This window comes from Pseudomonas sp. Q11 (assembly GCF_024494355.1).
Taxonomy (GTDB): domain Bacteria; phylum Pseudomonadota; class Gammaproteobacteria; order Pseudomonadales; family Pseudomonadaceae; genus Aquipseudomonas; species Aquipseudomonas hefeiensis.
On the sequence record NZ_JAKNQY010000002.1, the window covers coordinates 370,055 to 415,749 of the forward strand.

38 protein-coding genes are annotated in these 45,695 nt (G+C 61.4%); 18 read left to right on the forward strand and 20 right to left on the reverse strand.

What is annotated here, in order from left to right; all coding sequences use genetic code 11:
• Positions 1 to 165: 165 nt before the first annotated feature.
• Positions 166 to 957 carry a helix-turn-helix domain-containing protein gene (locus MA884_RS03855; RefSeq protein ID WP_256229112.1) on the reverse strand — a complete coding sequence of 264 codons (792 nt, stop codon included), beginning with the start codon at positions 955 to 957 and terminating at the stop codon, positions 166 to 168.
• 109 nt (positions 958 to 1,066) lie between these two features.
• Here MA884_RS03855 and MA884_RS03860 point away from each other — a divergent pair, with 109 nt between their 5' ends.
• Positions 1,067 to 1,996: a DMT family transporter gene (locus MA884_RS03860; protein ID WP_256229113.1), complete on the forward strand. Its 930-nt coding sequence runs from the start codon at positions 1,067 to 1,069 to the stop codon at positions 1,994 to 1,996.
• Between the two features lie 177 nt (positions 1,997 to 2,173).
• Here MA884_RS03860 and MA884_RS03865 read toward each other — a convergent pair whose 3' ends face one another.
• From MA884_RS03865 to MA884_RS03885, 5 genes are all read right to left on the reverse strand, one after another.
• Positions 2,174 to 3,193, reverse strand: a complete 1,020-nt coding sequence (locus MA884_RS03865; RefSeq protein ID WP_256229114.1) for a branched-chain amino acid aminotransferase — start codon at positions 3,191 to 3,193, stop codon at positions 2,174 to 2,176.
• A 292-nt stretch (positions 3,194 to 3,485) separates the two neighbouring features.
• Positions 3,486 to 4,868 carry a dihydrolipoyl dehydrogenase gene (gene lpdA / locus MA884_RS03870; protein ID WP_256229115.1) on the reverse strand — a complete coding sequence of 461 codons (1,383 nt, stop codon included), beginning with the start codon at positions 4,866 to 4,868 and terminating at the stop codon, positions 3,486 to 3,488.
• A 3-nt stretch (positions 4,869 to 4,871) separates the two neighbouring features.
• Positions 4,872 to 6,134: a dihydrolipoamide acetyltransferase family protein gene (locus MA884_RS03875; protein WP_256229116.1), complete on the reverse strand. Its 1,263-nt coding sequence runs from the start codon at positions 6,132 to 6,134 to the stop codon at positions 4,872 to 4,874.
• On the reverse strand, positions 6,135 to 7,193 hold the full coding sequence (locus tag MA884_RS03880; protein ID WP_256229117.1) for an alpha-ketoacid dehydrogenase subunit beta: 1,059 nt from the start codon (positions 7,191 to 7,193) through the stop codon (positions 6,135 to 6,137).
• 1 nt (position 7,194) lies between these two features.
• Complete coding sequence (locus MA884_RS03885) at positions 7,195 to 8,430, reverse strand: 3-methyl-2-oxobutanoate dehydrogenase (2-methylpropanoyl-transferring) subunit alpha (RefSeq protein ID WP_256229118.1); 1,236 nt, start codon at positions 8,428 to 8,430, stop codon at positions 7,195 to 7,197.
• A gap of 192 nt (positions 8,431 to 8,622) precedes the next feature.
• Between MA884_RS03885 and bkdR the strand changes: the two genes are divergently transcribed.
• Positions 8,623 to 9,111 (forward strand): Bkd operon transcriptional regulator BkdR, encoded by a 489-nt coding sequence (bkdR, locus tag MA884_RS03890; RefSeq protein ID WP_047227603.1) that lies wholly within the window; start codon positions 8,623 to 8,625, stop codon positions 9,109 to 9,111.
• A gap of 130 nt (positions 9,112 to 9,241) precedes the next feature.
• Here bkdR and MA884_RS03895 read toward each other — a convergent pair whose 3' ends face one another.
• The 7 genes from MA884_RS03895 to MA884_RS03925 form a co-directional block, all read right to left on the reverse strand.
• Positions 9,242 to 10,111 carry an aldose 1-epimerase gene (locus MA884_RS03895; RefSeq protein ID WP_256229119.1) on the reverse strand — a complete coding sequence of 290 codons (870 nt, stop codon included), beginning with the start codon at positions 10,109 to 10,111 and terminating at the stop codon, positions 9,242 to 9,244.
• Positions 10,112 to 10,300: 189 nt separating this feature from the next.
• Positions 10,301 to 11,581 (reverse strand): TRAP transporter large permease, encoded by a 1,281-nt coding sequence (locus MA884_RS03900; RefSeq protein ID WP_256229120.1) that lies wholly within the window; start codon positions 11,579 to 11,581, stop codon positions 10,301 to 10,303.
• Positions 11,581 to 12,108 carry a TRAP transporter small permease gene (locus MA884_RS03905; RefSeq protein WP_256229121.1) on the reverse strand — a complete coding sequence of 176 codons (528 nt, stop codon included), beginning with the start codon at positions 12,106 to 12,108 and terminating at the stop codon, positions 11,581 to 11,583. Before MA884_RS03905 ends, MA884_RS03900 begins: the two co-directional genes overlap by 1 nt.
• A 74-nt stretch (positions 12,109 to 12,182) precedes the next feature.
• On the reverse strand, positions 12,183 to 13,160 hold the full coding sequence (locus MA884_RS03910) for a TRAP transporter substrate-binding protein (protein ID WP_256229122.1): 978 nt from the start codon (positions 13,158 to 13,160) through the stop codon (positions 12,183 to 12,185).
• 55 nt (positions 13,161 to 13,215) lie between these two features.
• On the reverse strand, positions 13,216 to 14,121 hold the full coding sequence (locus MA884_RS03915) for an SMP-30/gluconolactonase/LRE family protein (RefSeq protein ID WP_256229123.1): 906 nt from the start codon (positions 14,119 to 14,121) through the stop codon (positions 13,216 to 13,218).
• A 43-nt stretch (positions 14,122 to 14,164) separates the two neighbouring features.
• Positions 14,165 to 14,986 carry an NAD(P)-dependent oxidoreductase gene (locus MA884_RS03920; protein ID WP_256229124.1) on the reverse strand — a complete coding sequence of 274 codons (822 nt, stop codon included), beginning with the start codon at positions 14,984 to 14,986 and terminating at the stop codon, positions 14,165 to 14,167.
• Between the two features lie 190 nt (positions 14,987 to 15,176).
• On the reverse strand, positions 15,177 to 16,364 hold the full coding sequence (locus MA884_RS03925) for an OprD family porin (RefSeq protein WP_371134729.1): 1,188 nt from the start codon (positions 16,362 to 16,364) through the stop codon (positions 15,177 to 15,179).
• Positions 16,365 to 17,313: 949 nt separating this feature from the next.
• Here MA884_RS03925 and MA884_RS03930 point away from each other — a divergent pair.
• Together MA884_RS03930 and MA884_RS03935 are read left to right on the forward strand one after the other, a co-directional pair.
• Positions 17,314 to 17,655, forward strand: coding sequence for a DUF6124 family protein (locus tag MA884_RS03930; protein ID WP_256229125.1), 342 nt, complete (start codon positions 17,314 to 17,316; stop codon positions 17,653 to 17,655).
• Between the two features lie 308 nt (positions 17,656 to 17,963).
• Positions 17,964 to 18,584: a TetR/AcrR family transcriptional regulator gene (locus tag MA884_RS03935; protein ID WP_256229127.1), complete on the forward strand. Its 621-nt coding sequence runs from the start codon at positions 17,964 to 17,966 to the stop codon at positions 18,582 to 18,584.
• 142 nt (positions 18,585 to 18,726) lie between these two features.
• On the opposite strand, the gene preA is transcribed toward MA884_RS03935, so the two are convergent.
• From preA to hydA, 3 genes are all read right to left on the reverse strand, one after another.
• A complete protein-coding gene (gene preA, locus MA884_RS03940; RefSeq protein WP_256229128.1) occupies positions 18,727 to 20,001 on the reverse strand; it encodes an NAD-dependent dihydropyrimidine dehydrogenase subunit PreA in 1,275 nt (424 codons plus the stop codon).
• Positions 20,002 to 21,369 (reverse strand): NAD(P)-dependent oxidoreductase, encoded by a 1,368-nt coding sequence (locus MA884_RS03945; protein ID WP_256229129.1) that lies wholly within the window; start codon positions 21,367 to 21,369, stop codon positions 20,002 to 20,004.
• Positions 21,370 to 21,547: 178 nt separating this feature from the next.
• Positions 21,548 to 22,990, reverse strand: a complete 1,443-nt coding sequence (gene hydA, locus MA884_RS03950) for a dihydropyrimidinase (protein ID WP_256229130.1) — start codon at positions 22,988 to 22,990, stop codon at positions 21,548 to 21,550.
• 622 nt (positions 22,991 to 23,612) lie between these two features.
• Between hydA and MA884_RS03955 the strand changes: the two genes are divergently transcribed.
• The 4 genes from MA884_RS03955 to MA884_RS03970 all read left to right on the forward strand — a co-directional run bounded on the left by MA884_RS03955 (position 23,613) and on the right by MA884_RS03970 (position 28,772).
• Positions 23,613 to 25,091: an NCS1 family nucleobase:cation symporter-1 gene (locus MA884_RS03955; RefSeq protein ID WP_256229131.1), complete on the forward strand. Its 1,479-nt coding sequence runs from the start codon at positions 23,613 to 23,615 to the stop codon at positions 25,089 to 25,091.
• Positions 25,092 to 25,326: 235 nt separating this feature from the next.
• Positions 25,327 to 26,610, forward strand: a complete 1,284-nt coding sequence (locus tag MA884_RS03960) for a Zn-dependent hydrolase (RefSeq protein ID WP_256229132.1) — start codon at positions 25,327 to 25,329, stop codon at positions 26,608 to 26,610.
• 186 nt (positions 26,611 to 26,796) lie between these two features.
• The gene (locus MA884_RS03965; RefSeq protein WP_256229133.1) at positions 26,797 to 28,281 is read left to right on the forward strand and encodes a PAS domain S-box protein; all 1,485 of its coding nucleotides are present in this window, start codon (positions 26,797 to 26,799) and stop codon (positions 28,279 to 28,281) included.
• A gap of 242 nt (positions 28,282 to 28,523) precedes the next feature.
• Complete coding sequence (locus MA884_RS03970) at positions 28,524 to 28,772, forward strand: DUF1652 domain-containing protein (protein ID WP_256229134.1); 249 nt, start codon at positions 28,524 to 28,526, stop codon at positions 28,770 to 28,772.
• A gap of 174 nt (positions 28,773 to 28,946) precedes the next feature.
• On the opposite strand, the gene MA884_RS03975 is transcribed toward MA884_RS03970, so the two are convergent.
• Positions 28,947 to 30,332, reverse strand: coding sequence for a HAMP domain-containing sensor histidine kinase (locus MA884_RS03975; protein WP_256229135.1), 1,386 nt, complete (start codon positions 30,330 to 30,332; stop codon positions 28,947 to 28,949).
• Entirely contained in the window at positions 30,310 to 30,993 is a 684-nt protein-coding gene (locus MA884_RS03980; RefSeq protein WP_256229136.1) for a response regulator transcription factor, read from the reverse strand. The genes MA884_RS03975 and MA884_RS03980 overlap by 23 nt, the downstream gene beginning before the upstream one ends.
• A 280-nt stretch (positions 30,994 to 31,273) precedes the next feature.
• Between MA884_RS03980 and hcnA the strand changes: the two genes are divergently transcribed.
• The 3 genes from hcnA to hcnC are packed head-to-tail and all read left to right on the forward strand — an operon-like array spanning position 31,274 to position 34,270.
• Positions 31,274 to 31,597: a cyanide-forming glycine dehydrogenase subunit HcnA gene (gene hcnA, locus MA884_RS03985; RefSeq protein ID WP_256229193.1), complete on the forward strand. Its 324-nt coding sequence runs from the start codon at positions 31,274 to 31,276 to the stop codon at positions 31,595 to 31,597.
• Positions 31,594 to 33,003 (forward strand): cyanide-forming glycine dehydrogenase subunit HcnB, encoded by a 1,410-nt coding sequence (hcnB, locus tag MA884_RS03990; RefSeq protein ID WP_256229137.1) that lies wholly within the window; start codon positions 31,594 to 31,596, stop codon positions 33,001 to 33,003. The genes hcnA and hcnB overlap by 4 nt, the downstream gene beginning before the upstream one ends.
• Positions 32,996 to 34,270, forward strand: coding sequence for a cyanide-forming glycine dehydrogenase subunit HcnC (gene hcnC / locus MA884_RS03995; RefSeq protein ID WP_256229138.1), 1,275 nt, complete (start codon positions 32,996 to 32,998; stop codon positions 34,268 to 34,270). The genes hcnB and hcnC overlap by 8 nt, the downstream gene beginning before the upstream one ends.
• Positions 34,271 to 34,456: 186 nt before the next feature.
• Here hcnC and MA884_RS04000 read toward each other — a convergent pair whose 3' ends face one another.
• A complete protein-coding gene (locus MA884_RS04000; protein WP_256229139.1) occupies positions 34,457 to 35,068 on the reverse strand; it encodes a glutathione S-transferase in 612 nt (203 codons plus the stop codon).
• Positions 35,069 to 35,097: 29 nt separating this feature from the next.
• Positions 35,098 to 36,018 (reverse strand): MurR/RpiR family transcriptional regulator, encoded by a 921-nt coding sequence (locus MA884_RS04005; protein ID WP_047230196.1) that lies wholly within the window; start codon positions 36,016 to 36,018, stop codon positions 35,098 to 35,100.
• Between the two features lie 313 nt (positions 36,019 to 36,331).
• On the opposite strand from MA884_RS04005, the gene iolC reads away from it, so the two are divergent.
• The 7 genes from iolC (at position 36,332) to MA884_RS04040 (ending at position 45,648) form a co-directional block, all read left to right on the forward strand.
• A complete protein-coding gene (gene iolC, locus MA884_RS04010) occupies positions 36,332 to 38,269 on the forward strand; it encodes a 5-dehydro-2-deoxygluconokinase (RefSeq protein WP_256229140.1) in 1,938 nt (645 codons plus the stop codon).
• A 159-nt stretch (positions 38,270 to 38,428) separates the two neighbouring features.
• Positions 38,429 to 39,322, forward strand: a complete 894-nt coding sequence (gene iolE, locus MA884_RS04015; RefSeq protein WP_256229141.1) for a myo-inosose-2 dehydratase — start codon at positions 38,429 to 38,431, stop codon at positions 39,320 to 39,322.
• Positions 39,319 to 40,128 carry a 5-deoxy-glucuronate isomerase gene (iolB, locus tag MA884_RS04020; RefSeq protein ID WP_256229142.1) on the forward strand — a complete coding sequence of 270 codons (810 nt, stop codon included), beginning with the start codon at positions 39,319 to 39,321 and terminating at the stop codon, positions 40,126 to 40,128. Before iolE ends, iolB begins: the two co-directional genes overlap by 4 nt.
• A gap of 30 nt (positions 40,129 to 40,158) precedes the next feature.
• Positions 40,159 to 41,661, forward strand: coding sequence for a CoA-acylating methylmalonate-semialdehyde dehydrogenase (locus MA884_RS04025; protein WP_256229143.1), 1,503 nt, complete (start codon positions 40,159 to 40,161; stop codon positions 41,659 to 41,661).
• Between the two features lie 29 nt (positions 41,662 to 41,690).
• A complete protein-coding gene (locus MA884_RS04030) occupies positions 41,691 to 42,512 on the forward strand; it encodes a TIM barrel protein (RefSeq protein ID WP_256229144.1) in 822 nt (273 codons plus the stop codon).
• A gap of 164 nt (positions 42,513 to 42,676) precedes the next feature.
• Positions 42,677 to 44,608: a 3D-(3,5/4)-trihydroxycyclohexane-1,2-dione acylhydrolase (decyclizing) gene (gene iolD / locus MA884_RS04035; protein ID WP_256229145.1), complete on the forward strand. Its 1,932-nt coding sequence runs from the start codon at positions 42,677 to 42,679 to the stop codon at positions 44,606 to 44,608.
• A gap of 29 nt (positions 44,609 to 44,637) precedes the next feature.
• Complete coding sequence (locus MA884_RS04040; protein ID WP_256229146.1) at positions 44,638 to 45,648, forward strand: Gfo/Idh/MocA family protein; 1,011 nt, start codon at positions 44,638 to 44,640, stop codon at positions 45,646 to 45,648.
• Positions 45,649 to 45,695 lie beyond the last annotated feature (47 nt).

Consider the following 45,695-nt stretch of genomic DNA (forward strand, 5'->3'; position numbering starts at 1 on the left):
GCGATGGCGGTGGGTCAGTCAGCATTGATGTTGGATGTGACGGCCTCTTCGCGAGAAAGCCCGCTCCCACAATGGAGCTGCGGTGAACCCAAAGCTCATGAACACCCCAATCTCCTGTGGGGAGCGAGCCTGCTCGCGATGGCGGTGTCAGCCGCGCCATGGTCATCAAGCCATGTGCCTGCGTCGATACTCCTCTGGCGTGGTGCCCATCATTTTGCGAAACATGCTGATGAACGCCGAGGCGCTGCTGTAGCCCAGGTCCAGGCCGATGGTTTCCACGGTCTGGCCTCGTTCGAGCAGGGCCAGGGCTTCGATGACTTTCAGGCGCTGGCGCCATTGCACCAGTGAGATGCCCAGGTCCCGCTGTGCCCGGCGCATCAGCGTGCGTTCGGTGGTGTTGGCGGCGCGGGCCAGTTCCGGCAGCGAGCGTGGGTCACCCGGGTTGGCCTCCAGGGCTCGCAGTACCGGTCCCAACAGTGGATCGTCGGAGGAGGGCAGGTAGCTGCCAACGTGGGGCGCCTGGGTCAGTTTGTCCACCAGCACGTGTAATAAACGTTGCTGTTGAGGTGTCGGCGTAGCGCTCGGCGGGTCGTTGCGCAGTTCTTCCAGGAGGGCGCGGATCAACGGGCTCAAGGTCAATGCGCAAGGCCAGGCGGGCAGGGCGCTGCACAGTTCGGCTGACAGGTACAAAGAGCAATGACAGGCCTCATGCCGATTGAATCCCATGTGTTCCATGTCCGATGGTAACCAGATGCCGTACTGCGGCGGTGCCAGGTAGTGATGTCCGGCGATCTCGATCTCCATGACCCCGCTATAGGAGTAGACGAACTCGCCCCAGGCGTGGCGGTGTCGTGGGTAAGTGGCGTGGGCCGGCATGCAGGCGCTGCGAAAATAAATCGGCGTCGGCAGGGTGGCTTCGAACGGCGGAATCTTCAAATGCTGGGCAGGTGGATGCATATCGACCACGATGGCGGATTGCCGGGATGGTTTGTCGGGTTATCACTATATCCATCAAAGTTGTCAGGCAGACAATCCTTTCCTCAAATCAATCCTCAGGACTAATCCCATGACGACCCGCCGCGCCCTGGATGGCCCAGTCTGCGCCCTAATGACTGGCCTGTGCGCCATCTGGGGTTTTCAGCAGGTCGCAATCAAGGCCAGCGCCGCCGATATGGCGCCCATGCTGCAATTGGGTCTGCGCTCGGCCATCGCCGCAGTATTGGTATCGCTACTGGTGTGGGTGCGGGGCGAGCGTCTGTCGCTGGCCGATGGCAGTTGGCGTCCGGGCCTGCTGGTGGGGTTGCTGTTTGCCCTGGAGTTCGTGATGGTGGGTGAAGGCCTGCGCCACACGACGGCTTCACACATGGTGATTTTCCTCTACACCGCGCCCATGTTCGCCGCCCTGGGGCTGCACTGGAAACTGCCAAGCGAGCGCCTAAAACCTGTGCAATGGCTGGGTATCGCCGTGGCATTCGGCGGTATTGTCGTGGCCTTCAGCGGTGGTTCTGGATCGGCGAGCGGCAGCTCGCTGCTCGGCGATGGCATGGGCTTGCTGGCCGGTGCGCTCTGGGGAGCGACCACGGTGACGGTGCGTTGTTCGCGGTTGACGAACCTGCCCGCCAGCCAGACGTTGCTGTATCAATTGGTCGGCGCCGGGGTGCTGCTGGTAGGGATGTCGGTAGCGCTGGGGCAAACGACGATCAACCCCACACCGCAACTGCTGGCCAGCCTGGCCTTTCAGGTATTGCTGGTATCGTTCGCCAGTTTTCTGATCTGGTTTTCCCTGCTGCGCCGCTACCTGGCTTCGCAATTGGGGGTGCTGTCGTTCATGACGCCGCTGTTTGGCATCGGTTTCGGAGTCTGGTTGTTGGATGAACCGCTGGAGCCGAACTTCATCGTCGGCGCCGCTCTGGTATTGAGTGGGATTCTACTGGTCAGCGGTTACGGATGGTTTCGCCAGCGTTGGGGGCGATGGCCGGTTTTGCGGCGGGAGTAAGGGAGACAAGCCCATGTGGCGAGGGAGCTTGCTCCCGCTGGGCTGCGCAGCAGCCCCAAAGCCAGGCAACGCGATCATTCAGGTAGACCGCATTGCCTGGGTTGCGACTGCTGCGCAGTCGAGCGGGAGCAAGCTCCCTCGCCACAAAAGCCCCCTAGTGCAACGGGGAGGCTTGGATCAAACCTTGACGATCCAGCCCGCCGGCGCTTCCACGTCACCGGTCTGCACGCCAGTCAGCTCTTTGTAGAGTTTCTGGGTGATCGGACCGACTTCGGTTTCGCTGTGGAACACGTGCAGCTTGTCCTTGTAGCTGATACCGCCGATCGGGGTAATGACCGCAGCGGTACCGCAGGCGCCGGCTTCCTTGAAGTCCGACAGTTTGTCGATGAACACGTCGCCTTCGATCACTTCCAGGCCCAGGCGCGATTTGGCCAGTTCGATCAGCGACAGGCGGGTGATGCCCGGCAGGACCGAAGGGGATTTGGGGGTGACGAATTTGTTGTCGTGGGTGATGCCGAAGAAGTTCGCCGAACCGACTTCCTCGATTTTCGAGTGGGTCATCGGGTCCAGGTAGATGCAGTCGGCGAAACTGGCCTTCTTGGCCTGGGAACCGGGCATCAGGCTGGCGGCGTAGTTGCCACCGACCTTGGCCGCGCCGGTGCCTTGTGGGGCGGCGCGGTCGAAGCTGGAGATCAGGAAGTTGTGTGGGGTCAGCCCGCCCTTGAAATAGGCGCCGACCGGGATGCAGAAGACCGAGAAAATGAACTCAGGCGCGGTGCGCACGCCGATGTTGTCACCTACGCCGATCACGAAGGGGCGCAGGTACAGCGCGCCGCCGGTGCCGTAAGGCGGGATGAAGCGCTCGTTGGCGCGGACCACTTGCTTGCAGGCTTCGACGAACTGCTCGGTCTCGACGAACGGCATCAGCAGGCGGGCGCAGCTGCGCTGCATGCGGGCGGCGTTCTGGTCCGGGCGGAACAGGTTGATCGAACCGTCCTTGCAGCGATAGGCCTTCAGGCCTTCGAAGCATTGCTGACCGTAGTGCAGGGCGGTGGAGCCCTCGCTGATGTGCAGCACGTTGTCGTCGGTCAGGGTGCCGGCGTCCCAGGCGCCATCGCGCCAGTGCGACAGGTAGCGCTTGTCGGTCTTGATGTAGTCAAAGCCCAGTTTGTCCCAATTGATGCTCTCGTTACCCATGACACCCTCTATTTCTTAACAACCGCCGAAACGGTTCAAGGCTTCTGACGTTTTTTGGATGGGGACAACAATACTTCATTCCGGGGCTGTTTCGCAGCCTGTTACATGGATCCTGCAGCTGAAAACAGCCCTGCGGTCGTTGTGAGGGATTGTGGGAGCAAGGCTTGCTGTGGGAGCAAGGCTTGCCCGCGATACAGCCAACGCGGTCCTTGGTGAACCGAGGCGCCTGCATCGCGAGCAAGCTTTGCTCCCACAGCAAGCCTTGCTCCCACAAGTTATTCACCCACAACTGTCACAGATGCAACGCATGCCCCAACGCCCGCAGCGCCGCTTCCTGCACCGCCTCGCCCAGCGTCGGATGGGCGTGGATGGTGCCGGCGATGTCTTCCAGGTGTGCGCCCATTTCCAGGGACTGGCCGAACGCGGTGGACAGCTCCGACACACCGACGCCGACCGCTTGCCAGCCGACGATCAGGTGATTGTCCCGCCGCGCCACGACCCGCACGAAACCGCTTTTCGATTCCAGGGTCATGGCCCGACCATTGGCGGCGAACGGGAAGCTGGAAACGATGCAGTCGAGCCCGGCAGCCTTGGCTTCGTCCGGGGTCTTGCCAACCACCACCAGTTCCGGGTCGGTAAAGCACACCGCAGCGATGGCCGTCGGGGTGAACTCGCGAGGCTGGCCGGCGATCAGCTCGGCAACCATTTCGCCCTGGGCCATGGCGCGGTGAGCGAGCATCGGTTCGCCGCTCAAATCACCGATGGCCCAGACGTTGCGCATGCTGGTTTGGCAACGGTTGTCGATTTTTACCGCCGAACCGTTCATCTCAAGCTGCAGCGCTTCGAGGTTCCAACCCAGGGTGTTGGGTTTGCGACCAACGGCCACCAGCACCCGGTCGGTGTCCAGGTTCAGCGTATCGCCAGCGGGATTGCGCACTTGCAACGTGCTGGCTTGGGCATCGAAACCTTCGACGCTGTGTTTGAGGAACAGCTTCACGCCCAGCTGCTTGAGCGCCTCGTGCACCGGTTGGGTCAGTTCGCCGTCGTAGGCCGGCAGAATCCGCTCCTGGGCCTCGACCACGCTGACCTCGGCGCCGAGTTTGCGGTAGGCAATACCCAACTCCAGGCCGATGTAGCCACCGCCCACCACTACCAGGTGCTTGGGCACCGAGGCAGGGGCGAGGGCTTCGGTGGAGGAAATGATCGGCCCGCCAATCGGCAGCATTGGCAGGTCGACGCTTTTCGAACCGGTAGCCAGCAGCAGGTGTTCGCACTGGATGCGCGTGTCACCGACGTTAACCGTCTTGCCATCGACTACCTTGGCCCAGCCCTGAATGACCTGGACCTTATGCTTTTTCAGCAGCGCCGCGACGCCGGTGGTCAGCCGGTCAACGATGCCGTCCTTCCACTCCACGCTCTTGCTGATCTCCAGCGTTGGCGCCGCCACGGTGATGCCCAGGGCCGAGCCCTGGCTATGGTGCCGTGTCTGATGGAACTGCTCGGCGACGTGAATCAACGCCTTGGACGGAATGCAGCCGATGTTCAGGCACGTTCCGCCCAGCGCCTGGCCTTCCACCAGAATGGTTGGGATGCCCAACTGACCGGCGCGAATCGCCGCCACATAACCGCCGGGGCCGCCGCCGATAATCAGCAGCGTGGTGTGCAAAGTCTGCATTAATTACTCCACAAACAGGGTGGCGGGTTGTTCGAGCAGGCCGCGCAGGGCCTGGATGAATTGCGCCGCGTCCATGCCGTCGACCACCCGGTGATCGAAGGAACTGGAAAGGTTCATCATCTTGCGGATCACGATCTGGCCCTTGATCACCACGGGCCGTTCGACGATTTTGTTCACGCCGACGATCGCCACTTCCGGCAGGTTCAGCACCGGCGTACTGACGATTCCGCCGAGGGCGCCGAGGCTGGTCAGGGTGATGGTCGAGCCGGACAGCTCATCGCGGCTGGCCTTGCCATTGCGGGCCGAGGTGGCCAGGCGCGAGATTTCTGCCGCGCTGTCCCACAGGCTGCGGGCTTCGGCGTGGCGCACCACCGGCACCATCAGGCCGACGTCGCTCTGGGTGGCAACGCCGACATGCACGGCGCCCGAGCGGGTGATGACCTGGGCTTCGTCGTCATAGCGGGCGTTCATTTGCGGGAAGTCGCGCAGGGCCACGACCAGGGCTCGCACCAGGAATGGCAACAAGGTCAGCTTGCCGCGGCTGGCGCCATGTTTTTCGTTCAGATGAACCCGCAGTTCTTCCAGAGCGCTGACGTCGACTTCCTCAACGTAGCTGAAATGCGCGGCACGTTGAGTCGCCTCCTGCATGCGCTGGGCGATCTTGCGGCGCATGCCGATCACCGGGATCTGCTGCTCGTCGTGGCGTTCGGCGTAGCCTGCTCCACCTTTGGTCTGGATCGACGGACCCTGGGCCAGATAGGCCTCCAGGTCTTCGTGCAGGACACGGCCGGCCGGGCCACTGCCCTGGACCAGGCGCAATTGAATGCCCAGGTCCAGCGCGTGTTTGCGTACGGCCGGAGAGGCCAACGGGCGCTCGTCGGGATCGCGGGCCACCGGGGCTTGCGGAGCCGGGCGTGGCGCCGCAGCGGGTTTTTCCAGCGCCGGTTCAGGCGTTGCCACCGGCGCGGGTTTCGGCGCTGGCGCGGCGACGGCGGGTTGCGCCGATTCCTTGAGGTTGCCGGCACCTTCGACTTCAATGCGGATCAGTTCGCTGCCCACCGCCATGACTTCGCCCGGCTCGCCACCCAGGGCAATCACCCGACCGTGCACTGGCGAGGGAATGTCCACCATGGCCTTGTCGGTCATGACATCGGCCAGTACCTGGTCCTCGACCACCATGTCGCCAACCTTGACGTGCCACACCGACAGTTCTACTTCGGCGATGCCTTCGCCAATGTCCGGCATCTTGATAACGTGCGTGCCCATTCAGACCTCCATGACCCGTTTCAACGCCGCGCCCACCCGGGACGGCCCTGGGAAATACGCCCACTCCTGCGCATGCGGGTAGGGAGTGTCCCAACCAGTGACACGCTCGATAGGCGCTTCCAGGTGATGGAAACAATGCTCTTGCACCAGCGACACCAACTCGGCGCCGAAACCGCAGGTGCGGGTGGCTTCGTGGACCACCACACAGCGGCCGGTCTTCTTCACGGACTTGACGATGGTCTCAAGGTCCAGCGGCCAGAGGCTGCGCAGGTCGATGACTTCGGCGTCGATGCCGGTTTCTTCGGCGGCGACCTGGGACACATACACCGTGGTGCCGTAGGTGAGGATGGTCACATCCTTGCCCGGGCGGGTGATGGCGGCGACGTCCAGCGGTACGGTGTAGTAACCGTCCGGCACCTGCGCCGACGGGTGTTTCGACCACGGCGTTACCGGGCGGTCGTGGTGGCCGTCGAACGGGCCGTTATACAGGCGCTTGGGTTCGAGGAAGATCACCGGGTCATCGTTTTCGATGGAGGCGATCAGCAGGCCCTTGGCGTCGTAAGGGTTCGATGGCATGACGGTGCGCAAGCCGCAAACCTGGGTGAACATCGCTTCGATGCTCTGGCTGTGGGTCTGGCCGCCATAGATGCCGCCGCCGCAGGGCATGCGCAGGGTCATCGGCGCGGTGAACTCGCCGGCGGAGCGATAGCGCAGGCGCGCCGCTTCGGAAATGATCTGGTCCGAGGCCGGGTAGACGTAGTCGGCGAACTGGATCTCGGCCACCGGCCGTAACCCGTAGGCGCCCATGCCCACCGCCACGCCGACGATACCGCTTTCAGAGATCGGTGCATCGAACACCCGGGAGGTGCCGTACTTGTTCTGCAGGCCTTCGGTGCAGCGGAACACGCCGCCGAAGTAGCCCACGTCCTGGCCGAACACCACGACGTTGTCGTCGCGCTCAAGCATCACGTCCATGGCCGAGCGCAGGGCCTGGATCATGGTCATGGTGGTAGTGGTCATGGCGGTGTCCAGCTGGATAGTGTTGTTGTGATCGTTCATGTCAGATCCCCAACTCCTGACGCTGGCGCTTCAAGTGCTCCGGCATCTCTTTGTAGACGTCTTCGAACATGGTCGCGGCGCTTGGGATCTGCCCGCCGGCGAGGGTGCCGTACTGCTCGGCCTCCTTCTGCGCGGCGATCACCTCGGCTTCGAGTTCGGCGGTGACTGCAGCATGTTCCTCTTCGGACCAGTGGCCGATTTTCACCAGGTGCTGCTTGAGGCGCGCAATCGGGTCGCCCAGCGGGAAGTGGCTCCAGTCGTCGGCGGGACGGTACTTCGAAGGATCGTCGGAAGTGGAGTGCGGGCCTGCGCGGTAGGTCACCCATTCGATCAGCGCCGGGCCGAGGTTGCGTCGGGCGCGCTCGGCGGCCCAGCGCGAGGCAGCGTAGACCGCCATGAAGTCGTTGCCATCCACCCGCAGCGAGGCGATGCCGCAGCCGACGCCGCGTCCGGCGAAGGTGGTGGCTTCACCACCGGCAATGGCCTGGAAAGTGGAGATTGCCCACTGGTTGTTGACCACGTTGAGGATCACCGGCGCCCGGTAGACGTGGGCGAAGGTGAGGGCGGTGTGAAAGTCCGATTCGGCGGTGGCACCGTCACCGATCCAGGCCGAGGCGATCTTGGTGTCGCCTTTGATCGCCGAGGCCATGCCCCAGCCCACACCCTGGATGAATTGCGTGGCCAGGTTGCCGGAAATGGTGAAGAAACCGGCGTCCTTGACCGAGTACATGATCGGCAACTGCCGGCCCTTGAGCGGATCGCGCTCGTTGGACAGCAGTTGGCAGATCATCCCCACCAGCGGCACGTCGCGGGCCATCAGGATGCTTTGCTGGCGATAGGTGGGAAAGCACATGTCATCGATGTTCAGCGCCAGGGCCTGGCCGCTCCCGATGGCTTCCTCGCCGAGGCTCTGCATGTAGAACGACATTTTTTTCTGGCGCTGGGCGACCACCATGCGGTTGTCGTAGATGCGCGTCTTGAGCATGGCGCGCATGCCTTTGCGCAGGATCTCCAGAGGCACGTCTTCGGCCCATGGGCCGTGGGCATTGCCCTGGTCATCGAGCACCCGAATCAGCCCTCGGGCCAGGTCGGCGGTGTCGGACGGCTCAACGTCGATGGAGGGTTTGCGCACCGTGCCGGCATCGCTCAGATGCAGGTAGGAGAAGTCGGTCTGGCAGCCGGGACGGCCCGAGGGTTCGGGGACGTGCAGGCGTAGTGGTTCATACGCTGGGTTCATGGCTTTCTACGCTCGATCTTGTGAATTTCTTGTAGTGGGCGCGCTAGCTGACGAACTTTCCTGGGTAAGGAAAATTGTCCTACAACAATCATAGGCTCGACGCAGAAGAATATTTTTCTCTGTTAGGTTGCTGTTCAGATCATTTGCAGATAAAAAATCTGCACAACGATAAAAAATAGGATTATTTGTCTCATGCGTAAACTCGATCGCACCGACATCGGCATTCTGAACAGCCTTCAGGAAAACGCCCGCATCACCAACGCCGAGCTCGCCCGGTCGGTCAATCTCTCGCCCACGCCGTGCTTCAACCGGGTCCGGGCCATGGAGGAGCTGGGGGTGATACGCGAGCAGGTCACGCTGCTGGATGCCGATCTGCTGGGCCTGCATGTCAACGTGTTCATCCACGTCAGCCTGGAAAAACAGGTGGAGGAGGCGTTACAGCACTTCGAAGAGGCGATCTCCGACCGGCCGGAGGTGATGGAGTGCTACCTGATGGCAGGCGACCCGGATTACCTGATCCGCGTGCTGGTGCCGTCGATCCAGTCGCTGGAGCGGTTCATGATGGACTTTCTGACCAAGGTCCCGGGTGTGGCGAATATCCGCTCGAGCTTTGCGCTCAAGCAGGTGCGCTACAAGACCGCGCTGCCGTTGCCGGCCAATGGGTTGACCTTGGGTACCTGAACTCCCGCTGGGCCTGTAGGAGCTGCCGAGCGAAGCGAGGCTGCGATCTTGTCCCAGACAATTGAGTCGCGAGCCAAAGATCAAAAGATCGCAGCCTTCGGCAGCTCCTACACGAACCTGTCTGGAGGGGTTACAGGAGTCGACACTGCATCGAAAACCCCAACGCCACCGACTGCCCTTGCTCCAGCAAGCGTAACCCTGGCCGCCCTGGCAGGTGGTGGGCATTGACCGGATGGCTGACCGGTTCGATGCAAAAAAAATCCAGGCCCACGGGACAGTACAGCAGGAAGTATTCGCTACCGCTGGCTCGGCATTCCAGCTCATAACCCAGGTCCGGTTGCTGGATCAGGCAATGCCCGTCCCACCCGCCAAAACCGTTGTCCACGAGGGTGTCCGGCAGCAAGCGGGGTTGTTGGAAGTCCCAGGTTTGAGGAATGTTGCCTAACGTTGTCGGCAGTTTTTTCTCATCGCACATCCAGACTTCGCTCGCCCGGGTTTGCAGGCGCGTGCCGGCGGTGCGCGGAAAATACGGATGCAAGCCCAGCCCATGCCAGGCGGGCTGTTCGGCCATGTGGGTGACGAGCATTGCGATTTGCAGTTGGCCGCCGCTGAGGCGAATCCGCAGGCTGGCGCAGTAGGCGAACGGGGATTGGCTGTCGAGTTGCAGCAACACTTCCTGGGCGCTTTGCTCTATCACTTGCCAGGGTTGCTGCCAGGCGCTGCCATGGATCGGGAACGGATCGTTGGGGCTGTTGGCGTCCAGGGCAAGCCAGCCGCCGGGGCAATCGAAACCGCCTTGGGCGATCCGGTTCGACCACGGAATCAACGGGAAGCAGCCGAGTTTGCCCGGCAGGCCGTTTTCCAGCGCTTGCGGCGCGGGCGGGCGTAGCAGGGGAGCGCCAGTGCTGCGCAATGTCCATTCAACGAGACTGGCGCCCAGGTGCGGGGCCAGGGCGAGGCGGGTGAGTTCGTCTTCGAGATGGAGAAGAGGCGGGGTCATGGTGGCCTTGTTTTGCAAGGTTGAAAAAACGGTTGTGGGGAAAGCGGGATTGTTGTGTGCGAACCCTGTGGCGAGGACTTGTGGGAGCAAAGCTTGCTCGCGATGAAGATGACGCAGTCCCCCTGGAAACCGAGGAGCCTGCATCGCGGGCAAGCCTTGCTCCCACAGGGGGATTTTGTCGTTTGTTCGTTACAACACCAGATGCGGCAGCCACAGCGAAATGGCGGGGATGTAGGTCACGAGCAGCAGCACCAGGAACAACATGCCGTAGAACGGCAGCAGGGCCTTGACGGTGCTTTCGATGCTGACCTTGCCAATGGCGGCGCCCACGAACAGCACGGCGCCCACAGGCGGAGTGATCAGCCCGATACCCAGGTTCACCAGCATGATCATGCCGAACTGCACTGGGTCCACGCCGATACCCATGACCACCGGCATCAGGATCGGTGTCAGGATCAGGATCAGCGGCGCCATGTCCATCACCGTACCTAGGACCAGCAGCATCGCGTTGATGCACATCAGGATCACGTAGCGGTTGTCGGAGATGGTCAGGAACAGGGTGGTGATTTTCGCCGGGATCTGCATCAGCGTCATGATGTAGCCGAAGCTGGCGGCGAAGCCGATCAGGATCATCACGATTGAGATGGTACGCACCGTGCGATGCATCAGCTTCGGCAACTCGCTCCACTTGTAGTCGCGGTAAATGCACATGGTCACGAAAAATGCCCAGAGCACAGCGATGGCGGCCGATTCGGTGGCCGTGAAAACACCCGAGAGGATGCCGCCGAGGATGATGAACATGGTCATCATGCCCCACATGGCTTCCCGGCAGATTTTCAGCGCCTGTTTGAGGGGAATCACTTCGCCCTTGGGGTAGTTGCGCTTTTTCGCGAAGATCAGGCACAGCACCATCAGGCAGGCGTTCATCAGCAGGCCCGGCACGATGCCGGCCATGAACAGCGCACCGATGGAAACCGTACCGCCGGCCGCCAGGGAGTACAGCACTGCGTTATGGCTGGGCGGGGTCAGCAGGGCTTGTACCGAACCACTGACGGTCACTGCGGTGGAGAACTCCCGCGGATAGCCGCGGCGTTCCATTTCCGGGATCAGTACCGAACCCACCGAGGCGGTGTCGGCCACCGAGGAGCCGGAAATGGCACCGAAGAACGTCGAGGCCATGAGGTTGACCAGTGACAGACCGCCGCGCACGAAACCCACCAGCACACCGGCGAATGCCACCAGCCGGCGAGACATGCCGCCCTCGGCCATGATTGCACCGGCCAGGACAAAGAACGGAATGGCCAGCAACGAAAATTTATTCACTCCGCCCGCGACCTGGATCATCACGGCCTGGAACGGAATGTCGATCCACCACGCACCGATCAGCGCAGCGGCGCCCAAGGCGTAGGCGACCGGCATGCCGATCAGGATCAACAGGAAAAAACTGCCCAGCAGAATCAGAGCGTCCATTAAGCGGCACCTTCACTTTCTTCGACCAGGTCGAACTGCACGACCCGACGCTTGCTCTGATCACCGAGCAAGAGTTTTTCCAGGACAAAAATCAGGGTCAGAAAACCACCGACCGGTATGGGCATGTACGTGATGCCGACCCGCAGCGTAGGCAGGGCGCTCATGTACTGGTTCCAGGTGGATATGCAGAGTTTGGTGCCGCCGCTGATCATGAAGATGCAGATTGCAGCCATCAGCAGCTGGGAAAAGACCGAGGCCGCGGTTTTCAAGTGCGGGGGCAGGCGGTTGGTGAGCATGTCCACGGCCATGTGCGCACCGGCGCGGTAGCTGGCGGCGGCGCCGATGAACGTGAACACGATCATCAGCAAAATCGCGCTGGGCTCAGGCCAGCTTGAGCCGGTACCCAGTACGTAGCGGGCGAATACGCCCCAGGGAATCATCAGAGCAATTGCCAGGACAGAGAGGCCGGCGACCCAGATGCAAGTCATGTAAATCTTATCGTTGATGCGCAGCAGCAAATTCTTCATCGGGTTCCACCGTAACCGGGCGCGCCCTGGGACATCGGGCGCGCCTGGCCTTTTCAAGTACAGATTGAGAGGTGTTACTGAACGGCTTCGATACGCTTGATCAGGTCGGCGTACGGCGCACCGTATTTGGCCCGGATCGGTGCGGTGGCGTCATAGAAGGGTTTCTTGTCGACCGTGATGAACTCAACGCCGGCGGCCTTGAGTTTTTCTTCACTGGCGAGGGTCTTCTTGTCCCACAGTTCACGCTCGTCAAGCTGGGATTGCTTGGCCGCTTTTTTCACCAGGGCTTGCTGCTCGGGGGTGAGTTTTTCCCAGGTGAACTTGGACATCACCACTGGCTCCGGCAGGATCAGGTGGCCGGTCAGGCTGTAGTACTTGGCGTTCTGGTAGTGGTTGTGCTCCAGCATGGTCGGCGGGTTGTTTTCCGCGCCGTCGATCACGCCGGTCTGCAGGGCACTGAAAATTTCGCCGGTGTCCATGGCAATCCCGTTGCCGCCCATGGCGTTGAGGGTTTCGATGAACATCGGGTTGCCCATGACGCGAATTTTCATGCCATGCATGTCTTCGGGCTTGTGCACAGGCTTCTTGGTGTAGAGGTTGCGCGTGCCGCCGTCCATCCAGGCCAGGGCCACCAGGTTGAATTCGGAATTGGTGATCTTGTCGAGGATCTCCTGGCCGATTTCGCCGTCGATGATCTTGCGCATGTGCGCCTGGTCACGGAACACGAATGGCATGTTGAAGACGTTCACGTCCGGCACCACCGGTCCAACGATGCCCAGGCTGACGCGAGCCATTTGTACGGCACCCACCTGAAGCTGCTCGATGACTTCTTTTTCCGACCCCAGCACACCGCCGGAATACATCTTGAAGGTGAACGGGTCTTTCTGGCCTTTGCTTCCCTCGACCAGCGTCTTGCCGAGGATTTTTTCCGCTTCCACGGTTGGATAGCCATCGGGGTGGATATCGGCAAACTTGATCTCAAGAGCCTGGGCCGCTTGCGCAAGGAAGGCCAGGGGGAGGGCTGCGATCAGAAGCGTGCGTTTGAAATTCATGGTCAATCTCCAGTGTTGTTGTTTTTATGTCTATCGAATGAAGCGGCAATGCAGGTCAGTTGGCGGCGTGTTTCGATCCTCCGAAAGCCGTTTCGGCAAGGCCCTTGACGCCGGGGTTGAGGGCAAACACGCCCCCGGCCAGGGATTGCGGATCAGTGTCGTCGCCAGGGCGGATCGAGGTGACGAACAGGGTGTCCAGACGGCTGCCGCCGAAGGCGCACATCGTCGGTTTTTTCACCGGCACCGCCAATGAGCGATCCAGTCGGCCATCCGGGGTGAAGCGATGGATGAGGCCGGCATCGTTGGCGCAGATCCAGTAGCAACCTTCAGCGTCCACCGCCGCGCCGTCCGGGCGTCCGGCCAGGGGCATCATGTCGACGAACAGCCTCCGGTTAGAGGGCGTGCCGCTGTCGATGTCGTAGTCGAAAGCCCAGATCTGCTGGACCAACGGATGTGAGTCGGAGAGGTACATCGTGCGCCCGTCCGGGCTGAAGCCCAGGCCGTTGGGGACGATGAACCCGCTCAGTTGTGCCTCGACCGGGCTGCGTTGTCCGGCCTCATAACGGTACATCCGACCTGCGTCGGCGTTGGCCCCCATGTTCAGCACCATGCTGCCGGCCCAAAAACGGCCCTGGCGGTCGCAACGGCCATCGTTGAGGCGCATGTCGGTGCGGCTGTGCTCGACGCTCGCACAGAGTTCGCTGTCGAGGCTGCCGTCGTCATGGGGGTGCAGGCGGAAGAAGCCGCTCTCCATGCCGGCGACCCAACCCCCGTCCTGGTGACGGGCGATGCAGGCGAGCATTTCGGGCGTTTCCCAGCCTTTGAGTTGTCCGGTTCCGGCATTCCAGCACTGCAGTCCGCCGCTGGGAATGTCTACCCAGTACAGGGCGTTTTCCTCGGGGACCCACACGGGGCTCTCACCGACAGCGTTGCGTGCATCGACAATCAATTCGGCTTGCATGGCGATTCCTTGGTTCGTTCGTATCCCATGAAAAACAGGCGAATCAGTCGTCGAACGGGCCGGCCGCGACAAAGGCGCCACCCTGGTAGACCCTGGCCGGGTCATCGGCGGCCGGCATCGGCTGTGCTTCGACCTTGGCTCGGAAGACTTCGGAGCTGTCCTTGGGCTGGTAGCCCAGGTGCGCGGCCTGGCTGTTGTCCCACCAGACGTCGCGGTTGGCGGACATGCCATACACCACGGTGTGGCCGACTTTCGGGGTATAGAGCGAGCATTCGATCAGTTGAGTGAGGTCGTCGAAGCTCAGCCAGGTGCTCATCATCCGGCGGTTCTGCGGTTCGGGGAACGACGAGCCAATGCGGATGCTCACGGTTTCGATGCCGTAGCGATCAAAGTAGAAACTGGCCATGTCTTCGCCGTAGGACTTGGACAAGCCGTAGTAGCCATCCGGACGGCGAGGGGATAGGGCGTCTAGGGCCTGGTCCTGCTTGTAGAAGCCGATGACATGGTTGGAACTGGCGAAGATTACGCGCTTGACGCCATGCTTGCGGGCGGCTTCATAGATGTGGAACACGCCGCTGATGTTGGCACCGAGAATCTCTTCGAACGGACGCTCTACCGAAACGCCGCCGAAATGCAAAATAGCATCGACGCCTTCCACCAGTTGGTGCACCGCCTGTTTATCAGACAGGTCGCACGGCACCACTTCTTCACTTTCATCAATGGCCGGGGCCATGTTGGCGATGTCCGACAGGCGAATATGGCGGGCGAAAGGCTTGAGGCGTTCACGCAAGACTTTACCCAAGCCGCCGGCAGCGCCGGTCAGCAGCAGACGATTGAAGGGTTGGCGAATGTGTGTCGTAGTCATGAAAGTACCTGAGCAAACGGTGAGAGGTATCAGTTGTTATAAGTTGTCGTACGACCGAGAGGGAATATCCTTATCCTACCGCTACCTTGTCAACGTTTGATCGACGAATCGCTCTAAAACGGCATCCTTGCCTTTGGCTGTTGCGTCGCCATGGCCCTTTTGAAAAGCGGCCATGGCGGGGGATCCCGGCTTAAAGAAGCGAGATTGGGTAGCTGACGATCAAGCGGTTCTCATCGAACTCACTGGTGCTGTAATCCCGGCGCATTGTCGAGTTACGCCATTTCACATTGAGGCTCTTCAACGCACCGCTCTGTACGGTGTAGGCCAGTTCGCTTTCGCGACCCCATTCCTTACCGTCGGTGATGGTGCCGGTGTGCACGTTGTCACCGCTGATGTAGCGGTTCATCAGGGTCAGGCCCGGTACGCCGACGGCGGCGAAGTTGAAGTCGTGGCGCACTTGCCAGGATCTTTCCTCGGCGTTGTCATAGCTGGAGTTGTAGCTGTCGTTGGCCAGGGTGCCGCCGCTGGTGCCGTTGACGCGCATCCAGCCATCGTCGCCACTGAGTTTTTGCAGGCCGACGTAGAAGGTGTTGCCACCGTATTTGGCCGAGAGCATGGCGGACAAGGTTTTGTTGTCCAGGTCGCCGGCCAAGGCGCTGCCTTCTTCCTTGCCGATGAAGTAACCGAGGTTGGCGCCCAGGGTCCAGTCACCGACGGGCTGGCTGTGGGTCAGGTTGAAATACTTCTGCTGGTAGATGTCGGACAGTTCGGCATACCAGACACCGACCTGGGTGCGTTTGTCGTTGAAGGCGTATTCGCCACCGCCGAAGTTAAAGCGGTCCGAAAGGAACGCACCGCGGCCGTTCATGGACATGTCTTCCATGCTCGCGTCGTTGCGCATGCTGTTGGCGCGGAACTGACCGCCGTAGAGGCTCAAGCCGCTGATTTCGGTGGAGGTTACCTGGCCGCCGCGGAAGGTTTGCGGCAGGGAGCGACCGTCGTCCGAGCGCAGGATCGGCAGCACCGGCATCCATTCGCCCACCTTCAGTTCGGTTTTCGATACCTTGGCCTTGAGGGCGACCCCCAGGCGACCGAAGTCATCGGCCGGACGGCCATCATCGTGCACCGGCAACAAGGCGGTATTGGCAGTGCCGCGACCCCCGTCGAGCTTGACCGAGTACATGCCCAGCACGTCCACGCCGAAACCGACCACGCCCTGGGTGAAGCCGGACTTGGCGTCGAGAATGAAACTCTGGGTCCATTCCTCGGCTTTGCCTTGGGCGTTGTCCGGGTTGGTGAAGTTGCGGTTGATGTAGAAGTTGCGCAGGTTGAGATTGACCTTGGCGTCATCGACGAAGCCTTCGGCGCTGGCGGTCATGGGCAGGAACAGGGCCAGGCTGCTGCAACTGATCAACCCCAGGGCGTGCCGGGAGTTGAAAAGGGTACGACGGGTTTGGTTGCCGGGTGAAAAACGGACAGGTGTGCTCACTATGACGCTCCCTACTTTTTTGTTGTTTTTATTTGTCATACGTCGTCGTACAACATGTCGCGGATTATTTGGGCGTCGTTCCTCGTTGTCAACTGGCCATTATCGAAATTGTCCAACTCGGGGAGGCCTAAAAATCAGGCGCTGCAATGGCTGTCGCTGGCCGAGGTCACGATCGCAGGCCGTGGCGCCGGGCCAATCCGGCGGCCTGAGAGTAGCGGGAAGGGCGCTTGGTTGTGCGATGACTGGTCTAAGACATTAGTCGAATGCTGGCGATTGGAAGTCTTAAGAAGGCTCTTGTGGCGAGGGAGATTGCTCCCGCTGGACTGCGTCTGTAGGAGCTGTCGAGTGCAACGAGGCTGCGATCTTGTCCCAGACAGTTGAGTCTCAAGCGAAGATCAAAAGATCGCAGGCTTCGCCAGCTCCTACAGAACTCAGCGGGAGCAAGCTCCCTCGCCACAAGGGTGTGTTGTTTAACCCTGTTCCTGGTCCAAACGGGTTTGTGTTTATCCAGATGTAGGATCTTTCGGGGTCGGGCTACGTTGTCTTGCGCCATTACCTACAACTGCGCCAGAATCCGCCGGCTTGTGCGCCTTGGGGCCGGGCTCTATCGTTTCCGGGTCGCTGAGAAATCAGTGATCGGGTTTGGTAGCCCGGCTTTTGACTTGTCGCATAGCCCTTGTCATACAGTCCATTTCGGAACTGTTTTATGGCGGTCATGCGCAGGGCGTCTTCGGACGCGCCGGTTCTCCAAGTCACCGGTCTACCAACCCGCGTATGGCCGCCACCCTTCGTTTGGTAGCGAGAGTGATGGCTCCATTTTCGATTTGGAGATTCATCTATGTTCAAAGTAACCCCCAACCCACCCGATACAGATCCATCCAACTCCAGGGCGTTTGACAAAGCCGCCGACCGCATCCTCGACCACTACCTCAAGCCCAAACCCAAACCCAACAAGCCCGAGGCCGATCCCGGCCAACTGTTCACCGTCGCCAATGGCGTCGACACCGAAACCCTGCTCGCCAACCTCAGCGAAAACCTGGCCTCGGCCAATGCCATGGTCAGTGACTTGGCCTTCGACCTTGAAGGTCCCAGGCGCCACATCGCCCTGGGCATCCAGCAATTGATCGAACTGAGCGGATTGCTGGCGAACCGTGCGCTGGATAATGTCGAAGCGCACTAGCCGATTCACCCTTTGAAACTGGCCTCTGAAGAACACCTCCAGAGGCCAGCGCGAACCCGCTTCTGTGGCGAGGAAGCTTGCTCCCGCTGGGCTGCGCCTGTAGGAGCTGTCGAGTGCAACGAGGCTGCGATCTTGTCCCAGACAGTTGAGTCTCAAGCGAAGATCAAAAGATCGCAGGCTTCGCCAGCTCCTACAGAGCCGAGCGGGAGCAAGCTCCCTCGCCACAAAAGCTTTCCCACAAGCAGCGCCGGTGTTTTCAAAAGTGGGTGAATGCTAGTCTTGCTCAACGCTGTTGCCAGGGAGCCCTCATGGGCAATCACAAGATCGAGATTCGTCGCAGTAACGTCGAGAAAATCCTGCTGGCCGCCGAGAAGGTCTTTGCCGAAAAGGGCTTCGGCAGCACCGCCATGGCCGACATCGCCGCCGAGGTGCAGCTGCCCCGATCCAACCTGCATTATTACTTCAGCACCAAGAGCGAACTGTACAGCGCCGTGCTGTTCGATCTGCTGGAAGTCTGGAAGCAGGATGCCTTGTGCTTCGAGCTGTTCGATGACCCACGGGTGGTGCTCAGCAGTTACATCCGCGCCAAGATGAACCACTCCCGCAGTCGGCCCTACGGCTCGAAGGTCTGGGCCAACGAAGTGATCCACGGCGCGCCGACGCTGGGCCAGGCGCTGGATGCCAGCCTTTATGACTGGGCCAAGATGAAGGAAGCGAAGATCCGCCAGTGGGTCGAGGACAAGCGCATCCTGCCGGTGGAGCCTTCAAGCCTGCTCTACATGATCTGGGCCTCGACCCAGCACTACGCCGACTTCGACCATCAGATCAACATCCTCAACGACCATCAGCCGCTGTCCGACATGCAATTCGAACGGGCGGTGCAGACGGTGACCAGTGTGATCCTGCGGGGGATTGGGTTGGAGCCCTGAAATTTGTGGTGTGGCTGATGGCCCTATCGCGAGCAGGCTCGCTCCCACAGTGGATTTCTGGCGTACACAAACTCTGTGAACGACACGACCCAGTGTGGGAGCGAGCCTGCTCGCGATGGCGCCAGTCCAGACACCTCAGTCCTCAGACCGCTACATGATAGGGATTACGCGGATCATGGTTCCAGTCCAGGAACGGCTTGCCCGTTTCCATCGTCACCATCTCGATGCAGTCCTGCACCGGGCAGGTGATCTGGCAGAGATTGCAGCCCACGCACTCTTCATCGATCACTTCATATTTGCGCGTCCCGTCCGTCTGTTTGAGGCTGGCGATGGCCTGGTGGGACGTGTCTTCACAGGCGATGTGGCAGCGACCGCAGCCAATACAGGCCTCTTGGTCGATCTTGGCGATGACCTGATAGTTGATGTCCAGGTACTTCCAGTCGGTGGTGTTGCCCACCGCACGACCGGAAAATGCCTGCAGGTTGGCGTGGCCGTGATCGTCCATCCAGCGTGACAGACCATCCTTCATCTCTTCGACAATACGAAAGCCATGGAGCATCGCTGCCGTACACACTTGCACGGCGCCACTGCCCAGGGCGATGAATTCCGCCGCGTCGCGCCAACTGCCGATGCCACCGATGCCGCAAATCGGCAAGCCCTGGGTTTGCGGGTCGCGGGCGATTTCCGCGACCATGTTCAGCGCGATTGGCTTGACCGCCGAGCCGCAGTAGCCGCCGTGGGTGCTCTGGCTGCCGACGATGGGCAGGGCGACCATGCGGTCCAGGTCGACGCTGGTGATGGAATTGATGGTGTTGATCAACGACACCGCATCGGCGCCGCCCCGATGGGCCGCCCGGGCAGCGACGCGGATGTCGGTGATGTTCGGCGTGAGCTTGACGATCACCGGCAACGAGCAATAGGTCTTGCACCAGCGCGTGACTTGCTCGACGTACTCCGGCACCTGGCCGACGGCCGCGCCCATGCCCCGTTCCGGCATGCCGTGGGGGCAGCCGAAGTTCAGCTCGATACCATCGGCGCCGGTGGCCTCCACCAGGGGCAGGATGCGTTTCCAGGATTCTTCCACGCACGGCACCATCAACGACACGATCAGCGCCCGGTCCGGCCAGTCCTTTTTCACCTGGGTGATTTCCCGCAGGTTGATCTCCAGCGAACGGTCGGTGATCAGCTCAATGTTATTAATGCCCAGCACCTCGCGATTGGCGCCGAAGTGGGCCGAGTAACGCGACGACACGTTCACGGCCGCCGGGTCCTCTCCAAGGGTTTTCCAGACCACGCCACCCCAACCGGCCTCGAAGGCACGTACCACGTTGTAGGCCTTGTCGGTCGGCGGCGCGGAGGCCAGCCAGAACGGATTGGGGGCTTTGATGCCGGCGAAGACAATCGACAGATCGGCCATTTACGCAGCCTCCACGTTGAGCATGAGTTGAGCGTTGATCGCCTCGGCGGCAAGCTTGCCGTGCTGCACGGCCTGCACCGTCAGGTCCTGGTCCAGGCTGGTGCAGTCACCGCCGGCATACACGCCGGCAATGCTGGTGCGTAAATGCTCGTCCACCAGGATTCGTCCATCCTGGCGTTTGAGCTCCCGGGCCAGCGGGTCCGCCAGCGCGTGGTCATCGAAGGCCTGGCCGATGGCTTTGAAAATCCCGTCGGCGGGCAGGTCGAAGGTGTCGGCGCCGATGACCAACCGACCGTTCTCCAGATGGGTGCGGCAGAAGCGCATGCCCCGCACGTTCCCGGCTTCGTCCAGCAGCACCTGTTGCGGCTGGGCCCAGGTCAGCAGACGCACCTGATTGGCCTTGGCGATGTCTTGCTCATGGACGGTGGCGCCCATGTCCTCAAGGCCGCGCCGGTACACCAGGCTAACGTCCCGGGCACCGAGACGGGCCATCTGCACGGCCATGTCGATGGCGGTGTTGCCGGCACCGAGGACGATGCAGCGCTCGGCCAGCGGCAATTGGCTGAGGTCGTCGGCCTGGCGCAACTCGCGGATGTACTCGGTGGCGGCCAGCAGCCCCGGCGCCTGTTCATCGCTCAGGCCCAGTTGTTTGCTGGCGGCCAGGCCAAGGCCGAGGAACACGGCGTCGAATTGCTGGTGCAAGTCGCTCAAGCTGAGGTTTTCGCCCAGCTTCTGCCCATGGCGGATTTCGATGCCGCCGATGCCCAGCAGAAAGTCCAATTCGTGCTGGGCATAGTCGTCCACCAGCTTGTATTTGGCGATTCCGTATTCGTTGAGGCCGCCGGCCTTTTCCCGGGCTTCGAACACCACCACGTCATGGCCGTGCATCGCGCTGCGGTGAGCGCAGGACAACCCTGCGGGACCCGCGCCAACCACGGCAATGCGCTTGCCGGTGGCGACGGCGCGTTTGAACGGGTGTTCGCTGAAGTGCGCGTTGTCCACGGCGTAGCGCTGCAACAGGCCGATCAGTACCGGCGCGCACTCGTGGGCGTTGTTGCGCACGCAGGCTTGCTGGCAAAGGATCTCCGTGGGGCAGACCCGGGCACAACTGCCGCCGAGGATATTGGCCGAGAGAATCTTTTGCGCCGCGCCCTGGACGTTGTCCTGATGGATGTTGCGGATGAACGAGGGGATGTCGATCTCGCTCGGACAGGCGTTCACGCACGGCGCGTCGTAGCAGTACAGGCAACGGGATGCTTCCAGGTGGGCCTGGCGCGCGTTGAGCGGTGGCGCCAGGTCGCTGAAACGCGCGGCGAGGGCGGTCGGGTCTTCCTGGGAATGGGGGAGGTGACTCAAGGGCTGGATCATGGAATTGGCCTCACGGTGTTTGAGGTGCTGCCTCTGGTGGGCAGTGTTTTTTTCGTTGCCTGGACTGGCCTCATCGCGAGCAGGCTCGCTCCCACAGGGATCTGTGGTGCACACAGATTTTTGTATCCATTCAAAACCCAGTGTGGGAGCGAGCCTGCTCGCGATAGGCCGTAGGCCGCTAGCAGCGTTTCACTGCAACCGGCCGGTGCAACTCAGCCCGCTTGCTCAGCAAATCGAACACCGCCGGATAAGCCGGTCGTTCGATGTAGCGTCCGGCCCCGCGTTCGGCCCGCAGGTCGCCATCGACCCAGACCAGCCGGCCCTGGCTGATGGTGTGGCTGGGCACGCCGCGCACGGTCTTGCCTTCGAAGATGTTGAAATCCACCTGCTGATGGTGGGTCTTGGCCGAAATCGTGCGGCTGCCTTGGGGGTCCCAGACCACCAGGTCGGCGTCGGCACCGACACGAATGGCGCCTTTGCGCGGGTAAAGGTTGAAAATCTTCGCGGTGTTGGTGGAGGTGAGGGCGACGAAGTCATGCATCGACAATTTGCCGCTGTTGACCCCTTCATCCCAGAGCACCGCCATGCGGTCTTCGATACCGGCGGTGCCGTTGGGAATCTTGCTGAAGTCTTCGCGGCCGGCGGCTTTCTGCTCGGCGCAGAAACAGCAATGGTCGGTGGCGGTGGTGTGCAGGTTGCCCGACTGCAAGCCATGCCAGAGCGCCTCCTGATGCCCGCGGGGGCGGAAGGGCGGGCTCATCACATATCCGGCGGCGGTCTGCCAGTCGGGGTGGCGATACACGCTATCGTCCAGCAGCAGGTGCCCGGCCAATACTTCACCGTAGACCGGCTGGCCCTGGCTGCGGGCATAGGTGATTTCATCCAGGGCTTCCTTGGTCGACACATGCACCAGGTACAGCGGCGTGCCCAACGTCTGGGCAATACGGATGGCCCGGCTCGCGGCTTCACCTTCCACTTGCGAGGGCCGCGACAGTGGATGGGCTTCGGGGCCGGTAATGCCCTGGGCCAGCAACTTGCGTTGCAGATGATCAACCAGCTCGCCATTCTCGGCATGCACCGTGGGCACGGCGCCCAGCTCCAGGCACCGCTCGAAGCTCGCCACCAAGGTGTCGTCGGCCGCCATGATCGCGTTTTTGTAGGCCATGAAGTGCTTGAAGCTGTTCACTCCGTGATGGCTGACCAGTTCGGCCATCTCTTCACGAACCTGTTCGCTCCACCAAGTGATCGCCACGTGAAAACCGTAGTCACTGGCGCTTTTTTCTGCCCAGCCGCGCCATTGGTGGAAGGCTTCCATCAGCGATTGCTGGGGATTGGGAATGACAAAGTCGATGATCGACGTCGTGCCTCCCGCCAAGCCTGCCGCCGTGCCACTGAAAAAGTCTTCGCTGGCGACGGTGCCCATGAACGGCAACTGCATGTGGGTATGCGGGTCGATGCCGCCCGGCATCAGGTATTGGCCGCTGCCATCGAGTACTTCGACATCGGCGGGCGCATCCAGGTTTTCACCAATGGCCTTGATCACACCCTCGGCACACAACACATCGGCGCGATAACGTTCATCATGGGTTATTACGGTGGCGCCACGGATCAATAAAGACATTCCGAGTTCCTCGCAGGCATGACCGACTGATGCCGGTTCTTTATGTTGTATGGATCACGATGGGCAAGTGATGAAGTCGTGCAGAATTATAATCCTGTCACAGCTGTCAGGATTAGAAGCTAGCTGGAGTTTTAAGAATCAGCAAGATTATTTTTAATAGATTGTTTGAGCTTATAACTAATTGAAAAATATGAATTAAATGAATTAATCACCAAAATGGTGAGCTGCCTCACCATTTTGACGCACTTGACAGGATCATTATTTGAGCGAGATTTATCATGGTAAATCAGCAGCTTGAAAGGCGTTAAAGTGCGGTTTAGAGGCCTCGCAATAATGTGAGGTGCACCACTTTGAATCTCGGGCTCGACAGAACGTGCAGGTCATCTAGCCTCATGGGCACTGGCGCACAGTGCGAGCAAACAATGAAATCGGATTAAAGCGTTAAATATCAGAAAGTTGTCAGGGTTATATCGTTCAACCGGTCAACCTGGCGAGGCAAGCGGCACGGTTATTGAGTGCTGTCGCTGCCAGGCAGGGCCGCCGGTAGAACGCGCGCTTTACATGCAAGTACTCCGGCCATCGCCAGTCGATGAGCAAAAATAATGAAAACAGTGGAGCGGACATGACCAGATCAACAGTGACCGAGCGCGACGGGTTATACGAGCTTGAAGCCGGTAGCGACGTTCTCGACAGCCCCCGTTACAACCATGACATCGCGCCGACCCAGGTGCATGAGCGAACCTGGAACAAATGGCACATCACCGCGCTGTGGGTTGGCATGTCGATCTGTGTCCCGACCTACACCCTTGGCGGCGTGCTCACGGCCTATTTCGGGCTGTCGGTGGGCGAAGCGCTGCTGGCCATCCTGTTCGCCAACATCATCGTGCTGATTCCCCTGACCCTGAACGCCTTTGCCGGGACCAAATACGGCATTCCGTTCCCGGTGCTGTTGCGCTCGTCTTTCGGCGTCATCGGTTCCAACGTCCCCTGCCTGATCCGCGCGCTGGTGGCGTGTGGCTGGTTCGGCATCCAGACGATGTTCGGCGGGCTGGCGATTCATCTGTTTCTCGGCTCGGTGTTCGAAGGCTGGAAGAGCCTGGGCGGTACCGGCGAAGTGATCGGCTTCATGGTGTTCTGGGTCTTGAACCTGTGGGTGGTGCTGCGCGGTGCCGAGTCGATCAAATGGCTGGAAACCCTGTCCGCACCGCTGCTGGTGCTGGTAGGGATCGGCCTGCTGATGTGGGCGTTGCCCAACGTCTCCCTGACCGAACTGATGGCGCAGCCGGCCAAGCGGCCCGAAGGGGCCGGCGTGACCAGCTATTTCCTGGCGGGGCTCACGGCGATGGTGGGTTTCTGGGCCACGCTGTCGCTGAACATTCCTGACTTCAGTCGTTATGCAAAGAGTCAGAAAGACCAGATCGTGGGGCAGATCATCGGCCTGCCGTTGACCATGTTCCTGTTCGCCGCCCTCGGCGTGGTAATGACGGCGGCCTCGGCAAAACTGGTGGGCGTGACCGTCTCCGACCCGGTGACCCTGATCGGACACATTCAGAGCCCGCTGTGGGTGGCGTTGGCCATGGTGTTGATCATCATCGCCACGCTCTCGACCAACACCGCCGCCAACATCGTTTCGCCTACCAACGACTTCCAGAACCTGGCGCCGAAGCTGATCGGCCGTACCAAGGCGGTGATGTTGACCGGGCTGGTAGGGCTGGCGCTGATGGCCCACGAACTGCTGAAAAAACTCGGTCTGATCGTTTCCGAGGTCAGCCTTGAATCGGTCTATTCCAACTGGCTGCTGGGTTATTCGAGCCTGCTGGGGCCGATTGCCGGGATCATGGTGGTGGACTATTTCCTGATCAAGAAACAGCAACTGGACCTGGCCGGGCTGTACCGCGACGACGTCTACCCGGCCTGGAACTGGAATGGCTTCATCGCCTTTGGCGTGCCGGTGGTGCTGACGCTGCTGTCCCTGGGCAGCGACGCGTTCAGCTGGTTCTACAGCTACGGCTGGTTCACCGGCTCGGCACTGGGCGGGGTGATTTATTACGGGTTGTGCAGTCTGCGGGCGAGCCCGTCCATTGCTAAAACTGCGGTGTAAAGGAGGGCCCCATCGCGAGCAGGCTCGCTCCCACACTGGATTGGGGTGAATGCAAGTCTGTGTGCACAGCAGATCCCCTGTGGGGGAGGGCCCCATCGCGAGCAGGCTCGCTCCCAGACTGGATTTGGGTGAATGCAAGTCTGTGTGCACAGCAGATCCCCTGTGGGAGCGAGCCTGCTCGCGATAGCGGCCTCAAGTACAACGAGAAAATGCCTGAAAAAACTGGAGATCCCCCATGAACGCAGCCGTCGACGTTCTACAGTCCACCCAACAGCACATCAACCGCGACCGCTTGTGGCAGTCGCTCATGGACCTGGCGCAGCTCGGTGCCACGGTCAAGGGCGGGGTGTGCAGGCTGGCCCTGACCGAGCTGGACCGCCAGGCCCGGGACTTGTTCGTGCAATGGACCGAGGCGGCCGGCTGCACCGTCAGCATTGACGCGGTGGGCAATATTTTCGCCCGTCGTCCGGGGCGCAATCCGAACCTGCCGCCGGTGATGACCGGCAGCCACATCGACACCCAGCCTACCGGCGGCAAGTTCGACGGTTGCTTCGGTGTGCTGTCCGGCCTGGAAGTGCTGCGCACCCTCAATGACTTGAAAATAGAGACCGAAGCGCCGTTGGAAGTGGTGGTCTGGACCAACGAAGAAGGCTCGCGCTTCGCCCCGTGCATGATGGGTTCTGGCGTATTCGCCGAGAAGTTTACCCTCGAAGAAACCCTGGCCAAGACCGACGCCGAGGGCATTACCGTCGGCCAGGCGCTCAATGCCATCGGCTACGCCGGGCCACGCCCGGTCAGCGGGCATTCGGTGGGGGCGTATTTCGAGGCTCACATTGAGCAGGGGCCGATCCTGGAGGACGAACGCAAGACCGTCGGCGTGGTGATGGGCGCATTGGGGCAGAAGTGGTTCGATCTGACCTTGCGGGGCGTCGAAGCCCATGCCGGTCCGACCCCGATGCACTTGCGCAAGGACGCTTTAGTCGGTGCCTCGATCATCGTCGGTGCGGTCAACCGCGCGGCCCTCGGTCATCAACCCCATGCCTGCGGCACGGTTGGCTGCCTGCAAGCCTATCCCGGTTCGCGCAATGTCATCCCGGGCGAAGTGCGCATGACCCTGGATTTTCGTCACCTGGAACCGGCACGCCTGGATTCGATGATCGCCGAGGTCAGGCAAGTCATTGCTGACACCTGCCAGCAACACGGCCTGACGTATGAATTGACCCCTACGGCCGACTTTCCGCCGCTGTACTTCGACAAGGGCTGCGTCGAAGCCGTACGCGGTGCTGCCCAAGGGCTGGGCCTGTCGCATATGGACATCGTCAGCGGCGCCGGCCACGACGCGATCTTCCTCGCCGAACTGGGGCCGGCCGGGATGATCTTCGTACCGTGCGAAGGCGGCATCAGCCACAACGAAATCGAAAACGCCGCCCCGGATGACCTCGCCGCCGGTTGTGCGGTGCTGCTGCGAGCGATGCTCGCCGCCTCACAGGCCATCGCCGAGGGGCGCCTTGATATGTAGGAGCTGGCGAAGCCTGCGATCTTTTGATTTTGATCTTTCGCTCTCGACTCGATTGGCGTTTGGAAAGATCGCAGCCTCGTTGCACTCGACAGCTCCTACACAGCTCCTACACAGCTCTTACGGGGGAACGTGTCATCACCGCGGATGGTCTTAACCTCCATGCTCCTCTGACCACATGGAGACCCGATGAGCCAGGATGTCCCGACTACCGATACCAATCGTCGTCAACTGCTGCAAATCATCGCCGGGCTGTCTGACGGGGTGATGTTGATCGAAGTCGATCAGACCATCGCCTGGGCCAACGAAGCGGCGTTGACCATGCACGGGGTCACTGACCTCAAGGAGCTGGGGGCCAACGCCGAGGAATACGTCCAGCGGTTCAATTTGCGCTATCGCAACAACCACCCGCTGACCGCGGACAACTACCCCATTGCTCGGGTCGCCCGTGGCGATGAGTTCAGCGATGTCTTGGTGGAGGTCACGCCCGAGGCCGATCCGGACCGCACCTGGGTTCATCGGATTCGCAGCATGGTGCTGACCGACCGCAGCGGTGAGGCGGAATTGCTGGTGCTGATTCTCAGCGACGCCACCGAATGGGCCAGCGCCGAACAGCGTTTCGAGAAAACCTTCGCCGCCAACCCGGCGCCGGCGGTGATCTGTCGTCTCAGCGACCTGCGTTATATCAAGGTCAACCAGGGCTTTCTGGAAATGACCGGCTACAGTCGCGAGCAAGTGATCGGGCGTTCGGTGTATGAGCTGGACGTACTTGAGGCGGCTGAGAAACGTGATCTGGCCGTTGAACGGCTGGGCCAGGGCGCGACCATTCCGCAGATGCAGGCCGAGCTGAAATTGCCCGGTGGCGGTAGCAAGCAGGTGATCGTCGCCGGCCAGCCGCTGGACCTGCATGACGAAGACTGCATGCTGTTTTCCTTCATGGACATGGAGCCGCGCCGCAAGGCTGAAACGGCGTTGCGCCAGAGTGAGGAGCGCTTTGCCAAGTCGTTCCGCCTCACCCCCGTGCCAACCCTGGTGTGCAGCGCCGAACAGCAATTGCTGGAGATCAACGAAGCCTTTCTCCAGACCAGCGGTTACGCCAGTGAAGAGCTACTGGGTAAGACCGTGGAGGAAATCGGTTTTCTCGATCCGGATGCCCGCGCGGCGCTGTTTGCCACGCTGGAAAAAACCGCAACCGTGTCCAACGTCGACGTCAAGGTTCACAAAAAGGGCGGGGAGCAGATTGACTGCGAGATGGCGGCCGATACTGTCGTCATCCAGGACAAGCCGTGTTATTTGCTGGTGTTGATGAACATCACCGAACGCAAGCGCTCGGAACTGGAGCTGGTGGCGGCTATCGAGGAGGTGATGAAAGATGCCTCCTGGTTCAGTCGGACCCTCATCGAAAAACTGGCCAATGTGAAGAGCATCAACGCCCAGTTGCCCAGCACTTCATTTACAGAACTCACAGCCCGGGAGCGTGATGTGCTGGGGCTGATCTGCCAGGGTCTGGCCGACAAGGAAATCGCCGCGCGCTTGAAGCTGGCCCCCAACACCGTGCGTAATCACGTGGCGACGCTGTACTCCAAGCTTGATGTTCACAGCCGTAGCGAGGCGATTGTCTGGGCACGCGAGCGCGGCCTGTTCGCCAAGGAGTGGCGAATGAAGGCACCGTGATAGCCAGTGCAAATGCACTGGGCGTGCTGGTGCAAATTTGGGTTTTGCACCTGTCGTTGGCTCCTTACTCTGTGAGGGTGCGGCATGTTCTTCATAACGCCGCGTCCCCCACGAAACAGTCAAGGAACAGGCCGCAATGCGCAGTGAACGAATCAATCGTGCAATCGACAGGATGTTTGCAGAGTCCATGAGCCGGGAGCAGTGCGCCGGTCATCTGCGACCTCAGCGCTGAGGTGTAAGGCATGACCCAACTGGCCCCCCTGCGCGCTCGCCTCGAAGAAAGCTTTACGCCGCTGGCTTGCGACTGCAGCCTCAACGGCGACGGAACCCTTACCGTACGCCTCTATCACCGCGAAAGCGGGGAAGTGGATCTGGTGGTAAGTGGCATGAGCCTGGACAGCGTCCGATCAGAAGAAAGCCTCGCAAAGCTGATTGACGAGTTGCGCTACGAGCTTGAAAACACCCCGCTGCATCGAAGTGACCCCGCCTGAATGATCCGCTGAACTGTGTAGCCGCTGCGTAGGAGCTACGTCGGATCGGGTAGGAACTGGTAAGAGCTGGTAGGAGCTGTCGAGTGCAACGAGGCTGCGATCTTTTCCCAGACAATTGAATCGCAAGCGAAAGAGCAGATCGAAAGATCGCAGCCTCGTTGCACTCGACAGCTCCTACAACAACGTCGCCCGGCAATCGAGCGCCAGCCGAGCGCCGCCTTGCTCGCTGCTGCCCACTTCCAGCGTGAACCCGTGCAAGTTAACGATCGCCGCGACGATCGATAACCCCAGGCCAAAGCCGCTTTGCTGGCTGCTGCCCTCGGCGCGGTAGAAGCGACGAAACACGGCCTTGCGCTCTGCCTCGGGGATACCAGGTCCAGTGTCGAGTACTTCGATGCGGCTGCTGTCGCCCTGATCAACGCCACGCAGGATCACCTCACCGCCCGGCGGGGTGAATTTGATCGAGTTGCTCAGCAGGTTCGACACCGCCTCGAACAGCAATGCCCGGTCGCCGTTGAGCAAGGGCAGGGCATCGGGCACTTCGAGGGTGAAGGTCAGTTCCCGCTCCTCGGCCAGCGGCAGATAAAAATCGTGCAGTTCCTGCAACAACTGCAACGGATCGAGGCGTACGAACCCTGAGCGCCGTTGCTGGTCTTCCAGCTCGGAAATCCGCAACAACCCCCGGAACCTCGCCATCAGGGTGTCAGTCTCGGCAATCACCTGATCCATTTGTAAGGCTTCGGGCGAGCCGTCCGGGGCTTGCTGCTGGATGCGATAAAGCTGGGCGCGCAGGCGAGTCAGTGGTGTGCGCAGGTCGTGGGCGATGTTGTCGCACACGCCCTTGACCTCGTTCATCAAGCGTTCGATGCGATCGAGCATGGCGTTGACGATCGCCGCCAGCATGTCCAGCTCATCGCGACGGCTCGACAGCGGCAAACGATGGGTCAGGTCGCCGGCCACGATGGCTTCGGCACTGGCCTGCAGCTTGCGGATGCGCTGCAACGGTCGCCGGCGCAACAGATGCCAGCCGGCAATGCCCGGCAGGATGGTCAGGGACACGCCCCAGAACAACGCGTGCAGAATGATGCGCGTCACAGCGAACAGCGAACCGTTGTCCCGCGCCAGGATCAGCCAGCGGCCGTCCTGGGTCCGGGTCGCCACCGCGTCGCAACTGTCGGAGGGAATACCTGGATCTCTGGAATCGACGCAGCCGCCGAGCATATGAATCTTGCCGTCCAGCGGCAGGTCGGCGGGGACGCGCCGGATCGGTCCGCTCAAGTGGCGCAGTTGCGGATCGAACAGGCCGTAGGCATCGACGCCGCGTTCATCCAGGGTCAGGCTGGCCATGAGTGCATCTTCCAACTGGTCGCCATGAATACGGGCGAACAGGTGCTGGCGCTGCATCAGGGAGTGTTTGGCGAGGCTGTCGAGGTAGCCGAACACTTCGTAGTACATCACCCCCATCAGGACTGCACTCCAGAGCACGAACAGCGAACTGTACAGCGCCAGCAGGCGGCTGCTGGAGGAGCGCCAGCCCTTAGCGGGGTTCAGCAATGACATAGCCGGAACCTCGTACCGTGCGAATCAGCGGTTCCAGGCCCGGCGGGTCTATTTTTTTGCGCAGGCGACCGATATGGACGTCGATCAGGTTGGTGCCGGGGTCGAAGTGATAGCCCCAGACCTCTTCGAAAATCATCATGCGCGAGAGGATCTGGCCGCTGTTGCGCATCAGGAACTCCAGCAGCTTGTATTCGGTGGGCAGCAGGCTGAGCAGTTGCCCGTTGCGGCTGGCTTCGCGGCTGATCAGGTTGAGTTCCAGGTCGGCCACCCGCAGCGCGGTTTCCGGCTCGCGGGCACCGTTGTTGCGCCGCAGCAGTACTTCGACCCGGGCGGCCATTTCGTCGGTGGCAAACGGCTTGGTCAGATAATCGTCGCCACCGGCCCGCAGGCCACGGACCCGCTCGTCCACATCGGAGAGGGCGCTGATCATCAGGATCGGCGTGGCCACGCCCATCGTGCGCAACGTCGTCACGATCACCAGCCCATCGAGTTCGGGCAGCATACGGTCCAGGGTGATCAGGTCGTAATCGCCGCTCACCGCCCGTTCCAGACCCTCGCGGCCGTTGTCGACCCAGTCGACATTCAGGCCGTTGCGGGTCAGTTCGGCGACGATTTCACGGGCGGTCACGGCGTCGTCTTCGATGGTCAAAATGCGATTCATGGGCGGTACCGGGTGAGAAGTTGAAGCCATTGCGCTGCATTCTGCCAAAAATTAGCTGTCAGCTTGCTGAAAAAAAGTTCATGGACGCCGACAGCTGTCTTCACTGGCCTGGATCAACACTTGGTCACAAATAATCCCTAACATGAATTGGGTGCGCACTATCATGCTGCGTCCGTTGCCCTGCTTTGGCGCGCTGTCGCTGACGGGCACTGACACGAACCGGTGATGGTGTGCCGCAAGGAGCCGAGACCTCACTGAACCTTCAAGGAAGAGCAGCATGATGCAACCTCAAGACCTTCTACGCCGAAAATTTGATATCCAGCCGCTGAAGCAGGCCGACATGACGGTGCGCCTTGATGGGCAACTCGTCAGCGCGGCGCAAGGTGAAACGGTCCTCAGCGTCATCCAGTCCCTGGGTCAGCGTCAAGTGGCCCGCAACGATCACGACCAACTCAGCGGTGCCTACTGCGGTATGGGCGTGTGCCAGTGCTGCCTGGTCAAGATCGACGGTCGCCACAAGCGCCGCGCCTGCCAGACCCAGGTGCGTCCGGGCATGCAGATCGAAACCCGGACCAATCGCATCGCCGAAACGGAGGCGCCATGAACCTCGATCCGGTGATTGTCGGCGGCGGGCCGGCGGGTATGGCAGCGGCCATCGAGCTGGCTACCCACGGGGTACGTTGCACCCTGCTTGAAGAGGCGCCGCGCCTGGGGGGCGTGGTTTACCGCGGGCCGCTGCGCGACGGGGTGAGCCTGGATTACCTGGGTTCGCGCTACAGCGAAGCCCTGGAGAAACTCCTCGGTGAGTTCCAGCGCCATGCCGGGCTGATCGATGTGCGACTCAACCACCGCGTCATCGGCGCCGAAGGGTTCAAGGCACTGATGCTGCTGAACGCCGATGAACAGCTGCGCGAGGTCACCTATTCCCACCTGGTGCTGGCGGCCGGTTGTCATGAGCGCAGCGTGCCGTTTCCTGGTTGGACGCTGCCGGGGGTGATGATGCTCGGGGGGCTGCAGTTGCAGATCAAGAGCGGGGTGGTCAAGCCGCCGAGCCCGGTGGTTATCACCGGCACCGGCCCGTTGTTGCCGCTGGTGGCCTGTCAACTGCACGCTTCGGGCGTGGCCGTGGCGGGTGTCTACGAGGCCTGTGCATTCGGCAGGATCGCCAAGGAAAGCCTGGCGTTGTTGAACAAGCCGCAACTGTTGCTCGACGGCCTGAGCATGCTGGCTTATCTCAAACTGCATCGCATCCCCATGCGTTATGGCTGGGGGGTGGTGCAAGCCCACGGCGAAGGTGAGTTGAACATGGTCAGCGTCGCGCCGTATTCCAGTACCTGGGAGCCCGACCTTAAACGAGTCGAGCACGTCCCGGCCCAGACGCTGGCGGTCGGCTACGGTTTCATCCCCCGCACCCAATTGAGCCAGCAGATGGGCCTGGAACACGGCTCCAGCGATGACGGTTATTTGCGGGCGGTGTCCGATGCCTGGCAACAAAGCAGCGAGGCGCACATTCACCTGGCCGGCGACGTGGGCGGGATTCGCGGCGGTGAGGCTGCCATGCTAAGCGGACGCATGGCCGCGCTGTCGATCCTGATGCGATGCGATGTGCTGGACCCATTCACCGCCCTTGCGCGCAGAGATCGATATCAGGCGCAGCTTGACCGGATCGTGCGCTTTCGCGCCGCGGTGGACCGCTACACCCAGCGCGGCGCCGGACAAACTGCTTTGCCAGCCGCCGATACGGTCATTTGTCGCTGCGAACACGCGACCCGCGCCGACATCGACCGCGCCCTGGAGCAGGGTGTGCAAGACATGGCCAGCCTGAAAATGCGTACCCGCGTGAGCATGGGCGATTGTCAGGGGCGGATGTGCGTCGGCTATTGCAGTGATCGCCTGCGCCAGGCCACCGGGCGCGCCGACGTTGGCTGGCTGCGGCCGCGTTTCCCCATCGACCCGATTCCCTTTTCAGCTTTTCAGAACGTCGGCACGGAGGCCGTCCCGCATGACTGAGCATCCAGACCTCAAGCACTATGACGTCGTCATCGCCGGCGGGGGCGTGATCGGTGCGTCCTGTGCCTATCAACTGTCCAAACGCAAGCATCTGAAGGTCGCCTTGATCGACGCCAAGCGCCCCGGCAACGCCACCCGCGCTTCGGCCGGCGGCCTGTGGGCTATCGGTGAATCCGTGGGCCTGGGCTGCGGGGTGATCTTCTTTCGGATGATGTCGGCCAACCGCAAGCGCCAGGCCCAGGGTGCCGCCGTGGCGGTGGACGCCAGCACCCCGCACATCCTGCCCCAGTCGTTCTTCGATTTCGCCCTGCAGTCCAACGCGATGTATCCCCGACTGCACCGCGAGCTGATGGACAACCACGGCATGGACTTCAAGTTCGAGGAGACCGGGCTCAAGTTCGTGATCTACGACGACGAAGACCGTTTGTACGCCGAGCACATTGTCGCCTGCATTCCCCACCTGGCCGATCAGGTGCGCTGGCTCGATCAGGCTGCCTTGCGCGAGGCCGAGCCGACTGTCAGTCATGAGGCCCGGGGCGCGCTGGAGTTCCTGTGCGACCATCAGGTCAGCCCGTTCCGCCTGGCCGATGCCTACACTGAGGGTGCCCGACAGAACGGCGTCGATATGTTCTTCAACACCAACGTGACTGAAGTGCTGCGCGACGGGCCGCGGGTGACGGGGGTGAGAACCGCCGAAGCCGGGACGTTCAACTGCCGGACGCTGATCAATGCCGCCGGTGCCTGGGCAGCGGACCTGAGCGAACAGGCCACGGGCGTGCGAATCCCGGTCAAGCCGGTCAAGGGGCAAATCCTGCTGACCGAACGCATGCCGAAGATCCTCAACGGGTGCCTGACCACCAGCGATTGCTATATAGCGCAAAAGGACAACGGCGAAATTCTCATCGGCAGTACCACCGAAGACAAGGGGTTCGACGTGACCACCACCTACCCGGAAATCGAGGGGCTGGTGCAGGGCGCGGTGCGGTGCATACCGCAACTGTCCGACATCAACCTGAAACGCACTTGGGCCGGTTTGCGCCCCGGCTCACCTGATGAGTTGCCCATTCTGGGGCCAATGCGCGGCGTGGAAGGCTACCTCAACGCCTGCGGGCATTTCCGCACTGGCATCCTGACCTCGGCCATTACCGGAGTATTGCTGGACAAGCTGGTGAACAACGAGCCGTTGCCGCTGGACATCACGCCGTTTCTGGCGGACCGGTTTGAGGTGGCACCCATGGCAAAGCCCAAGGAAATGGAGCTGGCCTGAGCAAATCCTGTGTGGGAACTCTGGGATCTGTGGGATCTGTGGGATCAGTGGGATCTGTGGGAGCAAAGCTTGCTCGCGATAGCGGTATACCAGTCAACATTGTTGCAGGATGATCCAGTGCTATCGCGAGCAAGCTTTGCTCCCACAGGTACTCTGATTACCCCAGGATTTTTTGTTCACGGCCGGTTATTCCATCGGCGTGCTGACAAACGCCTCCAACCCTTCGGCATAGGCGGTAAACGCGCTGATCAACGGGAAAGCCTTGCCCTGCACCTGGTCCGGTACCACCAGGTTGGTGAAGCTCCAGGCCACTGCCACGGTGATGCCCGCCTGATCGAGGGTGCCATCGGTGCCCAACGGCTGTTTCTCCAGTTCTTGCTCCAGCATTCCATAGGCCGCCGCCAGTTGGCCTTCCACGCGCTCAACCCACGGCGCGTGCTGGATTTCCGTCGGCCGCAGGTTGCGTTCGTAGTAGATCTGCACCGACTTCTCGCACGCCGCCAGGGCCAGGCCAGTCACGCGCAGTGCGCGCAGCCGTTGGCCAATGTCGACCGGCATCAAGCTTTTCCCCGGCGTGGCCAATGCCTCCAGGTAGTCGATGATCAATGTGGAGTCCATCAGCACGCCGCCATCGTCGAGCACCAGGGTCGGGGCCTTGACCACCGGGTTGATGCGCTGGAACTGTTCGAAGTGCCTGAACACCGAAACGGACTCATGCTCCAGGGCAACCCCCAGGCACTTGGCGGAAATGGCGACGCGTCGCACGTAGGGCGAGTCCAGCATGCCGATCAGTTTCATGACGTCTCCTTCAGAAAAATCTTGCGGGGTTAATCCTCGAACCCGACCTGTTCATGGATCTCATCGACCTTGAGTTCCAGTCGGTAAGCCACGGCGATGAACAACGCCTGGCACAGGCACAGCGTGGCACTCAACGAGCGGAAGGCGAAAGAGCTGCCTTCGTTCACCAGCAGCACCGCATTGGCCCGTTTGGCCAGGGGCGACAGGTTGCTGTCGGTGATGATCAGCGTCTTGGCCTGATGATGCTGGGCAATGCGCAGGCAGTGCTGGGTTTCCTTGCCGTAGGGCGTAAAGCTGATGGCGATCACCAGGTCGTTGGCCCGCACGCTGCGCATTTGCTCGCGATAACTGCCCCCCAGGCCGGACACCAGATGGATGCGCTTGTTGGTGTGTTGCAGGTTATAGACCAGGTAGTCGGCCACTGCGAACGAGCGTCGCACCCCGACCACATAGATGTTGTCGGCGTTGACCACCAGGTCCACGGCTTTGTCGAAGGCCTGATCGTCCAACTCCAGGCCCAGGCGCTCGATGCCCGAGAGGGTGGCGTTGACGCATTCGCGCGCCAGGTCGCCGCCGCTGGCTTTCTGCGACTTGTTGGCGATCATGCTGCGGATGCGCTGCTGGTAGTTCTGCACCGGCGTGGTCTTGTGGGTATAGGCCTCGCGAAACAAGGCCTGCATTTCGCTGAACCCGCTGAAGCCGAAGCGCTGGGAGAACCGCACGATGGCCGACGGATGCACTTCGCATTCGCGCGCAATGTCGCTGATGCGATCGACCATGATCCGGTCGCTTTGCTGGCTCATGTAACTGGCGATGCGTTTTAGCTGTCGCGGCAGGCTTTCATACTCGTCGGTAATCAGTTGCAGCAGACGCTCGGCATTGATCGGTGGGCTTGAAAGGGCGGGTTCGGACGCACTCTCGGACGGCGCCGGCAGATCGGGGCGGGTCATAGAAAATCCTTCTGGCTTGTTCTTATAGGGCCGCCCGGGAAAAGGCCCGGCCCTCGACAATAGGTTGGCTGATCGCAGTCTACAGCGTAGGCGCGGGGAAAATCATGAGCAGACACCGTTGCAGTCGCTGCTGAAACGATGCACTGCGTCTGGCGCGCTTCGGTGATAGCGTATTGGAAAAAATATTCCACGTTAAAAAATTATAGAATAATTATTGATTATTGGTCGCTGCTCGTTTTAGTCTGCATCCACCAACAGCGTTGGCGCCAGTTTCGGTGGCAAGCGCGGGCTGATAAAAATAACAGGAGCCAGCATGGGCCAGACTCGTTTTGCCAGTGGGCGTCAATTGGATGTGATCTGCCTGGGACGCCTGGGCGTCGACCTCTACGCGCAGCAAGTCGGAGCGCGCTTGGAAGATGTATCGAGCTTCGCCAAATACCTGGGTGGCTCGTCGGCCAACATCGCTTTCGGCACCGCACGGTTGGGGCTCAAGTCGGCGATGCTGAGCCGGGTAGGGGACGACCATATGGGCCGCTTCCTGGTGGAGTCCCTGGCGCGCGAGGGCTGCGATGTCAGTGGCATCAAGATCGACCCTGAACGCCTGACGGCCATGGTCCTGCTGGGTATCAAGGACCGGGAAACCTTTCCCTTGGTGTTCTACCGGGAAAACTGCGCCGACATGGCGTTGCGCGCCGAGGACATCAATGAAACGTTCATTGCCTCCAGCAAGGCGCTGCTGATCACCGGCACTCATTTCTCTACCGAAGGCGTCTACAAGGCCAGCACCCAGGCACTGGATTACGCCGAGAAACACAGCGTCAAACGGGTGTTGGACATCGACTATCGCCCGGTACTCTGGGGCCTGGCAGGCAAGGCCGATGGCGAGACCCGGTTCGTCGCCGACCGGAAGGTCAGCCAGCACGTGCAAGGCATCCTGCGGCGTTTTGACCTGATCGTCGGCACCGAGGAAGAGTTCCTGATTGCCGGTGGCAGCGAAGACCTGTTGAGCGCATTGCGCACCGTGCGCTCGCTCACGACAGCGACCCTGGTGGTCAAGCTTGGCCCGCAGGGCTGCACGGTGATCCACGGCGCCATCCCGAGCCGACTTGAAGACGGCGCCCTCTATCCCGGGGTTCGTGTCGAAGTCCTGAACGTCTTGGGCGCAGGTGATGCGTTCATGTCGGGTTTTCTCGCCGGTTGGCTGGAGGACGCCAGCGATGAACGCTGCTGCCAGTTGGCCAATGCCTGCGGTGGTCTGGTGGTGTCACGCCATGCCTGTGCCCCGGCGATGCCGACCCGGGCTGAACTCGACTACCTGTTCAACAGCCCCATGCCGATTACCCGGCCGGATCAGGACGTGGTATTGCAACGTCTGCATCAGGTCAGCGTGCCGCGCAAACAATGGAAACAACTGTTCATCTTTGCCTTCGATCATCGCTGGCAACTGGTGGAGCTGGCCCACAAAGGCGGGCGCGAGCTGAGCGCCATCAGCGAACTCAAGCAACTGTTCATCCAGGCCGTGGAGCGGGTCGAAGCCGACCTGAAACGTCAGGGCATTGAGGCCGATGTCGGTCTGCTGGCCGATCAACGTTTCGGCCAGGATTCGCTGAACGCCGCCACCGGACGTGACTGGTGGGTGGCGCGGCCGGTGGAAGTCCAGGGTTCGCGACCACTGGCGTTCGAACACGGGCGCTCCATTGGCAGCAACCTGATCGCCTGGCCACAGGAGCAGATCATCAAGTGCCTGGTGCAATTTCACCCCGACGACGAACCGCTGCTGCGCCTGGAGCAGGAGGCGCAACTGCTGGGGTTGTATCAGGCGTCCCAGGTCAGCGGTCACGAACTGCTGCTGGAGGTCATCCCGCCCAAGGATCATCCGTCGGCGCATCCGGACGTGCTCTATCGCGCCCTCAAGCGCCTCTACAACCTGGGCATCTTCCCGGCCTGGTGGAAAATCGAAGCCCAGACGGCAGACGAATGGAAGCAACTTGATGAGCTGATTCAACAGCGTGATCCCTATTGCCGAGGTGTGGTACTGCTGGGCCTCAACGCCCCGGCCGCTGCACTGGCTGAAGGCTTTCGCCAGGCCAGTCAGAGCACCACCTGCCGTGGGTTTGCTGTCGGACGGACGATTTTCCAGGAACCGAGTCGAGCCTGGCTGGTCGGGGAAATCGACGATGAAACGTTGATCCGGCAGGTGCAGGACAGGTTTGTGCAGTTGATCGAGGCGTGGCGTGCTGCGCGAAGTTAAAAGCTGTGAACACTGATCTTGTGGGAGCGAGCCTGCTCGCGATAGCGGACTGATAGTCAACATTAAGTCGCCTGACACACCGCTATCGCGAGCAGGCTCGCTCCCACAGGGTTCATCGCCGTCTTCAATGGTTAGGTAAAAACAATAAAAGGTGCAGCCATGCCCGCTATTCGAATTGGCATCAACCCGATTTCCTGGAGCAACGACGACCTGCCATCGTTGGGTGGCGAGACGCCGTTGAGTACGGCGCTGAGCGAAGGCAAGGAAATCGGTTACCAAGGTTTCGAACTCAATGGCAAGTTTCCCAAGGATGCCAAGGGCGTTGGCGATGTGCTGCGGCCCTATGACCTGGCGCTGGTCTCCGGCTGGTATTCCAGTCGCCTGGCCCGGCGCTCGGCGGCCGAAGAGATCGATGCCATCGCCAGCCATGTCGAGTTGTTGGCGCAAAACGGTGCGGCGGTGCTGGTGTACGGCGAGGTGGCCGATTCCATTCAAGGCCAGCGCATCCCGCTGATCGAGCGGCCGCGGTTTCACACGGATGAAGCCTGGCAAGACTACGCGGAAAAACTCACCGAACTGGCGCGCTTCACCCTGTCCCGCGGGGTGCGCCTGGCGTATCACCATCATATGGGCGCCTATGTCGAGTCGCCTTCGGACATCGACAAACTAATGGCCCTGACCGGCAGCGAAGTCGGCCTGCTGTTCGACTCGGGCCACTGCTACATGGGTGGCGGCGAACCCTTGCAGGTGTTGCGCAAGCACATCGAGCGCATTTGCCATGTGCATTTCAAGGACGTGCGCAAGCCTGTGGTGCAACTGGCGCGCAACAACCTCTGGAGTTTCCCCGACTGCATCATCAACGGCACCTTCACCGTACCGGGTGACGGTGACATCGACTTCGCCGCGTTGCTGGACGTCCTGCTGGCCGCCGACTATCACGGTTGGCTGGTCGTAGAAGCCGAACAGGATCCGGCCGTGGCCCCGAGTTATGCCTACGCCAAGAAAGGCTACGACACCCTGCGTGCCTTGCTGCAAGAGAGGACTGCGTCATGAGCCTGTTGATCAAAAGCCAGCCAAGCGGCCAGACCATGGTCCAGCTACCCGCCGGCGAACTGGAGTATGTCGGGTTTGCCGCCTACCGCTTGAGCCTTGGTGAAAAGCTGCCGGTGGCTGCCGCCGACAAGGAACTGTGCCTGGTCTTGCTCAGCGGGCGCATCAGCCTCAAGGGTGAAGCGCCGGGGCAGGGCAGCTTCGACTGGGACAACCTGGGTGATCGTCAATCGGTGTTCGAGGACAAATCGCCCTACGCCATTTACCTGCCGCCCGGCAGCCAGGCCCAGGTGACCGCCCTGAGCGACGTGCAGCTGGCCGTGTGTGCCGCGCCGGGCGGCGACCAGAACAACTATGGCCCACGGTTGATCCGTCCCGACAACATGAAGCGCAGCGTGCGCGGCAAGGGTGCCAACACTCGTTATGTCTGCGACATCCTGCCCGACAGTGAACCGGCCCATTCGCTGTTGGTGGTGGAAGTGCGCACGCCGTCGGGGCATTCATCGAGCTACCCGCCCCACAAGCACGACACCGACGACCTGCCACACCAAAGCTTTCTGGAAGAAACCTATTACCACCAGGTCAACCCGTCCCAAGGGTTCGTGTTCCAGCGGGTCTACACCGATGACCGCAGCATCGACCAGGCCATGGCCGTGGAAAACAGCGACCTGGTGGTGGTGCCCAAGGGTTACCACCCGGTCAGCGTGCCTTACGGGTACGAGTCGTATTACCTGAACGTCATGGCCGGTCCGAAGCGGGTCTGGCAATTCCATAACGATCCGCAGCACAGTTGGCTGCTCGATCTCTGACTTCCACCCTTTGCACGGAGAACAAGAACAATGAGCGACGCCCCGGTAGTAGGCCATTACATCAGCGGTCGAGTGCAGGACAGCGACACCGCACGGTTCAGCAACGTCTTCAACCCGGCCACCGGCGCGGTCCAGGCCCGGGTGGCGCTGGCCGAACCGGGCACCGTCAAGGCCGCGGTGGCCTCGGCGCTGGCGGCATTCCCGGGCTGGTCCGAGCAATCCTCCTTGCGCCGTTCGCGGGTGATGTTCAAGTTCAAGGAATTGCTCGACCGCCATCATGACGAACTGGCGCAAATCATCAGTCGCGAGCACGGCAAGGTGCTGTCCGATGCCCATGGCGAGGTCACTCGTGGCATTGAGATTGTCGAGTACGCCTGCGGTGCGCCGAACCTGCTCAAGACCGATTTCAGCGACAACATCGGCGGCGGCATCGACAACTGGAACCTGCGCCAGCCCTTGGGCGTGTGTGCCGGTGTCACGCCGTTCAACTTCCCGGTGATGGTGCCGCTGTGGATGATTCCCCTGGCACTGGTCACCGGCAACTGCTTCATCCTCAAGCCTTCGGAGCGTGACCCGTCCGCCAGTTTGCTGATGGCCCGGCTGCTGACGGAGGCCGGGTTGCCGGACGGTGTGTTCAACGTGGTCCAGGGCGACAAAGTGGCGGTAAATGCGCTGTTGCAGCACCCGGACGTCGAAGCGATTTCCTTTGTCGGCTCCACGCCCATCGCCGAATACATCCATCAGCAGGGAACAGCGAACGGCAAGCGTGTACAGGCGCTTGGCGGGGCAAAAAATCACATGATCGTCATGCCCGATGCCGACCTCGACCAGGCGGCGGACGCATTGATCGGCGCGGCCTACGGCTCGGCCGGTGAACGCTGCATGGCGATTTCCATTGCCGTGGCGGTGGGTGATGTGGGCGATGAATTGATTGCCAAACTGTTGCCTCGCATTGACCAGTTGAAAATCGGCAACGGCCAGCAACCCGGTACCGACATGGGGCCGCTGGTGACCGCCGAGCACAAGGCCAAGGTGGAAGGTTTCATCGACACCGGCGTGGCCGAGGGCGCTCGCCTGATCGTCGACGGCCGTGGTTTCACGGTGCCGGGGGCCGAGCAGGGTTTTTTTGTCGGCGCGACGCTGTTCGACCAGGTCACCGCCCAGATGAGCATCTACCAGCAAGAGATCTTCGGCCCGGTGCTGGGCATCGTCCGCGTGGCGGATTTCGCCAGTGCCGTGGCCTTGATCAATGCTCACGAATTCGGCAACGGGGTGTCCTGCTTCACCCGTGACGGCGGTATTGCCCGGGCGTTTGCCCGCAGCATCAAGGTCGGCATGGTCGGCATCAACGTACCGATTCCGGTGCCCATGGCCTGGCATTCCTTTGGCGGCTGGAAGCGTTCGCTGTTCGGCGATCACCATGCCTACGGTGAAGAAGGTCTGCGCTTCTACAGCCGCTACAAAAGCGTGATGCAGCGCTGGCCCGACAGCATCGCCAAGGGCCCCGAGTTCAGCATGCCGACTGCCCAATAACCGTTTATGAATGCCGGAGGGATAACAACATGAACAAACCCCTGCGTTTTGCCCTGAACCGAATGGTTGCCCCGCGCCTGTCACTGCCTGATTTCATTGACCTGGCGCTGGCCTTGAAAACCGATGCAATCGAGATTCGCAACGACCTGCAAGGAGTCGAGATCGAAAACGGCATGCCACCGGCACAGGTGCGTGAATTGTGCGAGGAGCGGGGTATCAAGGTGTTGTCGATCAACGCGCTGTATCCCTTCGACGTCTGGAACGAGGAGCGCCGTGCCCAGGCCGTGCGGCTGGCGGACTATGCCCGCGAATGCGGCGCCGAGGGGCTGGTGATGTGCCCGCTCAACGACCGCGCTGACCCGCGTAGCGAGGCTGAGCGCGCGGCGGGGCTGCACATGGCCCTCAGTGAACTGGCGCCAATCCTGCGGGCCTTTGGCATCTACGGTTTCATCGAACCCCTGGGCTTCGAGGAGTGCTCGCTGCGGCGCAAACGCACGGCGGTCGAGGCGATCAAGAGCGTTGACGGGCTGGATGTATTCCGCCTGGTGCACGACACCTTTCACCATCATCTGGCCGATGAGCAGGAATTTTTCCCCGAGCTGACCGGGCTGGTACACATCTCCGGTGTCGAGGATGCCCAGGCACCCTTGACGACCATCCGCGACGGCCACCGCGTGCTGGTGGGCGAGGCCGACATCCTGGGCAATGCCGCGCAGATCGAGGCGTTGCGGGCCGGTGGTTACGAGGGCTACCTGTCCTTCGAACCATTTGCCCAGAGCATTCATGAACTGGCCGACATCCGCCAGGCATTGGGGGCGAGTATGAACCACTTGCAAAACCCCCAGGCCTGACACAGTCCTCAAAATGATGAAGAACCCCTGTGGGAGCGAGCCTGCTCGCGATAGCAGTGGTTCAGTCACCTGTATGCCAGCAGACGGGACGCCTTCGCGAGCAGGCTCGCTCCCACAGGGATTGAGTAAATTTGCCAAATTTGCATTCCAGACAAGGTGCAAGCATGACCACAACACGACTGACCATGGCCCAGGCCCTGGTGAAATTCCTCGATAACCAGTACGTCGAGGTCGATGGCGTCCAGAGCAAATTCGTCGCCGGGGTCTTTACTATTTTTGGCCACGGCAATGTGCTGGGGCTGGGCCAGGCGCTGGAGCAGGACAGCGGTGACCTGGTGGTCCATCAGGGTCGCAACGAGCAGGGCATGGCCCACGCTGCCATCGGTTTCGCCAAGCAACACCTGCGCCGCAAAATCTACGCTTGTACGTCGTCGGTCGGCCCTGGCGCGGCGAACATGTTGACCGCCGCCGCCACGGCGACGGCCAACCGTATTCCGTTGCTGCTGTTGCCCGGCGACGTCTACGCCAGTCGCCAACCGGACCCGGTGTTGCAGCAGATCGAGCAGTTCCATGACCTGAGCATCAGCACCAACGATGCGTTCAAGGCCGTGAGCAAATACTGGGATCGCATCAACCGCCCCGAGCAACTGATGAGCGCCGCGATCCACGCCATGCGCGTGCTCACCGATCCGGCCGAGACCGGCGCGGTGACCCTGGCGCTGCCCCAGGACGTGCAGGCCGAAGCCTACGATTACCCCGATTACTTTCTGCAAAAGCGCGTTCACCGCATCGACCGCCGCCCGGCCACCGAAGCGATGCTCGGCGATGCCCTGGCGCTGCTCAAGGGCAAGCGCCAGCCGCTGATCATCTGCGGTGGCGGGGTGAAATACGCCGGGGCCAACGCAGCGTTGCAGGCGTTTGCCGAGCGCTTCGCAATCCCCTTCGCCGAGACCCAGGCCGGCAAGAGCGCGGTGGTGTCCAGCCATCCGCTGAATGTCGGTGGCATCGGCGAAACCGGTTGCCTGGCGGCGAACCTGCTGGCCAAGGAAGCCGACCTGATTATCGGGATTGGCACCCGCTACAGCGATTTCACCACCGCGTCCAAATGGCTGTTCCAGCATCCGGATGTGCAGTTTCTTAACCTCAACATCAGCCCGTGCGACGCCTTGAAGCTCGACGGTGTGCAACTGCTGGCCGACGCGCGCTCCGGTCTGGAGGCGTTGTTCGCCGCGATGGGTGACTATCGTGCCGAATGGGGCGGGCAGATCGCCGATGCCAAAGCCCAACTGGATGCCGAAGTGGACCGGATCTATCAGGCTGACTTCCAGACTCAGGATTTCATCCCTGAAATCAACGATCACATGGACCCGGCCGTATTTCGCGAATTCATCGAACTCACCGGCTCCTGCCTGACCCAGAGCCGTGTGCTGGGCACCCTCAACGAGACCCTGGCGGATGAGGCGATTATCGTCGCCGCTGCCGGCAGCCTGCCCGGCGACTTGCAACGCAGCTGGCGCAGCAAGGGCGTGAACACCTATCACGTCGAGTACGGTTATTCGTGCATGGGCTACGAGGTGAACGCGGCGCTGGGCGTGAAGCTGGCCGAGCCCGAAAAAGAGGTCTATGCCCTGGTGGGTGACGGCTCTTACATGATGCTGCATTCGGAGCTGGCGACCTCGATCCAGGAGCGTCGCAAGATCAATGTGGTGCTGCTGGACAACATGACGTTTGGTTGCATCAACAATTTGCAGATGGGCAACGGCATGGACAGCTTCGGCACCGAGTTTCGCTTCCGCAACCCGGACACCGGCAAGCTCGATGGCGGCTTTGTGCCGGTGGACTTCGCCATGAGCGCGGCGGCCTACGGCTGCAAGACCTACACGGTCAAGACCCTCGACGAACTGCACGCCGCCCTGGCCGATGCGCGGCTGCAAACAGTCTCGACCCTGATCGATATCAAGGTCTTGCCCAAGACCATGATTCACAGCTACCTGTCGTGGTGGCGGGTCGGCGTGGCGCAAGTCTCCACCAGCCCCCGCACCGACGCGGTCGCCAAAACCCTCAATGAACGACTGGCCGAGGCTCGCCAGTATTAACAGCCCCAATCCTACGAAAGGAGTTTTTCATGTCTTTGAAGCTGGGCGTCATCGGCACCGGGGCCATCGGCCAGGACCATATCCGTCGTTGCAGCCAGACCTTGCTCAACAGCCAGGTGGTGGCGGTGACCGACATCAACCTCGCCCAGGCGGCGAAGGTGGTGGCCGACTTGAAACTGACTGCCGAGGTCTATCCCGACGGTCATGCATTGATCAAGGCGCCGGACGTGGAGGCGATCCTGGTCACTTCCTGGGGCCCGAGCCACGAAGAATTCGTACTGGCGGCGATCGCGGCGGGTAAACCGGTGTTCTGTGAAAAGCCCCTGGCGGTCACGGCCGAAGGCTGTCGCAAGATCGTCGAAGCCGAAGTCGCCCATGGCAAGCGCCTGGTGCAGGTCGGTTTCATGCGCCCGTACGATGAAGGCTATCGAGCGCTCAAGGCGGTGATCGACAGCGGCCAGATCGGCGAGCCGCTGATGCTGCACTGCGCTCATCGCAATCCGAGCGTGGGGGAGAATTACAAGACCGACATGGCGATCACCGACACCTTGATCCATGAGCTGGATGTGTTGCGCTGGCTGCTGGCCGATGACTACGTTTCGGTGCAGGTGGTGTTCCCGCGCAAGACCAGCAAGGCGCTGGCGCACCTGCGCGATCCGCAGATCGTGCTGCTGGAAACCGCCAGGGGCACGCGCATCGATGTGGAGGTTTTCGTCAATTGCCAGTACGGCTACGACATCCAGTGCGAAGTGGTGGGGGAGACGGGCATCGCCAAGCTCCCGGAGCCGTCCCAGGTGCAACTGCGCAGTGGCGCCAAGCTGTCCAACGCCATTCTGATGGACTGGAAGGACCGCTTCATTGCGGCTTACGACGTTGAGTTGCAGGCGTTCATCGACGGCGTGCGCGCCGGGCAAGTGGCTGGACCCTCGGCCTGGGACGGCTTCGCCGCAGCGGTGGCGGCGGATGCCTGCGTCGAAGCGCAGCAGAACGGGCAGATTGTCAAAGTCGAGCTGCCGGAGCGGCCGCGTTTCTACGGTTAAATGCATTCCCTGTGGGAGCGGGCTTGCTCGCGAAGGCGTTGGGTCAG

Coding starts and splice junctions, on each gene's coding strand:
- MA884_RS03855 (WP_256229112.1), bottom strand. CDS start 957: ATGCATCCACCTGCCCAGCATTTGAAGATTCCGCCGTTCGAAGCCACC.
- MA884_RS03860 (WP_256229113.1), top strand. CDS start 1,067: ATGACGACCCGCCGCGCCCTGGATGGCCCAGTCTGCGCCCTAATGACT.
- MA884_RS03865 (WP_256229114.1), bottom strand. CDS start 3,193: ATGGGTAACGAGAGCATCAATTGGGACAAACTGGGCTTTGACTACATC.
- lpdA (WP_256229115.1), bottom strand. CDS start 4,868: ATGCAGACTTTGCACACCACGCTGCTGATTATCGGCGGCGGCCCCGGC.
- MA884_RS03875 (WP_256229116.1), bottom strand. CDS start 6,134: ATGGGCACGCACGTTATCAAGATGCCGGACATTGGCGAAGGCATCGCC.
- MA884_RS03880 (WP_256229117.1), bottom strand. CDS start 7,193: ATGAACGATCACAACAACACTATCCAGCTGGACACCGCCATGACCACT.
- MA884_RS03885 (WP_256229118.1), bottom strand. CDS start 8,430: ATGAACCCAGCGTATGAACCACTACGCCTGCACGTCCCCGAACCCTCG.
- bkdR (WP_047227603.1), top strand. CDS start 8,623: ATGCGTAAACTCGATCGCACCGACATCGGCATTCTGAACAGCCTTCAG.
- MA884_RS03895 (WP_256229119.1), bottom strand. CDS start 10,111: ATGACCCCGCCTCTTCTCCATCTCGAAGACGAACTCACCCGCCTCGCC.
- MA884_RS03900 (WP_256229120.1), bottom strand. CDS start 11,581: ATGGACGCTCTGATTCTGCTGGGCAGTTTTTTCCTGTTGATCCTGATC.
- MA884_RS03905 (WP_256229121.1), bottom strand. CDS start 12,108: ATGAAGAATTTGCTGCTGCGCATCAACGATAAGATTTACATGACTTGC.
- MA884_RS03910 (WP_256229122.1), bottom strand. CDS start 13,160: ATGAATTTCAAACGCACGCTTCTGATCGCAGCCCTCCCCCTGGCCTTC.
- MA884_RS03915 (WP_256229123.1), bottom strand. CDS start 14,121: ATGCAAGCCGAATTGATTGTCGATGCACGCAACGCTGTCGGTGAGAGC.
- MA884_RS03920 (WP_256229124.1), bottom strand. CDS start 14,986: ATGACTACGACACACATTCGCCAACCCTTCAATCGTCTGCTGCTGACC.
- MA884_RS03925 (WP_371134729.1), bottom strand. CDS start 16,364: ATGACCGCCAGCGCCGAAGGCTTCGTCGATGACGCCAAGGTCAATCTC.
- MA884_RS03930 (WP_256229125.1), top strand. CDS start 17,314: ATGTTCAAAGTAACCCCCAACCCACCCGATACAGATCCATCCAACTCC.
- MA884_RS03935 (WP_256229127.1), top strand. CDS start 17,964: ATGGGCAATCACAAGATCGAGATTCGTCGCAGTAACGTCGAGAAAATC.
- preA (WP_256229128.1), bottom strand. CDS start 20,001: ATGGCCGATCTGTCGATTGTCTTCGCCGGCATCAAAGCCCCCAATCCG.
- MA884_RS03945 (WP_256229129.1), bottom strand. CDS start 21,369: ATGATCCAGCCCTTGAGTCACCTCCCCCATTCCCAGGAAGACCCGACC.
- hydA (WP_256229130.1), bottom strand. CDS start 22,990: ATGTCTTTATTGATCCGTGGCGCCACCGTAATAACCCATGATGAACGT.
- MA884_RS03955 (WP_256229131.1), top strand. CDS start 23,613: ATGACCAGATCAACAGTGACCGAGCGCGACGGGTTATACGAGCTTGAA.
- MA884_RS03960 (WP_256229132.1), top strand. CDS start 25,327: ATGAACGCAGCCGTCGACGTTCTACAGTCCACCCAACAGCACATCAAC.
- MA884_RS03965 (WP_256229133.1), top strand. CDS start 26,797: ATGAGCCAGGATGTCCCGACTACCGATACCAATCGTCGTCAACTGCTG.
- MA884_RS03970 (WP_256229134.1), top strand. CDS start 28,524: ATGACCCAACTGGCCCCCCTGCGCGCTCGCCTCGAAGAAAGCTTTACG.
- MA884_RS03975 (WP_256229135.1), bottom strand. CDS start 30,332: ATGTCATTGCTGAACCCCGCTAAGGGCTGGCGCTCCTCCAGCAGCCGC.
- MA884_RS03980 (WP_256229136.1), bottom strand. CDS start 30,993: ATGAATCGCATTTTGACCATCGAAGACGACGCCGTGACCGCCCGTGAA.
- hcnA (WP_256229193.1), top strand. CDS start 31,274: ATGCAACCTCAAGACCTTCTACGCCGAAAATTTGATATCCAGCCGCTG.
- hcnB (WP_256229137.1), top strand. CDS start 31,594: ATGAACCTCGATCCGGTGATTGTCGGCGGCGGGCCGGCGGGTATGGCA.
- hcnC (WP_256229138.1), top strand. CDS start 32,996: ATGACTGAGCATCCAGACCTCAAGCACTATGACGTCGTCATCGCCGGC.
- MA884_RS04000 (WP_256229139.1), bottom strand. CDS start 35,068: ATGAAACTGATCGGCATGCTGGACTCGCCCTACGTGCGACGCGTCGCC.
- MA884_RS04005 (WP_047230196.1), bottom strand. CDS start 36,018: ATGACCCGCCCCGATCTGCCGGCGCCGTCCGAGAGTGCGTCCGAACCC.
- iolC (WP_256229140.1), top strand. CDS start 36,332: ATGGGCCAGACTCGTTTTGCCAGTGGGCGTCAATTGGATGTGATCTGC.
- iolE (WP_256229141.1), top strand. CDS start 38,429: ATGCCCGCTATTCGAATTGGCATCAACCCGATTTCCTGGAGCAACGAC.
- iolB (WP_256229142.1), top strand. CDS start 39,319: ATGAGCCTGTTGATCAAAAGCCAGCCAAGCGGCCAGACCATGGTCCAG.
- MA884_RS04025 (WP_256229143.1), top strand. CDS start 40,159: ATGAGCGACGCCCCGGTAGTAGGCCATTACATCAGCGGTCGAGTGCAG.
- MA884_RS04030 (WP_256229144.1), top strand. CDS start 41,691: ATGAACAAACCCCTGCGTTTTGCCCTGAACCGAATGGTTGCCCCGCGC.
- iolD (WP_256229145.1), top strand. CDS start 42,677: ATGACCACAACACGACTGACCATGGCCCAGGCCCTGGTGAAATTCCTC.
- MA884_RS04040 (WP_256229146.1), top strand. CDS start 44,638: ATGTCTTTGAAGCTGGGCGTCATCGGCACCGGGGCCATCGGCCAGGAC.